Here is a 57,671-nt window from a genome sequence, read left to right on the forward strand (position 1 = left end):
CCCGCGCCGTGGCCGATCGTGCCGATCGAGCCGAGACCGATACCCTCGCCGCGGCCACCGCCGCCCTCGCCGATACCGGACAAACCGAGGCCGCCTGCGCCGAACGAGTCACCGATGTTGTCGCCCCACATGTTGCCGCGGGCCGACAGCGCGTCGTTGCCGAGCGAGTCGTCGCGACCCCAGGGCGCCGTCGGCGCGTTCGGATCACCACCGGCGCCCGAGTTGAGCAGACCGATCATGCCGAACTCCGCCGCGTCACGCAGCGCGGCTTGACGCGCGATGTGCGGATCGGCGTTGTCTTGCGGTCCCTGCACGCCGTACCGGTTGCCCGACGCCTTGGTGTTCGGGTTACCCATGGAACCCTCTTCACCCTTGGCGCGCGTGCCCGTGCCGCCTTCCTTGTTGTCGGCGGAGTTCTCGGCGACCTGCTCGGTCTCCTTCTCCTCCATCTCCTTTTCGGCGGCCGCGTTGAGGAACTGCTGGATCATGAACTTTTGATCGTCCGAGACCCCGTCCTCGTCCGTGGCGCCGAGCGGCGGCATGAAGAACGCCATCGCCGCGAGGAGCCCGAGATGCACGGCCATCGAGAGGCCGTGATAGAGGTAGTTCTGCGTGTCGAACTGCACGTGCCCCGCGACCACGCGGCCCGCGTTCACCGTCGACACCTGGAAGATCAGGCCGTCCACGTCGATACGCGCCTTCGAGCCCGGCGGCAGCGCGATCTGGAACGCGCCCGAGAGCTCCGAGCAGGGCTGCGTCTTGCCGCTGTCGATCGCCTGCTGCACGGTCATCTTCGGCTGACCCGCGAGCTCGATCGTGCCCTTCGCGCGCGGCAGGAGCACCACCGAGACCGACCCGCCGCGATCCGCGAGCACCACCGGCGCGCGCGTCGTGCCGATCTTCTCTTGGGGCACGAAGTAATCGCACTTGAAGTTCTTGCTTTCCTCCTCGCCCACGTAGAACGAGCGCGGCGGCGTATGGTGCGAGACATGCAGGATCATCTGATCCCACATGATCATCACCTCGACGGACGCAGAGGGCGTCTCGACCTCTTCGTTCGGGACGTCGGGGCCGCTCTTCACGAGCTGGTACGTGTACGAGCCCTCGGGCGCGTCGTGCGGCACTTCATCGTGCGAAGGCGGCTTCGGCTGCGCGAAGGGGTTGTTCATGCCGAACGGGTCGCCGCCGCCGCCGCCGAACGGGCTCGGCGCCGCTGCGGGAGCGCCCGCGAACGGATTGCCGCCGGCCGCCGCGAACGGGTTTGCCGCCGGAGCCGCGCCGAACGGGTTCGCCGCCGGAGCCGCGGCAAACGGATTGCCGGGCGCCTTCGCCGCGCCACCCGCGACCGCCACCGGCTCCGCCTTCTCGAGCACGATCTTCGTGCCGCCGATCTGGAGCTGATCGTTCGCCTTGATCTTGACCTTGTTGACCCGGGCGCCGTTCACGAGCGTCCCCGGCTCGTTGCCGAGGTCGATCAGCGTGATGTCCTCGGGCGACGCCACCTCGATGACGGCGTGCATGCGCGAGGCCAGCTCGTCGTCGACGCGCAGATGGCTCTTCGGGTCCTTTCCAACCTTGACGATGTCCTGCGTCACCGTCTCTCGACGCACGAGCGCTTCATTCTGGTAGAGCGCGAACGTGAGCGCGACCTTCTGCTTGCCTTCCATCGTGAGCCAGCCTTCCCTGCCTTTTGCGTCCCGCCGTCGCCCGAGGCGACCAGAAACCCCGGGTTCGGGGCATCGAATATTACTCAGGGGCCCGCGCGCCTTCCCAGAAAGGCGATAGGGCCCTTGGATTCATCGCTGCGGCCCCGCGATCGCGCTCCCGCGACCGCTCGAAACCGCAGCCCGAGCCCCCCCACACGAGCCCCCGAGCCTTCTCAGAGATTCTCGACCGACTTCAGCATCTCCGGCACGAACGACGTGCGCGGACGGATCAGGGTCGTCCGAACCGGACCGGGACGAACGCGGATCGTCGCGTCGTTCGGCCCAAAGCCACCGGCGTTGAGGGGATCGTCGGTGAACTCGTATCCGTACCCCTCGTCCTTCTTGCCAGCGCCGCCTGCCTTGCCCTGGGCAAACGCGAACGACGTCACGAGAAGAACGCCGACACCAGCGACCAGCGCAGCACCCAAACGCGTTGACCTCTTCATCTTCAAGCCTCCTCGCAAGTCTTCGCCGTATTTTCAGTCACATCGTACCGTCCCCGAAGGGACGTGGTCAACGGGATCCGAGCCAGGTTTCGTTCGAGACTCTCTCGTCCTGGCTCGAAAAGACACCCCGCACGACCCAAGGTTCCCGAAGGATCAAAAAAAGGCCCGCGGCGCCGTCTCGGGCACCGCGGGCCTCTCCCTCACTGCTGCGGCGGCGCACCACCCTCGGGCGGCTTCGCCTCGCCGCCCTCCTCGGTGCCCTTGGCCTCCGCCTCGGCAGCGCGGTTCTTCGCCTCTGCCTCGGACGCCTTGCGCTCCGCCTCGGTCTGCTTGTTGAAGTCGATGATCTGCTGGATCTCTTCCATGCGCTCCTTCGAGCGCTTCACCGCATCCGCATACTCGGGCGCGCTCCCAGCCTTGGCGATGAACTCGCCGAAGAGCTGCTTCGCCGCGAGGAGCATCGGCTCGGCGTCCTTGCCGCCCGACTTCGCCTTGTACTCCTGCGTGAGGATCGCGTCGTTGTAGTACGTCTCCGCACGTTCCGGCGAGATCTTCTTCGCCTCCGCAAGCTCGGCCGCGGCCGCCGCGACCATCTTGTCGAAGTTCGTATCGTCGATCTGACCACGCAGCGCGAGCGCGAGCCCGAGATGCGCGTCGTAATCGTTCGGCCGCATCTTCAGCGCGGCGCGATACGCCTCCTCCGCCTGCGCGAACCCGCGGAAGCTCAGGTTCACGGCGGCGAAGTTCATCTGCGCCTCGTAGAAGGTCGGGTCGAGCTTGCGCGCCGTATTGAAGGCGCTGACCGCGCCGTTCAGGTTGCTGAGCTCGACCTGGATCATGCCGGCCGTGTTGTGAATCGGCGCGTAGTTCGGGTTCTTGCGGATGGCCTGCGAGCAGACCAGCGCCGCGAGATCCAGAGCCTGCGTGTCGATCTTCTTCTCCTTGCTGACGTTCGTCGCGACGCCCTTCTTGGAGGAACGACCCGCCTTCACCTTCGCCGACTCCATGTAGATCAGCGCGAGCAGATTGAACGCCGGCAGATACCCGTCGTCGACGGCCAGGGCGCTCTGCGCGTAGCGCTTCGCGTTCTGCAGGTCCGTGCGACCATCCTTGTCCGCCTGCGTGTTGTTGCGCTTCATGTGCAACATGCCGAGCTGGACGAGGCCCTCGACGTTCTGGAATCGCGCGTCGACGACGGCCGCCTGATAAAGCTCATTGATCGCCGGATCGATGGCCTTCTCCTGCGACTCGGCGAACGAGTAGATCGCGAGCTGCACCCGCGCGCGGTGGAACTTCGGATCCGCGTCGAGCGCCTTCTTGAAATACTCCTTCGCTTTCGCGTCCTGCTTGCAGCGCTGATACGAGACGCCTGCGTTGTAGATCGCCTCGACCAACGTCTTGCCGCTCTGCTCGTCGGCGGCATCGAGGAAGATCTCCGCCGCCTGCTGGCAAGTGGCCTCGGTCCAGTCACGGGCCTTGTCGTGCTTGCTGAAGGCCTCGAGACCGTCCTTGTACTTGTTCGCCGCAGCCACGGAGACCGCGTTGCCCTTGCTGTCGACGATCGCCGCGCCGGTCTTGGGATCCACCGCGGGCTTGCCGCCCGTTCCCCCTCCCCCGCCGCCGCAACCAACTGCGGCAGTGAGGGCAGCCGTCGCCACAAGAATTGAAAATCTCTTCATGGCTCGCTCCCTTAGTTCTTCTTGGTGGTGGCGCCCTCGATGGCGGCCTTCTCGGGTGACGTGCCCGGCTTCGTCTCGGCGGGCTTGTCACCCGTCGCCGGCGCCGCGGGCTTGTTCTCGGCGGGCGGCGGCGTGTCGCTCGGCGGCACGAACGCCGTACCATCGAGGTTCACCGGCTGCGCGCGATCGCTGAGGCCCGAGTTCACCCGCGACGGCGAACCACGGAACTCGTCGATGAGGTGGTACTCGGCGCCGTAGTTCTTCGACAGCCACACCTCGCAGGCACGCGAGTACTCATCGAAGAACTGATACTTGACCGAGTAGTCGAGGCACTTCTTGAACGCGGCCTTGGCGGACTGCTTCTGCGGCTCGCTCGCCTCGTCGAGCTTCGCGTAGTACTCACCGCGGAGCTCGGCGTAGCTGAGGTCCGTACCCGGGACCATGCCGTTGCCCTTCCACTCCTTGGGGATCGGAGCGGCGCGGAACTCGGCGACGAACTTGCTCCACATCGTACCGACGCGCGAACCGGCGGCGATGACCCAGCGCGGCGGAGGCAGCGGCTCGAGGTTGACGATCTTCACGTACTCGTTCGAGGCTTCCTCGATGGCCGGCCGCTTCTTCTTGATCCAGTCCATGACCTTGGTCTGGATGTGCTTCATGACGTCGTCGCGCTGACCAGATCCCTTGTATTCGGGGAACCTGATCTTATCGACTTCCTTCCTCTTCTGCTCCGCGAAGAAGAAGAGCGCCTCACCGACGGCCGTCAGCGACTTGCCGAGACGGCGAATCTTCTCTTCCTCGCTCCCGCCGATGGAGTCGAGCTTCTTGAGCGCGGCCTGCGGATCCTTCCAGTAACCGCGAACCTTGTTGTACTCGGGCGCCGCGCTCGAGGGGTTGTTGATCTTCGTGAAGACCCGCGCGAGCAGCGCGTGCGCCTGGATCTGCACGTCGAACGTCGCGTTGCGATCGATCTGGCCCATCGCGGAGCTGAGCCGCCGTCGCGCGCCGTCCCAGTCTTCCTTGTCGATGTAGTGCGAGCCGATGGCGAACGCGATCTTCGCGGCCTCGGTCGGCTTCTGCGACCCATAGTTCTTGTTGAAGAGGTCGGCGTCCTTGATCGCCTGATCCTCTTGACCAAGACCGAGACGGAGCACGACGGCGTCCTGAAGCGCCTCGGCCGCCTTGTCCATCTTCGGGTTCTCACGCGAGAACCGCTCGTACCAGTTCGCCGCCTCGTCGTAGACCGCGATCGCCTGGTAGTTACCGCCGATCTCGTAGATCGACTTCCTGGCGAGCTCGGTCTTGTCGAGGTTGTACTTCGGGTTCAGCAGGATCTGACGCGCCGTGATCGATTTCGCGATGAGGCGCGCAGCCTGGAACGCGCGGGCCGCGTTGTAGAGGATCTCCTCGCTCTTCTCGCAGGAGGCTTCCTTCTTCTCGCACGCCGCCTCGCCGTACTTCTTCCACAGGTCCATGTAGGCCTGCGCGCCACGCTCGTACATCTTGATCGTGTCGACGCCCTGGCCACCCGCGTCCGCCGACTCGATCAGCTTCTGCGCGCGCAGACGCTCGATGTCGCGCTGGATGCGCGTCAGGATCCCGCACTGCTCGGCGTTCTCCTTCTCCTTGCCGCCCTTGCAGTACAGGTCGATGAACTTGGGCACGTCCTCCGCCATGTTGTCGTAGCAGGACGGCCGCGCCGGCTCGGAGTTCGAGCCGAGGATGTTGAGCGACTCGAGGTAGAGCTGCGTCGCGTAGATGCCCACATCCTTGTCGGAGTGGTTCACCGCGACGTCGCGGAACGCGAACGCTGCCTCCTCCCAGTGCTGCGCCTCGAAGTACGTGCGGGCGCGCGCGTACTTGACCTCGACGTAGTTCTCCTGGGCTTCCTTGTCGTTCTCCGGCGGCTTGATGTAGCAGATGTACCGGTTGAACGCGGTCAGCATGCCCTTCTGGTTGTCGGTGAACTCCTTCGGGGCGTACTTGGCCTTCTCGGACTTCTTGTCGCCCTTCTTGCCACCGTCCGCAGCACTCGGGAGTTGACCGGTGCCCTTCTTGTCCGAGCCGTCCTTGTGCGTCTCGGTATAGATGTTCTGGTAGCAGAGCACCGCAGCGAACGCGGCCTCGGGCGCGAGCGGGCCGCTCGGATCCTCCGCGACGACCGAGTCGAAGGCCGGGCCGCACTTGGCCCAGTCCTTGTTGAAGTACGCGAGGTCGGCCATCGCGTACTTGATCTTGAAGATGTTCGGCCAGTCTTCCTTGACGATGCGCGGGAACTCGAAGCGCGCGAACTGCTCCTGCTTGAAGTTCTGCACGACGCGCTCGTAGAGCAGCGTCGCGAGCGTCATCGTCTTCTTGTCACCCGTGCCGCGCACGCCGCCCGATCCGACGGCCTCGAGGTGCCACGCCATCGCGGTCTCCGTGAGAAGACCCGCGGTCGAGTTCGAGCACTTGAGCTTCATGTCGTCGGGGTGCCCCTCGGCGACGAACTTGTTGTGCACCTCGAGCATCTGGTCGAGCTCGGCCTTGATCGAGTCCTTGTTGCCGGACTTCATGGCGAGCGTGGCCTCGGTGATGTGGCCCTGGTACTTGCAGAACTTCGGGCCACGATCGCGGACCATGAGGTCCTTGTAGAGCTCGATGCCTTCCTTGTAGTGGCCGGTGTCGAGGTAGTTCTGGCCGAGATCGTCGAGCATCTTGAGCGTCTTCTCGTTGTTGACGCCCGTGTCGCCCGAGAGCGGCTTGAAGAAGTCGTGCGCGGCCTTCGGCGCAGCCGCGAGCGCGTACACCGGGATGATGTCGCGCCGCGCGGAGTTCGCGAGCTCCTTCGCGTTCGGCAGTTGCTGGTACTGCATGCCGTACTCGATGGTCTTCTTGAACTCGGAGAGCGCCTTCGGGAACTCACCCTGGTTCCAGTAGACGTAGCCGAGCTTGTAGTGCGCGTAGCCCCAGACCTTGTTGTCCGGCGCCGGGTACTTCGTGACCTCCTGGTACGACTGCTCCGCGAGCTGCCACTTGGAGGGATCACCCTGCGCCTCGTTGAAGAAGAGCTCACCGAACGCGAGGTACGCGTTCGGGATGAACTTCGACTGCGGCCAGTTCTGGATCAGCTCGAAGTAGACCTTGCGTGCTTGATCGAGCTGGTTGGCCTGCTCGTACTCGTACGCGAGGTAGTAGAGCACCTCGTCCGTGCAGCCCGTGCTCTTCGTCGGGTCCTGCGCGTTCGAGCTCTGGCACCACTTCGGATAGCCGTTCTTCAGCAGCGTGTAGTACTTGATCGCCTGCTGCCGCGCGGCGACGAGGATCTTGTCGGCCTTCGCCGCCTCGTCACGGAACCCCTTCTCTGCCTTGGGGTTCTTGCGCTTCGCCTCGTCGGCGTTGATGCTCTGCTCGGTCTTGTCGCGGAACGCGGCCGACTCGAGCTCGACGTACCCCTCGGCCAGACGCCGCATCAGCTTCGGGCGATCGGGCGCGTTCTTCGGGGTGTTCGAGAAGAGGCTCTCGAGGCCCTGGATCTCGGTGATGAGCAACTGGCGCGAGCGCGCCGCCAGCCGGTTGCGACGCTCGTCGCGCTGCGCGGCGTTCATCGACGCCGTCGGGTTCGTCGGCTTGAGCTGGTCGTCCCGCTTCTTCAGCTGAACGCCCTGCGGCGCCGACTTGAAGCTCATCGCCGGCTTCTTGCCAGCGCTCTGCTTGAGCGACCCGCCGGGGCACTGCGCCAGCGAGTCCTTGGCTTGTTGCGTGATGCATTCATCGGCGGCCGACGCCGGGCCCGTCGCGACGGCGGCGGTGAAAAGTGCTGCTGCGCCCGTCACGAGACGGAGTCTGCGCAGCGCACTCACGTTGGACTGCTTCATCGTCGTCATCTCCTCAACTGATAACTCGCAACCCGGAGGCGGCTTTGCCGCAATCCCCCCGGGGCGGCGCAACTCGTCGCCGCCCCCTCGGGCCTCCCGCTACTTGCCGCACTTCGACGTGACGACCTGCCGGTAGAAACCGAGCTCGTCACGCCAGTACTCGCCGTTGAACGGCCACAGAACGTGCTCGTCGTCCGGCTTGACGACGCCGAACACGAGCGCTTCTTCCTTCGTGAGCTGGCCGCTCACGACCTCTTGATCGAGCTTGTTTCGCTCGGCAGCCGTGATGTCGATGAGGATCTTCGAGGCGTCGCGGAGATGCTCGTTGAGCTCGTCGAGGTAACGCTGGTAGCGCTCCCGCGCGAGGGTGCCCGCGTTGCGTACCGCGAGATCACGAGCGAGCGAAAGCGCGTCCGTCACGTCGCCACCGACGGGCGAGTTGCGGAACGCAGCCGGCGCCTTCTTGTAACGAGCGTCCTCCTCGTCGAGGACGCGCACGTACTCGAGGTTGCGGAGGAGCTGGCGATCCGAGAGCGCGTTCTCGACGATCGGCTTGACCGTCGGCGAGAGCGCCGCCTTGCCCGCGCGCACGTCCTTCAAGAAGTCGAAGAACTTCGTCTCCGCATCCTCGCCCTTGAACCGATTGAGGATCGCCTCGAGCTCCTTCTTGATCGGCTCGTAGCGCTTGCGCATGCGCGCCACGATCGTCGTTGCATCCTGGTACTGGCAGATCGTGAACGAGATGACCGCCTTGAGGATGTCCGCCTCCGGATAGAAGGCGTTCGGGAAGTACGGCGACTCGATCGTGTGGATGTTGCCGAGCGCGTGCGGGTAATCGCCGGCCATGAAGTACGCCCACGACTGCTCGAAGAGCGCGTCGAGCCAGTACTCGCTGCCCACGTCGACGCGGTTCCAGTACTTGACGGCCGCGCTGAGCTTGTTGCCGTCGATCTTCGGGACGCTGTTGTCGTCGAGGCGGACCGACGCCGAGTAGTACGTGCGCGCCATCGAGAGGAACGCGAGATCGCGCATGCGGCTCTCGTCCTCGACGCCCTCGACGCCCTCGTCGAGCGCCCGCACGATCAGCTGGAACGACTTCACCGCGGGCACCGACTTGCGGAGCTGCACGTTCGAGATGCCCGTGAAGAACTGGGCCTGAACGTAGTACTTGCTCTTCGTGTCGACCTTCCCGAAGAGGCTGATGGCCTCCTCGTAGTTGCGGTTGCGGTACTTGTACCGGCCGAGCAGGTAGTTGAGCTGCCAGTAGAGATCACGCTGCTGCGGGTTGTTGAACCGCGCGACCTGCTCGCTCTTGTACTTACCGACGCGCTCGATGATGTCCGCAGGCTCGGGGAGCTGCGTGGCGAGCTTCGACAACCAGAGCAGCGTCTCGTTGAACTTGAGGTGATTCGTCTTGTCCGCGATCTCGGAGAAGATCGCGTAGCTCGCCTGGTAAAACTGCAGGCGATAAAGCGCGATCGCGAGGTGATACTGCGCGATCTGCTTGTTGCCCTCGTCGTCACCCGTCTCGCCGTCGACGACACGCTTCAGGAGCAGCGCCGATTCGCTCCATCGCTCCGCGTCGAACAACCGCTTCGCTTGCGCCGCTTCCTCGGTCATCTGGCCCGCGGTCACGGGGCCATCGGCCTCGTCCTCGAGCTCGATCTCCTTCGGAGCGGCCTTCTTGTCGTTCTTCTTGGCGTCGCCAGCCTTGGCCGCCGGCGCCGCCGGAGCCTTGCCCTGCTGGGCAAAGGCCGTCGGCGCCGCGAGCATGGCAGAAGCAAGAAGACAGAGAGTAGCCAGCCCTTTCCGCATTCGTCGTTCCTCGTCGTTCGGAGGTTGAGGTCGATGAACGCGACCCGAACCGGCCCAAATACCGTTCGTCGAGCGGCTGGATCCGCAGTGGACGGGGCCCTTCGCAGTCGCGGCTCCCGGCGTATCGTGACCGGAAGCGATGACCAAAAACTTCAATGAGAATCAGCGGATACTTGCGTCTGGCCGCGGATGGTAAAATTATGACGGTTGGCTTGTCAAGCGGCGGTTTCCGAGCGCTGCGCGGTCCAGGTGCCGCTTCCGACACCTCTCCAGGGAGTGCCTTGGGGCGCGCCAAGGACCCGTCGGGGTCGCGGGTCGATCACCGGTCAGGCCCGGACCGACACCCCCCATGGACGAAAACCGGCGGTAGTCCGTCGAGTTGTGCATCGAGAGGTTGACGGTCCGTCGCCCCTTCGATTAGCGTCCTCGCTGCTGGCGTCGTTCGCCGAGTCCTCGATGCGGACGCGCGAGCGGCGCGTCGCGCTCGCGCGCCCCGCATGGAGCAGGGGCGCCCCGGCCCAAGGAGCACGATCTGATGACCCGTTCGATCCTGTCCGGCATGCTTGGTCTGATCAGCGTACTCGCCCTGGGCGGCCTCCCGGTCGCCTGTCAAAGCGGCGGCGTCGGGGATCCCTGCATCCCCGAAGACGAGTACAAAACCGACTTCGCCGGCTTCAAAGTGACCGAGGAGAACATCGAGTCGCGCTCCTTCCAGTGCCAGACCCGTATCTGCCTCGTAAACCACTTCCAGGGCCGCGTGAGCTGCCCTTATGGGCAGACGAAGCCCGCAGCCGGCGGCGTTGCCACGAACGGCTGCCAGACGTCCACCTCGACGGGGGACGACGCGAACAAGGCCTGCTGCATCCCCGGCACCGACACGGTGATCGAGGCCGAGGTCTGCGGTCAGTGCGCGCCCGACTCGCAGCGTGACGCGGCGCAAGCCGTGTACTGCTCCTGCCGGTGCGGCGTGGCCGATGGCGAGCCGCCGGATCCGAACTTCAACTTCTGCGAGTGCCCGACCGGCTACTCGTGCGAGCAGATCCGCCCGAACGTGGGTCTCGGCGACCCGCTGCTCACGGGCAAGTACTGCATCAAGCAGGACACGAAGTTCGTCACCGAAGGCACCTGCGGCACGGTCAAGGGTCACTACAACGCGACCCAGTGCAAGGGCGTCGGCTTCACGACCGATAGCTGAAACGAGCCGCGACGCGCACGCCCGTGACGCGTCCTCCTCGTCGTCCGTTCGCTTCCTCCACAGCCTCCCCTTCCCCTGACGTCCGAGTCCTTCGGCCGCGTGATGCGCGTCATCGCGCAGGCGCGCGCGCCGAAGACGCGGCCGCGGATCACTTCGTCCGCATGGGATGCACGATCCTCGGCCGCAACGTGCGCGTGGGGCGCGCCGAGATCGATCTGCTCGTCCGCGATGGTGTCGTGATCGTGGTCGTCGAGGTGCGTACGCGTGGTCCACGCAGTTACCAACGCGCGCTCGACAGCATCGACGCACGAAAGCGCGCGCGCCTTCGCGCTGCGGGACAACAGCTCTGGACGTCGAGGTTTGTCCGCGACGAGACGCTCGAGCGCATGCGCTTCGACGCGGTCGCCGTCGCGTTCACGCCCGACGGCGATCCGCTCGTCGAGCACATCAAAGCAGCGTTCTGATCGGGGTGTGTGAAGTGCGGCGTCGCGTGATCCACGCGATCACGTCGACTCGCAATCGTGGAGACGTCAGCCGTCGACCTGGGCCTGCATCTCGGCGCGCAGCTTCTTCAACATCGCCACGCCGTCGCTCGAAGCGTCCGCTTCCACGCGCGCGATCACGGCGTCGATCTGCGCGATCTCGCGCGTCTTCTGCTCGCGGAGGTTGCCGAGCATCTGCTCGAACGACTCGAAGAAGTCCTGCATCTCATCGCCTTTGCGCAGGCGCTCGCGCAGAGCGAGGTGACCCTCGCCGACGCGACCGAACATGCGCTTCATCTTGAACACGGGCCCCGCAACCTTGTGCGTGACGACGATCCCCGCGATCCAGATGCACGCGACGAGGAAGCCGAGCGCGAGCACGAGGCCGAGGATCAAGTTGCGCTGCTGCTCCTCCACCGCGGCCGCTTGACGTTCGAGCTCGGCGGCCCGTTGCTTCAGGGAGTCCGCGTCCTTTTCGAGGCTCGCTTGCTCTTCTTTGAGCTTCGCCGCGTCGTTCTCCGCGTCCTTGCCGAACTGCTTCGCGAGCTCGGGCGCATCTTCATACGCCTTCGCGATGTTCATCTTGACGAGCTCGTCGTTCTTCTTCCGCTCGGCGAGCGCGAGCTGACCGCGCTTCACCGTCTCCTGCCCCTGCGTGACGAGCGCCTTCTGCTGCACGACGGCCTGCCGGCTCTGATCGATCAGCTTGTTGCTCGTCCACCACAGAACCGCGCCGAGGAGGAGGGAGACGACGAGCGCGATCGCGGCAAGAAAGCCCGCGTATTTGAGCTGGAAGCGCTTGTCGAGGAGGAAGTTGCGGATGCGGCGCTGCTGGCGGCCGCTCGTGGCGGCGGGCGGGGTGACAGAAGCCTCGCTCATCGGGGACCTTGCGCGTCTCTTGCCACGGCGCGTGGTGTTTGCCCGAGGGGTCGCGCCGCGCCGGATCCGCTCCCCTCTCGCTGCGATATCACATCGACGCGACGATCTTCGCGAAGCTGTCGATGGCGTTCTCCACGCACATCTTCATGAGCACGTTTTCGCTCTGCACGTCGGTCTTGGGCGTGTCGGATTGCGTGAGCTTCGGCGAGAACTCGCCCTGAAGCGCCTTGCCCGGATACGTCCACATGCTCACGCGCACGATCTGCGTGAGGTTTCCATTCTCGTACACCGGCGGCTCGACGCTGGCGATGAGATAAAAGCCCTTCAACTTTTTGCCGTTGACGATCTTGCCGCCTTGTGCAGCCGTCTCGCCCTTGGGCGCCACGGCATACCCGGACTTGCCGAGGATCTTCGTCTGCATCGCCGAGCGCACGATCGTTTCGATCTCGGGCGCGGGTCGCTTCGTCTTGTTCGAGATCTCGATCGCCACGTAGTACTTCGTGTCGGGGCCGGGAGGCGGAGGCGCGGCCACGCCGCCGCTCTTCAGCGTGTCGATCGACTTCTGCATCTGCGTCTTCGCGGAGGCGACCTTCTCGTTCTTGATCGCAGCCTGCAGACACGGCAGGCCCGAGGGTTTGCCGAGCTTGCCGAGCGCGGCGGCCGCAGCGACCTTCACCGAGTCGTTGCCGTCCGCGAGCGCGTCGCAGAGAGGCTTGACAGCGGCGTCGTCGCCCGACGCGCCGAGCGCGAGCGCAGCCTGCGTTCGCACGCGAAAATCTTCGCTCGTCTTGAGCTGCTGGACGAGATAGCCGGTGCGAGGATCCGCTCGCACGACCTCGGGGGTCAGGACGAACAACGAGAGGGCCGCGACGACGGGGACGCTCTTTCGCATTCGAGCTCCGAAGATACACGATGCGCGCGGACGAATGGAGAAAGCTGGCGTCGAATCGGAGGTCGTGGAGTACTCGAGCACGCGATCACCCGTCTTCTTCATCCTGCACCTCACCCGTACCTCGACGCAGAGCGGCACGACTCGGTCGCTTCGCCAAGGAGCGACCTCGACCATTCGAGATCCGCCGCGCCTGTCACGCGCGGAGGAACCGTGGAGGCTTGGACGTGCCTCGACCGAGCTCGCTTCAACGCGCGGCCTGACCATGACATCGGCGGAAGCGCTGGTCGCGCGGGGCGATCCCGCATATAGGAAGGGGATGTCCCGCAGCCGAGGTGCCAAGGCGAGAGCCTCGTCGCGCCCGCTGTGCGCGCTCGTCTCCTTGCTGTTCCTGCTCCTCTCGGCGTCCGTCATGGCGCAGACCCGAGGATCCGGGGGCGCAATTCGCATCCAGGTGCGAGGCGGCGCGCAGATCAGCGCAGCCGCGACGGTCGAGCCGTCCGGCACGATCGTCCGAGGCGAGCTGCTCGACGACGCAGGCGCCGCCGTGGCCGGCGCGACGATCACGCTCCGCGCGATCGCAGACGGAGGCGCCGCCGTCAACCTGCCGACGCCCTCGACGTGTGACGCAACGGCACGAAGGTCGCGACGCTCCGTTCGCCTGGTCGGCACGGACGCCTACGAGATGCAGACCGACGATCGGGGAGCGTTCTGCGTACGCGCCGGCGCGCCGATCGGACAGGCGTCGATCAAGCTCCGCTTCGAAGGCGACGAGCTGCGCGATCCAGCCGAGAGCGTGGTCCGCCTCGACGCAGCCGACGCGCCGCTCGCGCGCACCATCCTCCGCTTCGAACCTGCGCCCGACGTGATCGATCTCGATCGCGAGACCGTGCTGCTCACGGGATCGCTGCGCGTCGATCGCGCCGGGTCGTCCCGATCCACCACCGCGCGCCGCGAAGGGCTCGCGATCAAACTCGAGGACGAACGCGGCGAGCGCATCGCGGAAGGGCAGACGGGCGGCGATGGTCGCGTGCGCTTCGAGATCCCGAGCGCGTCGTTTCCCGGTCCAGGATCGGGCGAGCTGCGCCTGCGCTTCGAAGGTACGACGACGCTCGCGAAGACGACGACGACGCAGCCGATCGTCAGGCGCGCCGAGGTGCGGCTCGCGCTCGCGCATCCCGTCGACGCGGCGGATCCGGAGGACGGCGTCGGGATCGACGTGGACGTCACGACATCGCGAGGCCCCGTGACGGGCGGCGTGGTCGAGGCGCTGCGCGGGAGCGAGAGCGTGGGCGCGGGCGCGGTGCAGGGCGGCAAGGCACACGTCATCGCTTCGTTCGCGCTCGAGCGTGCCGGCGTCGTGCCGTTGACGCTGCGGTACGTGCCCGCCGCGCCTTTCTACAAGTCGGGGGCGAACCTCCAGGTCGACGTGAACGTCAAGGGACCCGGCATCGCGCGGCAGGTCTTGATCGCGATCGTGGTACTCGCAGTGACCGCGTGGATCGTCTTCGGCTGGCGGCGCGCGCCCATGCCGCCGAAGAAAGACGAGGACGACGAAGCGCATCCCGTTCCCTCGGGACGCGCCGGCGTCGAGGTCGTGCGAGCGTCGACGGGACAGGGTGGTTATCGTGGCTCGGTGCTCGACGCGCACGATGGAATCCCGATCGCCGGCGCGCGGCTCGCCGTGGTGGCGCCCGCGTTCCAAGGCGATGGTGTCATCGCGCGCGCGACCGCCGACGAACGTGGAACCTTCGTGCTGGATGTGCCCTACCGCAGCGATGCGCGCCTCGTGATCGAAGCGGACGAGCACAGCAGGTACGAGCAGGCGCTCCCTCCGCCGGGAGTGCTCCGCGTCGCCCTGATCACCCGCCGCCGCACGCTGCTCGAGCGGCTCGTGAAATGGGCGCGCCGCACCGGAGCGCCTTTCGACATGCAACCCGAGCCGACCCCCGGACACGTACGGCGGGCGGCTTTCCGCGCGAACAACGCGGAAATCGAGTCCTGGGCGCGAGCCCTCGAGCAGGCTGCCTACGGCTCCACCGTCGTCGACGAGGGGGTCGAAGCCGCGCTCCTCAACGACGAACCCAGAGGCGGCCGAAAGCCGGCGGGATGACGTGAACCGCCCCCGCCTCCCCCACCCGTGCGCTCCCTTTGCCCTCGCGCGCAGAGCACACACGTTGACGTACGGGTACCGTCCCATATAGTCGCGAACCAGTTCGCGGACCGCTGGAGAACGCACATCGTGGACCCCCTCTACATCGTCATCGGTCTCGTGGTCGTGGCGCTGGCCGTTTACTTCCTGTTCATCAGGAAGCCGGAAGCGCCCAAGAAGCTCGAGACGCCGCCGGAGGCGAAGAAGCTCCCGGCGACAAAGGCGCCCGAGCGTGAAGAGCCGGCCAAGACCGCGGGGAAACCCGCGAAGGAGGAGCCGAAGCAGGCTGCTCCGGCAAAGGTCAAGCCGGCCGAAGAGGCCAAGGAGGCCAAGAAGAAGGAGGAGAAGAAGGCTGCCGAGCCTGCGCCGGCCGTCGTCGAGAAGCAGCCCGAGCCCGCGCCCGTTGCGAAGGAGCCCGAGGCCAAGCAGCCCGAGCCCGCGCCCGTGCAAGCTCCGACGCCCGTCGCCGAGCCAGCGCCGAAGCCCGCAGAGGCGCCTGCGATCAAGCCCGTGTCGATCGCGGCGCGCGAGCTGCCTGCACCGTCGGCTCCGCGCAAGAAGGATGTCGAAGGTCTGCGTCGCGGGCTCACGAAGGCGCGCGAGAGCGAGGGCTTCTTCGGTCGCCTGAAGGCGCTCTTCGTCGGCCGCAGCGAGGTCGATCCTGGGCTCGTCGATCAGATCGAGGAGGTGCTTCTCACCTCCGACGTCGGCGTGAAGACGACCGAAGCGCTGCTCGAAGAGATCCGCGCGGGCATCAAGGAGAAGAAGCTCGTCAAGGACGAGCACGTCTGGGATGCCTTGCGTCGTCGCGCGCGTGAGCTCCTCGGTGGGAGCGGCGGCGGCATCAAGTTCCCCGCGCGTCCCACGGTGGTGATGTTCGTTGGCGTCAACGGCGCGGGCAAGACGACGACGATCGGCAAGCTCGCGACCAAGCTCAAGGCGGAAGGCAGGACCGTCGTGCTCGCTGCGGGCGACACGTTCCGCGCGGCGGCGGTGCAGCAGCTCGTCGTGTGGGGCAAGCGCGTCGGCTGCGAGGTCGTGAGCGGCAAGGATGGAGCGAACCCGGGCGCGGTCATCTACGACGCGATCCAGAAGGCGGCGGAGATCGGCGCCGACGTCGTGCTCGCTGACACGGCGGGTCGCTTGCATACGAAGACGAACCTGATGGACGAGCTCACGAAGGTCGCGCGCACGATCGACAAGGCGCTGCCGGGAGCTCCGCACGAGACGCTCCTCGTGCTCGATGCGACGAACGGTCAGAACGCGCTGCAACAGGCGGCGATGTTCAAGGAGGCGCTGCCGCTCTCGGGCATCGTGCTGACGAAGCTCGACGGCACGGCGAAGGGCGGTGTCGTGCTCGGCATCTGCGCGGAGCATGCGCTGCCGGTGCGCTACATCGGCATCGGCGAGCGTCCCGACGAGCTGCGTGACTTCAACGCAGACGAGTTTGTCGAAGCGCTGCTCGGTCAAACCGACGAGTCAACGGACGCGGCGGCGTGAACCTCTGCGCCGAGCACGAAACACGCGCGACGGGGCCCCGACCGGGATCGGAGACGGGGCCACGTCGTGCACGTTTCGGACGGACGGCGCAAAAATCATGGATTTCGTTTGATTTTCTTGCTCGTGCGCGAGCGTCTCGTGGTTGGATGGGCGTGGATCGTGTCGCTGCGTTGGCAGCCGGGACGGTCCTGCCCGATCCGATCTCGGGAACAGAAACCGATTTGGTTGTTGATTCCCAGATTTTACGCGTGATATAGTCCGTCCCGCTTGTCGGTAGACCGTTTTTTTGAATGAAGTCGCGCAGTTAGACTTGTACGGACGGACCGGACCGATCGATGCTCACGTCGCACGGACTGCGGAAGGGATGGCGATGAACCAGGTTCGCGTGGGGCTCCTCGTGGCGGCTGCGCTGCTGGCCATGCCGTTGACGGCGGCAGCGCAACCGAAGAAGGATCAACCGAAGGAGATCAACCTCGACGACGAGGGAGCCGAGAAGCCTGCTGACGCGCCCGCCCAGGGCGAGGGCGAGGCTGCCGGCACCGGTGAGGGTGAGGGCGAGACTCCTGGCGGCGAGGGTGAAGGCCTCGGGGACATCTGTAAGATCGATCCCTCGGCCTGCCCGAGCATCAACATGGATGAGGCCGCGAAGCGGGACATCAACGCAGAGATGTACGCGGTGCAGCAGATCTACGCGCTGCGCCGGTTCCGCTTCGAGATCACGCCCTACTTCGGGATCACGATGAACGACCAGTTCGTCGCGCACCCCGCGCCCGGGCTCGGTCTCAACTTCTACATCACGAACGTGCTCGCGGTCGGGGTGAACGGCAACCTCTACGCCGCTCTGAACTCGCCCTCGAACTTCAACTTCCAGACGAGCCGCGCAGCGCGCGTCGGTATTCCGATCACGGAGTACGCCTGGAACGCGAACGCGAACTTCTCGTACGTGCCTGCGTACGGCAAGTTCGCCGGGTTCGGCGACTTCATCTTCCACTACGACTTCTACGTGCTCGGTGGCGTGGGTGCGATCGCTACGCGCCCGATCGCCGTTGTCGATCCCGACAACCGCACGTTCGAGTTCAAGCCTCGGCTGTCGTTCCACGTCGGCGGCGGGCTCCGCATCTTCTTCAACCGATGGTTCGCGGTCGTGGCGGAGCTCAGCGACTACATCTTCTTCGACGAGCTCGAGAACCCGGGTATCGCGACCGGCAAGGACGCCAACGGCAATCCGAGAGCACAGGATCCGACGACCTGGACCGCGCCCGAGACGAGCTTCACCAACAACGTCCAAGCGCAGGTCGGGTTTTCGGTCTTCCTGCCGTTCAGCTGGGAATACCGGCTGCCCAAGTGAGCCGAGGGGCAGCGAGGCGTGCAAGGAACATCCGGGACGATTCAGCCAAGTACGGGGACATGCATGATGCGTCGATTCGTGAATAGCCTTTGCGCGTCTCGCCTGCTCCGCAGGGGCATGCTCGCGGCGCTCACGGGATGTGCAGCGCTCGCCATGAGCGCAGGTGCCGAAGCGCAGGAGATTCAGCTCACGGGTCCCCTCGCGGGGGCCCCGGCTGTGCGGAAGTTGCGCCTGCATCGCGCGGGCCGCTTCGAAATTACGCCGAGCGCGTCCTTCACACTGCTCGACGAGTACCAGCGCACGATCATGCCTGGTCTGCGCCTGATGTACCACCCGACCGACTGGCTCGGGGTCGGCCTCTGGGGTGGCTACGGCATCCAGTCGACGACGTCGCTCACCGACGAGTTGCAGGTGAAGGCGATCGACGAGCGGAGCTGCCCCGCGGACTCGAACACGGCGACCGATACGGCCTGCAAGCTGACGGCCGTCAACCTGACCCGCGGCAACCTCGCCGCGGATCAGCTCGGCCGCATGCAGTGGGTCGCCGCGCCGCAGATCACGGTCGTTCCGTTCCGCGGCAAACTGTCGCTGTTCGCAGCGCTCTTCGTCGACACCGACATCAGCTTCTTCGTCGGTCCGGCCGTCATCGGCGTGCAGGAGCGCAAGCCCTGCGGCAAGGACAACGACGGCAACACTCTCGCGGACCGCCCGTGCGCGGCCCAGAGCTCGTTCGAGCTCGAGAGCCGCATCGCCTTCGCGCCCACGTTCGGCGTCGGCTGGAACTTCTACCCGACGTCGTTCTTCGGCTTCGGCGCGGAGTGGAGGGCGCTGCCCTTCGCGTGGAACACGTCCGGCTTCGACAACGCCGGCGCGGGCAACGACGAGGCCTTCCCCGACACTGCGGTCAACAACAAAGATCGTCAGTTCCGCTTCAACAGCATGATCTCCGTCAACCTGATGTTCTCCCTCCCCATGAAGGTGAAGAACAGCGACTGACGAAGACGAAGCCGGCTGCACCACAGCCGATGACACGCCCCGGAATGCGGGCGGCCGAGACGGAGACCCAAAGCTCCGCGACGCCCCAAGCATCCCGGGGCGTGCCGCTTTCGAAGACCCCGCTGGTAGGGGCAGCGTGCTCGTCAAGAGGTCGAGCACTTGCTTTGTCCCTTGCGAGGGCCTATGCGAAGCCTGCTCCAGCCCTCCCCCTGCCGGGCTGGAGCGCGAGGTAGAGGTGGGCATTTTCGACTTCCTCCGTAGCAAGGGCGCGAAGAGCGCGCCTCCGTCGGGCAACGCGCCCGCCGTCGACAAGAAGATCGCCGGGCCGGCCAAGGTCGTCGCGGACAAACGCGCCCAGACCTATGACCGCCTGGAGGCCATTCAGGCCCTCGTCGACATGAAGACGCCGGAGGCAGCCGCCGCGCTCCTCAAGCGCTTCAACTTCACGATCGATCCGTCGATCACGGACGCCGAAGAGAAGGACCTCGCGTTCCGGGGCATCGTCGCCGCAGGCAAGGACGTCGTGCCCGCGGTCATCGAGTTCTGCACGAAGGCCGAGGCGCTGACGTGGCCCCTCAAGGTGCTCGACGCCGTGCTCGACGATGACGCGTATCGCGAAGAGCTGCTCGATCTGCTCGAGGGCTTCGACACCGAGTACGCGCGCAACGTCGAGCCGAAGATCCAGATCATCCAGGCGCTCGAAGAGGTCGTGCACGAGGACGTGCGCACGGCGGTGGAGCGCTTCTTCGAGGATGTCAACGAGACCGTGCGGTTCCACGCGGTGCAGACGACGTTCGCGCAGGCGATGCCCGAGAGCGTCAAGCCGCTCATCGACATGCTCGTGAACGAGGAATCGGTCCGCGTGAAGAACAAGGTCGCCGAAGGCCTGCTCGTACGCGGGTGGACGATCCCCGAGGATCGTAGGGACGCCGTCGCCGACGCGCTCGGCGACACCGGCGGCTACACCGTCGGCGAAAGCGGCAAGATCGTGAAGCGTTCGCTCCGCTTCGGTTGATCCAAACGCGTAGCGGATTGCGCGCCTCCCCGGCGCGTTCGAGCACCAAGCCCGCCCTTCGTCCGTGTTGACAGCGCGGGCCACGCTGAAAGAGGATCCGCGTTGCCCCGGCATGTTCGGGGTGTGTCGACGGCCCAGCGGCAGCCGCGCGAACCCCGCGCACGCTCCCCGGCACCACTCGACGGAAAGCGAGCATCCCAGGCGTGAGGGGACATCGATCGACGCGCCTTTCGCGCGTGGTTGCATCCGGGCTCGCCGCTCTTGCCACGGCGATCACCGCGCATCCGCGTGACGCGCGTGCCCTCGACTTCGAGGTGCAGAGCGACACCGCAGCGCAGGCGTACCAAGTCGCGAGCCCGTGGGGCGACACGATCCTCGATCGGCGTCGCCTCATGCAGACGTTGTCGCTCGGCGTGTACAACCTGCAGGGCGATCACGTCCCGGGGCGCGCCGATTTCTCGGTCGTGCTGCGGGTGCGCCTCGACGCCGACTTCGGGATCAACGGTCACCTCGGCGACACCGATCGCGGCGGCGAGACGAGCTACCTGACCGAGGCGGGGCCCGGCGTGCGCTTCGTGCCGGGCCTGCAGCAGGCGCCGATCGATCTCATGTACGCGTACGTCGAGGGCCGCAACCTCTTGAACGGCTGGCTCGGCTTCCGCGCGGGACGGCAGTACGTCGTCGACTCGCTTGGCTGGTGGTCGTTCGACGGCGCGCTCGCGCGCGTGACGACGCCGTACTTCGTGCAAGCCGAGTTCTATGGTGGGCTCGAGCAGCGCGGCGGGCTGCCGCTGTCGACGTCGCGCTACGAGCGGCCAGGCGTTTGGCGCGGCAACCACGCGGGCTTCGGCACCGCGGGCGATCAGCCGAGCGTGACGGACTACCCTTCGTATCAGTACACGCAGCCCGCGCCCGCGTTCGGCGTCGCGCTCGAGAGCAACGGGCCGAGCTGGATCCACGGGCGGCTCTCGTATCGACGCGTCTACAACATGGGCACGTCGGTGACGCAGCAGTTCCCCGATCCGACGGGTGGTTATCGCACGGCGAACGGGCTGCGCGTGTCGCAGGATCGGCTGGGCTACGCGCTCGATCTCAACAAGAGCGATCTCGGCGCGATCAAGGGCGGCTTCACGTACGACTTCTACAACCAGATCGTCGGCTCGTATTACGGCGGGGTCGAGGCGTACCTGGGCAAACGCGCGACCATCGGCGCGGACATCGACTACTTCGTGCCGACCTTCGACGCCGACTCGATCTTCAACTGGTTCACGAAGAGCCCCATCACGACGGCGACGGCGCGCGTCTGGGCCGCGCCGACGCAGAGGCTCGATCTCTCGGCCTACGGCGGTGTGCGCATCTGGATGGCCGACGGCGATCCCGAGACGTTCGGCACGGAGCAGTGCCGCGCCTCCGGGCTCTGCAGCGGCGACCAGGAGATCGATCCGGCGAACTCGAAGACGTTCACCCGCGATCCTGACAACCGCGCGACCTCGACGACGATCGACGCGCTCGCGAACGTGTCCGGGCGGTATCGCTTCGGCACGGGCGAGGTGGGGCTGCGCGGCATGGTGCAGGCAGGCGCGCGTGGGCACACCGGAGGCGCGGATCTCTCGGGCGAGAAGCGCTTCGACGGCGGGCGTTATCGCGTCGGTGGGCGCGTCTCGCTCTACGACTGGAACGACCCGCTGCGGCCCGATCGTGGCGCGACGTCGTTCGGCTACGTCCTCGGCGCGGGCATCCGGCCCGTGCAACAAGCCGACCTGCGGATCGAGTGGGAGCACGACATGAACCGGCTCGTCGGGCAGCGCTTCCGCATCGTGGCGCTCCTCAACTTGAGGCTCGGCGGATGATGATGAACGCCTCCAAGCGAAGCGCAGAGAGCGCACGCAAGACGCGCCGGCCGAACGGCCGACCGCTGCCGGGATGGCTCGCCTTCGTGGCGTGCCTGTCGGCCCTCATCCTCGGCCTCGTGGGGCCCGATGCGTCCGCGCAAACGGCCGACGATGCGCCTGCCGCGGAGTCCGCCGCGCCGCCGGCGCCGCCTCCGGGTGGCTACAAGAGCGGGCTCCATCCGATGCCGAACGACGCGGAGACACCGCTCGCGTTCATGCCTCCGGGCAGCGCGGCGAGCCCCGTGCCGAGCGAGGAGATCTACCCGCCGCAGACGATCACGATCCGCTTCAACCACAAGAAGCACACGAAGGATCTCAAGCAGACCTGCAAGTCGTGCCACGCGGCCGCGTTCACGAGCGACAAGGTCGCCGATCGGCTCATGCCGAAGGCCGAGCAGTGCGACGCCTGTCACGACGTCGATCACTCGGACCTCAACGCCGTGAAGGCCGGCACGGACGCGAACGGGCAGTGCGTCTTCTGCCACATCGGCGACAAGGCGGGCGAGAAGGGCGCGGTCGCGCCGATGGTGCTGCCGAACGCGAACCTCGTGTTCACGCACAAGAAGCATCTCGACCGGAACATCCAGTGCGGGCAGTGCCACGGGCAGGTGGGCGAGCTCGAGCTCGCGACGCGTGATCAGCTCCCGCGCATGGCCGGCTGCTTCGCCTGTCACAACATGAGCGGCGCGGCGCAGGGCCAGGCGAAGGGCGCGTGCACGACGTGCCACACGGCCCGGAACGACGGCCGCATGATCACGAGCTTCACGACGGGCAACCTCGTGCCGCCGCAGTGGATGCACAACGCGGCGCACACGCCCGACTTCATCGATCGGCACAAGGCCGTCGCCGCGAACGACAGCGCCTTCTGCGGGAGCTGCCACACGACGAACGAGTGCACCGACTGCCACGACGGTCGCGTCCGTCCCCGCAAGGTCCACCCGAACGACTGGCTCTCGATCCACGCCCAGTCCGCGCGGCAGGACAACCCGCGCTGCTCGAGCTGCCATCAGGCCCAGACGTTCTGCGCCGACTGCCACCGCCGCGTCGGCGTCGCGCGTGACACCGCGAGCGGAAACCGCCTCGCGGGCCGCCGCTTCCATCCGCCCGCCGCGGAGTTCACGACCGCGCCGCGCGGGCCGAACCATCACGCGTGGGAGGCGATGCGGAACTTGAACGCCTGCGTGTCCTGCCACACGGAGCGTGACTGTGCGACGTGCCACGCGACGAAGGGGCTTTCCGGCGGGCACGGCGTGAACCCGCACCCGCTCGGCTTCCGGGACAAGTGTGGCGTTGCGTTCGCGAGAAACCCACGTCCGTGCCTCGTTTGCCACCAGTCGAGCGACCCGCTCGTGAGGGCGTGCCAATGAAAGGCCAACATCCGTCGTGGTCTGCGCCTGAGGCTTCCGATCCGCCGGACGGGGCACGGCTCCCGAAACCTCCGACATATTCCTTGCACACCCCTTCTGGCGACGGGTATAGCGAAGAGCGACGGTGCGCTTCCTCCCCCGCGGTGGTCGCGCGCGTCCTCAAGGAGAACGGGTGTGAAGGAGCTGATCAAGTACCTGCTCGACAATCTTTACCTCGACTTCCAGGGCGAAATCACGCTGGAGACCGTGCGGGGCTTCCTCCGAGAGGACGACGGCCGGGAAGCGCGGCAGCTGCTCGCGAAGCTCATCGAGGAGAAGGGGGTCGACGACATGCTCATCACCCTGGCCGACTGCTTGCGGGAGCACATCCGGACCGGCGTGAACGAGAGGGTCGTCCAGGAGCAGCTCTCGACCTACTCCGAGAGCTGATCCGCCCAAGAGGCCTTTCCTTCGCCCCGCGCGCCCTCCGCGCCGCCCTGCTCCCCCTCGCCCTGCCCCTCGTCGGTTGCGACGTAGGCAGCCCTGAGCGCGAGGCCATCGACGCCCCCCCCGTCCACCTGGTCGAAGTCGAGCTGTCCGGGCTCGACGCCGGCGGTCAGCCGACGACGCTGACGCTGACGCCGAGCGCGCCCGCGCCCGCGGACGACAGCCGCGCGCTCTCGACGACGAGCGTGCGCGTCACGTTCGATCGGTTCCTCTTGCCCGGTGAAGCGATCCGGCAAGCGGTCTGCCTGCAGCCGAGCGCGGATCCCGTGCCGACGGCGTCGCAGTGCCGGCAGGGTGTCTTCCTGGAGCCGAGCTACGACCCGGTGCACCGGCGCGTCACGTACCGCCTGCCCGCGATGACGGCGCTCGTGCCCGACACGAAGTACTGGCTCACGGTGCTCGCGGCGACAGAGGCCTCGCCGTTCGGTGTGCGCGCGTTCGACGGCGCGCCGCTCGCGGCGAACGTCGTCCTGCAGTTCACGACGGCCGTGATGGATCCGCCCGGCGGGCCCGTGGATCCGGCGCTCGACGAGGCGGCGCGGCGCGCGGCGTCCGAGGAGCTCTTCTGCACGGCGAGCGCGTGTGTGGCGTCGTGCGCCGTGGATGATCAGCTCTGCATCGACAAGTGCCCCGTCTCGAAGAGCCTGGTCGTCGGCTGCGGCGGCTGCCACGGGCCGCTCGAGGTCGGCTTGGCGGCGATGGGGCTCGATCTGTCGGGCGCGGAGCGGATCCCGGCGATGATCGGGCGCGTCGCGAACCAGACGCAGACGGGCGAGCAGGCCGACGAGGTGGACCTCCGGCCGCGCCGCTTCGGACGGGCGATGCCGCACGTCGACCCGGGCAACGCGGGCAACAGCTACCTGCTCTACAAGATGCTCGCGAGCCCGATCTACGCACGCATGGACGCCGCGAAGGGGCTCGCGCCGGGCGAGATCGACAGGCTGCGCGCATCCGTCGTGGTGGGCTTGCCGATGCCCCCGTACGACCTGTACGCCGCGCCGGAGTCGAGCCTGGAGGCGCTCAGCGCGTGGATCACCACGGGCGCCGAGACGCCGGCCTGCCCCTGAAGCAGACGCCTTCGGCGTGATAGGGTCACGCCATGCCTTACGAGCTTTTGCGTGGCGCGCTCACCTGCACGCTGGTCTTCGTGTCACTCGGGATCGCGGGGTGCGGCGAGGACGCGCCGGTGGGGCCGACGGGGCCGCAGCAAACCGAGGTGCTGACGCCGGACGCGACGCCGCTGCCCGGGGAGACGGAGTGCCGCGTCGTGAAGACGACGAACATCCCGGTCGCGTCGGCGGCCCACCTGGAGCTCTGCAAGGACATCTCGTACGAGACGAACCCGCCGAGCGGAGGAGACCACTGGGGTCAGTGGGCGGCGTTCAAGAAGTACACGACGCCCGTGCCGCGCGAGATGTACGTGCACGACATGGAGCACGGCGCCGTGGTGCTGTCGTATCGCTGCGACGACGCGTGTCCGGAGGTCGTGGCGGCGCTCGAGAAGGTGTTCGACGAGGCCACGGCGGATCCGCTGTGCTTGTCCCAGGGCGCGGGGCCCAAGGCTCGGCTCGTGCTCACGCCGGACAAGGACCTCGACACGCCGATCGCCGCGTCCGCGTGGGGCGCGACCTACACGGCGACGTGCATCGACACGCCGTCGCTCGCGGCGTTCGTGGCGGAGGCGTACGGCAAGGGGCCCGAGTCGCTCTGTAACGCCGGCGTCGACATCGAGGCGGCCCCGCTGACTTGCTCCGAGAACTGAGCTTCCGCTCGCGGCCCGGCCCTCCCCTCCCCTGCCCCGGCAGCGCCTCGAACGAGCGTTCGTGCCACCAGCGTTGACACCTCGAGGCAGAGGTCGAACACTCGATTTCCGATGAACGAGCACAGATCGTCATCGGAGTTGACGGAGCGAAGCTTCGAGCTTCTCGCTCCGGCCGGGAGCGGCGGCGCAGGCGAGGTGTGGCGGGCGCGCGCGCGGCGCGACGGAACGCTCGTCGCGCTGAAGGTCGCGCGTGATGCAGCGGCGCGCGAGGCGATCGCGCGGGAAGCGAGGCACGCGATCCTCGCACTCTCGCCACGTTTGCCCGAGCTCGTCGACGTCGGGTGGTTCGTGCGGGATGGCGACGTCGCGCGCGCGATCGAGGCAGGCGACGATCGCGAAGGCGAGCGGTTCGCGTTCGTGGCGCTGCGCTGGGTCGAAGGCGCGACGCTAAGGGAGCGGGCGCGCGAGGCCGGCGTGGATCGAACGACGCTCGCGCTCGCGGTGGCGCGTGACGCGGGCGAGGCACTCTCGGATCTGCACGAGGTCGGACTCGCGCACGGCGACATCAAGCCGGAGAACGTGCTGCTCGGCTGGGGCGGGCGTGCACACGTGATCGATCTCGGGCTCGCGTGTCCGGTGTACACGGCGCGGATCGAGGGTGGAACGCCGCGGTATCTGGCGCGTGGAGATGCGGATCTTGGGGACGCGCGCGCGCGCGATCTCGTGGCGTTCGGCGCGCTGCTCGCGGAGCTCGTGGACGATGCGGTGGCAGCGTCGGAGCATCCGATCGAAGCGGCACGCGCGGCGCGCCTGCCCGAGCCGATCGCGCTGCTCTGCGCGGCGTTGCTCTCGCCGAGCCCGGGCGCGCGTCCGCCGGCTTCGTGGGTCGCGGAGACGGCGCGGGCGGCGCTCGCGGCGCGGGATGCAGGTTCGGGTCGCGAGCGGGAAGAGCGCGGCGAGCGCGATGCGCGGCGCGTGCGTGCGGCGTATCTGTCGGCGCGACGCGACGAGCTCGCGACGCGATCTTCCGCAGGCACAGGGACGGCGCCGTGGCTCGGCGATGCGCTGGCGTGGGCGCGCCGCGCGCGATCGTTCGTCGACGAGGAGACTTCGCTCACGCAGGACGCGGGCGCGGCTGAGATCGGTCCGCTCGGTCCGGAAGGGATCGCGCGGTGGATGACGTCGCTCGTCGGGAGCCCGGCGGCGGCGTGGCCGACGGGGCCGCTCGGGAAGATCGGAGAAGCGTCGCTCGCGGCAGCGCTCGTGGATCTCGCGCGAAAGCTGCCGCCCGCGGCATGGACCTTCGCGGACGTGGAAGGCGCCGCGCTCGGACGAACGCCCACGACGACGACACCCGAGCGTCCGACGTCGGCGCCGTTCGACATCGAGGAGGTGGCGCGGCTGTCGATCGCGATCGCCGCCGTGCCGCCGGATCCGATGGCGATCGAGCGCGTGGAGCGAGGGGAGAACGTGCCCGCATCGCTGCTCGTGGCAGCCGCGGATGCGCTGCGTCTGTCGGGCGAGCTCGGGCGCGCGAGGAGCCTCGCGCTGCGAGCGCGGGAGCGTCGCGCAAAGGGGGCGGATGCGCTCGCGGCGGAGATATTGCGGCGGGCAGGCGAGCTCGGTGCGGCGCGGGAGATCGCGGCGGAGGCGGATCGACGCGGCGAGGATCCGGACGGGAAAGCGCGCGCGATCCTGGCGCGGATCGCGTTCGACGAGCGGCGCTACGAGGAGGCCGATGCGCTCGTGCAGGGCGCGACGAGCGTGCCCGCGTACGAGGTCGCGGCGCTCGTCGCGGCGACGAAGGGGGATACGGAGCGAGCGCTCGCCGCGATCACGCGCGGCGAGGCGATCGCACGTCGCGCCGAGGAGCACGCGCGGATCGCGGCGCTGCGGGGATACGTGGAGCATGGAGGCGATCCGGCGCGCACACGGAGCGCGTTCGCCGCGGCGGTCGAGCATGCGACACGGGCTGGCGCCGTGGTCGAGGAGGCGACGTACCGAACGGGCGAGGCGGCGGCCGCGGTGGATCTCGGCGATCTCGGCGGCGCGATCGCCACGGCGCGGCGCGCGGCCCTGCTCTGGGAGCACCTCGGCCGGCCGGCGCTCGCGGCCCGCGCGCTCCTCGCACGCGCGGCGGCACATGCAACGGCGGGCGTCGCGCACGAGGCAGAACGTGTCGCGCGGGAAGCGATCGCGCGGGCACGGGAAGGCCGTGACACGCGGGCAGAGGCGTATGCGCTCTGGGCCATCGCGGACGTGTCGACGCGTGGCGCCGCCGAGGGACGACGCGCCGCCGAGCAAGCTCGAGCGCTGCTCGCGGATGCGAGCGGAGACGACAAGTTACGCGCCTCCGCGCGCATGTTGCGTCACGCGGACGCGGCGATCGATCTGGAGACGTGCCTCGAGCTCGATCGTCTCGCGGACACGCCGAGCCTCACCGCGGGCGCGCGGCTCGACTGGTGGCGCGCGCGCGCCGAGGTGCTGCTCGTGGCCTCGGGCGAGCTCGAAACGCGCACCGCGGAGCACGTGCTCGGCGCGATCGTCGCGCTCTCGGATGCGCGCGCGCCCGTGTCGGCACGAGGCCCCTCGATCGCGGCTGGGTATGCACTCGCGGCGCGGCTCGGTCGGGGCGACGTCGCCGTCCGGCTCCTCTCGTCCCTCGGCGACGTCGCGCGTGATCTGCTCTCGCGTGCCTCTCCCGAGCTCGCGCCCTCGATCCGCGCGCTCCCGTGGATCGCGCAGGCCGCGGCCGCGCCGCAGGAAGGCATGCGCGCGGAGCAGGCGCGGGAGCTCGAACAGCTCATCGTCTCGCTGAGTGATCGCGAGCGGCTCCGCTCGCTGCTCGATCGTGTGGTCGACGCGCTCGTGCTCTGGACGGGCGTCGAGCGGGGCTTGCTCCTCCTGCGCGCGCCGGACGGCCGCCTCGTCGCGCGCGCGGCGCGTAACCTCGCGCGGGCCGATCTCCGCGACGAGCAGCTCTCGCTCTCGCAGACCCTCGCGCGGCGCGCGCTCGCGGCGCTGGAGCCCGTCGTCGCCGTGGACGCGGCCGGCGAGTTGCCTGCGGTGCACGTCAGCGTGCATGCCCTGAAGCTGCGGAGCGTGCTCGTCGTGCCGCTCGTCGCGCGCGGCGAGGCGCTCGGCGTGGTCTACCTCGATGATCGCGTGCGGCGCGGCGCGTTCGGTCCGCGCGAGCTCGCGTGGACCCGCACGGTCGCGACGATCGCGGCGCTGGCGATCGCGGACGCGCGGGATCAAGCGCTCCTGCGGCGAGCCGCGCGCAAGGCGAAACGGGCGAGCGCGGCGCTCGAGGAGACGCTGGCGAAGCGAGAGGCCGCGCTCGACGTGGCCGAACGCGAGCTCAACCGGACCCGAGGCACACGCGAGACCCGCTTCGAGTACGACTCCATCGTCGGCGACAGCGAGCCCGTCCGCGCGATGTTGCGGCTCGTGGATCGTGTCACGACCGCCGACGTTCCCGTCCTCATCCATGGCGAATCGGGCAGCGGCAAGGAGCTCGTCGCGCGCGCGATCCACGACAACGGCCCCCGCGCGGGGCGCCCGTTCGTGGGCGAGAACTGCGGCGCGATCCCGGAAGGCCTCCTCGAATCGACGCTCTTCGGCCACGTGCGTGGCGCGTTCACCGGCGCCGACAGACCCCGCTCCGGCCTCTTCGAAGCGGCCGATCGCGGCACGCTCTTCCTCGACGAGATCGGCGAGATGAGCCTCGGCATGCAGGCCAAGCTCCTGCGTGTCCTTCAGGACGGCATGGTCCGACCGCTCGGCACCGAACGCGCGCGCAAGGTCGACGTGCGTATCGTCGCCGCGACCCACCGCGACCTCGACGCCATGGTCCGTGCGCGCACGTTCCGCGAGGATCTCTACTACCGCCTCAACATCATCACGATCCGGATCCCGCCGCTCCGCGAGCGCGCGAGCGACGTCCCGCTCCTCGTGAAGCACATGCTCGCGAAGTACGACCGCTCCGAGGTGCGCGTCACGCGCGCGGCGATGGATCGGCTCATGGCGTTCCCCTGGCCCGGCAACATCCGCCAGCTCGAAAACGAGGTCCGCCGCGCGCTCTTGCTCTGCGACGGCATCATCGAGCGCGAGCACCTCTCGCCCGACATCGCGAACGTCGCCCCGCCCGTCCCCGTGGATCTCGGCTTGCGCGTGCGCCCGCGTGTCGACGCCCTCGAAGCGCAGCTCGTGCGCGAGGCGCTCGAACGCACGAAAGGCAACCAGACCCAGGCCGCGAAGCTCCTCGGCCTCTCGCGCTTCGGCCTGCAGAAGATGATGAAGCGGCTCTCGGTCTCGTTTTGATCAGAGCAGCGACCTGATCGTTGCTCTGCGAGATCGCGCAGCGAGCTCGCCTCGGGGGCTGAATCGGCCGGGCTTTGCCCGGTCGAGAGGGGGACGCGAGGCGTCCCCCTTGGGACGAGCGCTTCACTTCAAGAGGAGCCGCGCGTCCCGCACGATCCCCGTGATCCCCGCCTCGTCCGCATCGTAAAAGCCGCGGATCTTGCCTTCACCGTCGACGAGCACGAGGCGCTCGCCGTGGAAGATCTCGAGGATGCCCTCGCTCGTCTCCTTCTTGCCCATCGCGATCTTGAAGCCGCGCAGCACCACGGTCTCCACCTCGCCGAGCGGACCCGTGAGAAACGTCCAGCGCGCGTCGTCGGCGCCGTACTTGCGACCGTAGGCGGCGAGCACCTCGGGCGTGTCGTTCTCCGGATCGACCGTGAACGTCACGAGGTGGAGCTTGTCGCCGAGATCCTCCGTGCGCTTCTGCACCTCGACCATGCGCTTCGTGAGGCGTGGACACACGCTCGGGCAACTCGTGAACACGAAGTCCGCGATGTACGGCTTGCCCCGCAGATCGGCCGCTCCGAAGGGTTTTCCGTGGTGATCGGTGAGCGTGTACGCGGGCAGCTCGAGCACTGGCTTCGGTGCCGACGGGCGCGGCGTGATCACGATCCGCGTGATCAGCACCAGGACGAACACGATCCCGAAGACGAGCCACGGAAACCGCTTCGCGCGCGCGGGCGTGGGCGACGCCGCAGGTCGCGTGTCTTGCGGGGGTGCGGCCCCCGCGTCCGTTCCGCCCTCGCCTCTGGCCTCCACGCGCGACGTCACGACGTGCGGTGTAGGCGGCGCTCCGCGCACGGTCAAGGCGCGTGGGCCGCGGGCGCGAGCATCGGCGCGAGGTGGTAGAGCATGAGATACACGATGATCCCCGTGACCGAGACGTACGCCCAGATCGGGAACGTGATCTTCGCGAGCTTGCGGTGCGCCTCGAAGCGCCCTTGCCGGCCGAGCCGGAGCGTCACGATCACGAGCGGCAGCGCCGCCATCGCGAGCAGCGTGTGGGTCGAGAGGATCACGAGGTAGATCGTGCGGACGACCCCGACATCGGGGAACCGATGCGTCCCCGTGAGCGCGAAGCGCGCCACGTAGCTCACGAGGAAGACGCCCGACGCGATGAACGCGCCCTGCATTCTCCGCCGGTGCGCCTCGATGTTTCGCTGCTTGATCGCGATGAAGCCGGCGAAGAGCAGCGTCGCGCTGGTCGCGTTGAGTAGCGCGTTCAGCGGCGCGAGGAGACGACCGATGCTTTCAGCGCTCATCGGGGGTGCTCACGCGCCGACGAGCAGCGCGGCTTGCAGCAGCATCAGGTACACGATGGAGATCGCGAAGAGCCTGCGCGCCCATCGTGTCCCGAGCACCGTCGGGCGTAGCCCCCACGCGCCGAAGCCGAGGAAGCCGAGGCCGAGCAGCGCGGCCGAGGCGAGATACACGGGTCCGGCGACGCCCATCGGGACGAGCAGGAGCGAGACCAGCACGAGCGCGAGGAGATACCCGACGATGTGGTTGCGCGTGTGGCGATCCCCGCGCTCGATCGGCATCACCTTGAGACCAGCGCGCTGGTAGTCGCGGCTGCGGAACATCGAGATCGCCAGGAAATGCGGTACTTGCCACAGGAACAGGATGCCGAAGAGCGCCGCGCCGGGGCCGTCGATGCGATCGGTCACCGTCGTCCAGCCGAGCAGCGGCGGGATCGCCCCGGGCACCGAACCGATGAGCAGCGAAAGCGTCGTCTTTCGCTTCAGCGGCGTGTAGATGAGCACGTACGAGAACAACGCGAACGCCCCGAGCAGCGTCGTCGTCATGTTCACCGCGAGACCGAACAAGACGAGCGAGAGCGCCGAGATCGCGAGGCCGAACCAGAGCGCGAGCTTCGGCGAGATCCGGCCCGCGGGCAGCGGTCGGTTCTTCGTCCGGGCCATGAACCCGTCCGTGTCGCGCTCCAGGTACATGTTCAGCGTGTTCGCGCCGCCGACGACGAGAATCGTCGCGAGCAGCGAGAGCATGACAACACCCGGAGACACCCCGGCGAGCCCTTGCTCGCGCGCGTACCGGTTCGCGACCCAGGCCCCGCCCAGCATCGTCGCGACCACGATGACCGTGACGCGAGGCTTGGTCAGCGCGACGAGATCGCGCGCCACAGCCCCGAACGAACGCTCGTGTTGCTCGTACCCCGAATCACGGCGGTTCACGTGCACGTCGCCGAGCGGCTCCGCGGGGATCGTCATGCGCGCACCTCGATAGCAGATGCAGCACCCGGGGGCACGTGTGTGAGGCCAGGAAACACGGCAGCAGCAGCAGCGACCATACAGGACGACGTCATGAAGCGGGGGGAGCCTAGCGCGGGGGCGCTTTGCGCGGGAGGAAAGCCCAGCGCGATCGTGGGGTCAACCCGGGTTCGAGACAACGGGGTCGGGCCTACCAAAGTCCCTGGAGCTCGCCCTGATTTTCGGGCGGCTCCGACTCGGTGCCGTCGAACGAGAAGGCGACCTCGAGCGTCTGCCCGTCGGTCACCGTCACCTCTTGCGTCTTCACGCCGTACCGGGCGTGAAACGCCTCGAGCTTGTACTTCCCGGCCGGCACGCGATCGATGCGGAACGCTCCATCCGCGCCGCTTACCGCGAAGAACGGATGATCGGTGACCACGACGAAGCTCCGCATCCACGGGTGGATGTCGCATCCGAACCGTACGATGCCGGAGGGCGGCAAGCGCTTCGCGATCGGCGGCGATCCCATCGCCGTCGCATCGTTGAAGACCGTCTCGGCGCCCAGGTACGTGTGCACGTTGTGCAGCGTCCGGTCGCTGTTCTTCACGACGACCTCCTGCCCGCTGAGGACGCCCTGGATCCGCGGCACGTACATGCAGTCGAGCTGATCCACGGTCGCGGCCGGCGGCACGTCGTAGCGCCCGTCAAAACTCTTCGGCGCGATGCGGACGAGCACGTCCTTCAGCTTGCCCCCCTGGACGATCACGGCGTCGTGGACGAGCTGTTTGTCCTTGCAGACGTCGGTCGCCTGCGCGCGCTTCGCGGGCACCTTCATCTCGGGCGGCTGTCCCGTGAAGCGCACCTCGCCGCGCAGCGTGGCGCTGCCGAGCTTGCCCGCCGGCGCGGCACTCGCCGCCGCGGACGCCGCGGGCGAGGGCGAGCTCCCCGTCTCCTTCTGGTTCTGGCAGCCCGCCGCGAGGGCGACGAGCATCACGACCGAAGGGACGATCCAGGCTGTTCGATGTGACGTCATGTTCGCGATGCGCCCCGGGAGGGCCCGATCGAGCGCTCCCCGCGTCCTAGTGAACGCTTCGCGGCACGTCAACGGAGCGCGCGGGTTCGTCTCGCCAGATCGTGAGAAAACCGAACCCCTCAGCCCGGACGCGCGCCCTTCGCCTCGCCCGTCCCCGGGCCCTCGCCCGGCGTCGACTCCGCACGCGAGATCGCCGCCCAGAGCCCCCGGTGATCCCGCGATGCGAGCACCGTCGCGAGCGACGCGAGCACGAGCGCGAGCGCGCAGAGCGGCACGTCCGGCGCGCCCCGCGCCACGAGGAGGAGCGCGATCGCCCCCGAGAGCGCCGGCGTCAGCGTGCGCGTCGCGAGCGCCGCGACCGCGATCGCAGGCGCCGCGAACGCGACGAACGTGGCGATCACGGGCGAAGCAAACGGCTCGGGCCGCAAGACCAGATTTTTCGCGGCACGCGCGAGCAGCACGCTCACCGCGGCCGCCTCGTCGGACGTGCCCGCGAGCGCTTGCCGCGTGGCGAACAGCGCGACCGCGAGCGCCGCGACCGTCGCCGGGCTCGTGAGCTTCTTCCCGCGCGACGCGACGAACCCCACGGCCACGGCCATCGCCGCGCCGTCGAGCAAAAGGCCCACCGTCGACACGCCGCGCGCGATCCGCGCGAGCGCCTCCGGCGCGACGCCGTCACGCATCACGATGAGCACCGACGCGACCCGCGAGAGCCCACCGAGCCCGAGCAGCCCCAGCATCACCGCCGTCGCCCGCGCGAACGGCGTCCGCATCGTGTCCCACGCCGCGAGCAGCGCGAGCACGCACGCGACACCGCCGACCAGCACGAGCGAAGCTTCCGGCACGCGCGACGCCGACGCCGAGAGCGTCACGAGCACGACGAGCCCGCTCGCGAACACGGCGCCGAAACGCACCACCGCTGGCAAACCCGCGCGCAGCGCCGACAGCCCGAGCGCCATGGCGCCCACGGTCGCGAGGATCAGGAAGAACTGCGACATCGCCGCGCCCGCGAGCTCGAGGTAGTCGCCCGTCCTGCCGAGGCCGACGGCCAGGCCTCGCACCGAGGGGCCGAACGCACGTCCGAGCAGCATCGCGAGCACCCCGAACACCGCGAGCGGCCGGACGAACCCGAGCACACCGAAGCTCGTCGGGGGCTGCTCACGTGACGCGGGCGGGGCGGATCGGGGCGCTTCGGACGCTTCGGGCGCTTCGGTGCTTTCGCCTTCCGTGCTCATCGGGGTCGGGCTCGTCGCAAGCGGCTCCCTGCAAGGCGCAGGCTCACGCATCGCTCCAGTCGCGGAGGTGGACCGTGTCGTCGAAGAACGCCGAGGCGGCTGAGGCGTCGATCAGGTCCTGCATGCGATGCCCCCCGAATTCTTCGAAAATCCGGTCGTCGTACTCGTCGGCGATGACCGACATGTCGCGCAGCGCGGCGAGGATTTCGTCCGGATCGAGCGTCTCGCCGCCGAGCAGCGTGTGCACGAGGACCACACACGCGCCCTGCGGAACGTAACCGAAGGCCCCGAACCGGAGGCGCGCGTTCATGCGCAGGAGCTTCATCGCGAGGTCGGGCGTCATCTCGACCCCGCGGACGAGCTGAGCCACGAATCGCACGACGGCGCGGTCGGGCTCCCACGGGATGATCTGGATGTAGATGTACGCCGTCCCCTGTCGGACCACGTAGAAGCGCGGCTCGACACGGACGAAAGCCGGCGAGTCCGCGAGCGTTTGCTCGATCCGCGCGATGCTCACGCGAGCGGCGGATGCAGCGTCCTTGGACATCGTGGGGCGATGCTACCAGCTTCGGGGCGGGCCGTCTCGCGTTGTCCTAGACAAACCTGCCATCCTTCAATCGTCGAGGTTGTTGCACAGGCTCCTGCGCGAATCGTTGCATCGAGCACCGCGGCCTTTGCACCAGAGGTCCAGGGCTGCGCCCTGGTCGGGTCCGGGGTGAAACCCCGGCGCTGCGCTGTCGAGCCACCTCAGCGGGTCGGAACAGGGAGGAGCGGCGGTGGGCCACGTCGCTCATCCGAGGGCGTGAGCGTCGGCGCACGCGGCGGACCGACCGGCGAGACGCCGCTTCCGCCCTTCGGGTCGGGCAGGAGATACGGATAGGCGTTGCGCGTGCTGCACGCGTCCACCGGATCGCGGTGGAACTCCCAGTGCAGATAGACCCGGCCGTCGTGCGACACGATCGCGTCGGGCGCTTTTCCGAACGGCGAGGCGCGGTTCATCGAGTTCAGCGCCACGATGTCGAAGGCCGTCATCCCGCTCGCCTTCGTCACGCCCATCTTCACGATCTTTCCCTCGTCCTTGCTCAGCACGATCTCAAGGTGCGTGACGAGGTTCTTGTTGAACGTGTGCTCCTGCGGGAGGTTGTCGAGCGACGCGAGGAACTCCTCGGCGAAGATCGGGTGCAGGCGGTTGTGGATCGTGTTCAGGTACGCCGCGAACGCGGACTGCGCGGCGTTCAGCGCCGTCTGGTTTCCGACCTTCACCGTCGGCTCGTAGTTCTCGATCGCCGCCTTGTACTTGCCGAAGTTGTTCTTCTCCCACTTGCCGCGGTGCGCGCTGCGCCGCGCCGCACCGTCCGCCGCGCGCTCGGCCTCGAGTTTTTCCCGACCGACCGAAGCCTCGAAGCCCGCGTGCGACAGATTCAGGTTCGGCCCACCCGCGATCCCGGGCGCGCCGAGGCCCACGGAGCCGACCTTCACCGGGCTCTGATAAGGCGCCGGTTGCCGCTTCTTTCCGGCCTTGCGGCTCTTGCCGTCGCCGCCGGGGTTTGCCGGATCCATCGTGAACCCGCCTGCGCCCACGCCCGCGACAACCTCGGGTGACGCGGGGCCCGCGCCGCCGGGGCTCGCAGGCGGAGCTGCGGGCGTCTTCGGCGCATTCGCGCCTCCACCGGTCGTTCCACCAGGCGCCATCGGTGGCGGCGAGGCCTTCGCGATCGCGGCCGCGGGCGGCGCGGGCTTGGCCGTGTGGTGGTGCTCGGCGCTCTCGCTGCGATCCTTCGACTCGCCGGGCGCCTTGTTCGAGCCGGCTTTCTCCTCGCTCTCGGCGACCTTCTCGTGGTCGTCGTTCCCCTCGCCCGAGGTTGCGGGCTTCTTCATCTCGCCCGCGTTCGGATTCGCGTGATCCTGATCATGGGACCTGAGGCGCGCGACCGTCTCTTCCTTCACGGTGTTCGCCTGATCCGCGATGCGGCTCGCGTCAGGATTGTCCTTCTGGTTCGGCTCGACGTGCTGGCGCACCGCGATGCGGCGATCCGGCTCGATCGGCTTCGGCGGCTCCTGCTTCGCGACGTCCTCCGGAGGCGGAGGAGGCGGCGGCGGTGGAGGCGGCGGAGGCGGCGGCGCCACGAGCGGAGGCGGCGGCGGGATCACCTTCGGCTCCTCCTTGGGAGGCTCGACCTTGGGCGGCTCGACCTTCGGCTCTTCCTTCTTCGGCGGAGGCGGCTTGATCTTGGGCGGCAACGGCTGCTCCGGCACCGCATCCGGATCCGGCTTTTCGTCGTCGTTCGTCTCGTCGGCCTTCTCCTCGGGCGGCTCGGCCTCCTGCGGCGAAGGCGTCGCGGGCGCATCGACGAGGACCTCGAACTCCGTGTCCTGCGGACGCAGCCCCTCGCGAACCGACTCGACGAGACTCCGGATTTGTGCGCGATCCTCGACGACCTGCGCGACCTCCACCGCACCGTTACCGCCCGCCCAGTGGACGACGATGGCTGCAGAGATCCAGAGCAGCAGGGGGATGTGGGCTTCGCGCGACATGCCGGTTCGTGAGGCTCCCGGGGCGGAAGGGGCAGATCGTGGGAACGAACCCAGCACCCACCCATTCGACGTGGCCGGGAGACTTCACCCGGCAAAACGACGAGTTACCCAGCGACGAAGTCCTGAGCGAAAGCTCACGACGGCCGCCGCTGAAAATCGAAACTAGCATCCGTGTCCGAGCCCAGCAACGACCGGGATGGCCGAAACGGGCCGTTCCGGGCGGGATCTTGGGCGGAGAACGGGACGCGTTCGTGAGCCTCGGCGCAAGGCACGGGCGGAAACCAGCGAAGAACGTCGTCCGCCCGCCCGTTCTCAGACCTTCGTGATCGCGTCCCAGTGGTCGGCGATCTCCTGGGCCGTCCACGCCGCGCCCTCGTCTTTGAACTTTCCCGCGCTTTGCACGACCTTGTACGCGAAGACCTGCGAGCCCGTGACGGCGAGGACGTGCCCCGTCCGATCCCCGCAAAGCTCGGAGCCCAGGAAGAGCGCCGCCGGCGCGATGTGCTCCGGCGTGAGCGACTCCATGCCGGCCTGGAACATCGGAAGATCCTCGGTCATGCGCGTCTTCGCCACCGGCGCGAGCGCGTTCACCGTGATGCGATGCTTCTGCAGCTCGATCGCCGCGGTCCGCGTAAAACCGTAAATGCCGGCCTTCGCGGCCGCGTAGTTCGATTGCCCGAAGTTGCCGAGCATGCCCGAGACGCTCGTCGTGTTGACGATGCGCCCGCCGCCGCCCTGCGCGACGAGCTGCTTCACCACGGCCTGCGTGACGAGGAACGTGCCCTTGAGGTGCACGGCGACGACGCTGTCCCACTGCTCCTCGTCGAGCTTGAGCAGCGTCTTGTCCCGCAGGATGCCCGCGTTGTTGACGAGCACGTCGATGCGGCCGAAGGCGTCGAGCGCGGTCTTCACGATGCCCGCCGCGCCCGCGGCCGTCGCCACCGAGTCGAAGTTCGCGACCGCGACGCCGCCCGACGCCGTGATCTCGTCCACGACCTTTCGCGCCATGGCGTCGCTTCCGCCGGTTCCGTCGCGCGCGCCGCCGACGTCGTTGACGACCACCTTCGCGCCTTCCCGGGCGAAGAGAAGCGCCTCGGCGCGGCCGATTCCGCCGCCCGCGCCCGTGATGATTGCCACTTTGCCGTCGAGCAGACCCATCCCATGCCTCCTTCGAACCGCGTCCTTGTCGCGTCGTGGAGAATACCGCTTCTTGCCCTTCCCCCTAGGCCCGTGTAACGACGAGCCCGCGTGAACTCGCTTCAGACGAGAACGGAACGGCCCCCCGAGGGCCTGGCCCGCGGAATCGTGGTCGCGCCCAAGTGGGCCGTCGCCGCGCTCGGCGCTGCTGTGGTGCTGGGCGCGATCATCTACCTCGTCGTGCGCGTCCGTCGCGCCCGGAAGAACCTGAGAGCGCCTTGAACGGAGCGGACTCTTGAACACGCTGGTCCGTCGCGTCGTGGTGGTGATGCTGCTCGGCGTCGCCCTCTACGGCGGCCTCGTCCTCTACCGCGACGCGAACCTCATCGCCGCGCGCCTCGCGACGTACGCTTGGTCCACGTTCGGGATCGCCTGCGCCCTCGCGTTCGGGAACTACCTCCTGCGCTACTTCAAGTGGGAGTACTACCTCGCCCGGCTCGACATCCGCGGCGTGCCCAAGTTCGAGAGCCTGCTCGTGTTCCTGTCGGGGTTCGTCCTGACGGTCACACCCGGCAAGGTCGGCGAGGTCTTCAAGTCGCTGATCCTGTTCCAGCTCCGCAAGGTGCCGATCGAGCGCACCGCGCCGATCGTCATCGCCGAGCGCGTGACCGATCTCATCGGCGTGATCGCGATCATCGCCATCGGCAGCGCGAGCTTCCCCGGCGGCGCGATCTGGGCCGGCATCGGCGCAGTCACCGTGGTCGCGCTGCTCGTCTTCGTCTCGGTCCCCGCGGTGAGCGGCGCCGTCGTGCGGCTCCTCCCCAAACTCCCGGGGCCGCTCGGGCGCGTGGGCGGCAAGGTCGCGCCGAAGATCGAAGAGGCGCTCTCGGGCCTCCGCACGATCGTCTCGCCCGCGCAGCTCGTGTGGCCGACGCTGCTCTCGATCGGCGCGTGGTCGCTCGAAGGTGTGGGGCTCTGGGTGATCCTGCGCGGCTTCGGTGAGCAGGCGTCGATGCCGCTCACGATGTTCTTCTACTCGACGGCGACGCTCGCGGGCGCGCTCGTGCCGGTCCCGGGTGGGCTCGGCGTGACGGAAAAACTGCTCGAAGAGCAGATGTCGCGGCTCGGCGGCGTGGAGGCGGCGACGTCGACGGCGGCCATGATCCTCGTGCGGTTTGCCACGTTGTGGTTTGCCGTCGCCGTCGGGTTCGCGGCGCTCGGGCTGCTCCGCGCCAAACATGGCGCGGCCGTTCTCGGCGGGCAGCCCGTGCCGGAAGGGTCCGGAGATCAACGGAATCTCTTGACAGAACGCACACCTTGACGGTCGGCTACGCGGAGCCATGGCGACCATCGAACGAGGGATCGGGCTGGTACAGCGCGTCATCGAGGAGCTCTCGAAGCGCCCGGAGGGAGCGGGCGTGGTCGGCGCGAGCTCGAGCGCGCTCGACGCCCTCGAGTCCAAGCTGATGGTAGAGCTGCCGCCGACCCTGCGGACGTTCCTCGCCTACGACTTCACGTTCGCGAGCTTCGGCAAGCGCTTCAAGGGCCGGCACCGCTTCGGCACCGATCCACGCGCACCGCAGCCGAAGATGAGCTCGGTCCGCAAGCTCGCCGAGGCGATGGTCGAGCTCGGATGGACCGACTCGCGCATCCGCGGCAAGGTCGTGCGTCTGCCGAACAAGCCAGGGCAGCCCTGGAACGCGCTCTACCTCGGCGAGGCGCGGCGCGACGGCGAGCTCGTGATCCTCGGCCTCGAGAACGACGAGACGAACGTGCGCGTCTTCCCGCGGTACACGGCCTTCGACCTCTACCTCGCGCACCAGCTCGGCGTGCTCAAGCTGCGCCAGAGCGCGATGCTCGACGACCTCGACTCGCACCTCGCGCACAACCCGGAGCTCGTCTCGCGCGAAGAGGACGAGGACGAGAGCACGGACTACTGATTCGCGGTCCGTGATGCGACGCGCGCCCGAGCCCCTCGTCACCTCGTCGTTCGAAGCGAGCGCGACCGATCCGCGCGACCGCCTCGACAAGCTCGTCGTGCGCCTGCTGGAGAAATCAGGCACGGCCGCATCACGCGCCGCGGTGCAGCGCTGGATCGAGAACGGGCGCGTGCTCGTCGACGGCAAGCCGGGCCGCGCGTCGATGGCCGTCGCCGCGGGCGCGCGGATCGACGTGACCCCGGAGCCGCCGGAGCCTTCTCGCGCGGAGCCGGACGCGTCGATCCCGCTCGCCGTGGTGTACGAGGACGCGCACCTCGTCGTCATCGACAAGCCCGCGGGGCTCGTGGTGCATCCGGCGAAGGGGCACGCGAGCGGGACCCTGGTCAACGCGCTGCTCGGCCGCGGCGGCTTCGAACGTGCGGGCGCCGATCCGCGAGATCCCGAGGGGCACTTGCGGCCCGGGATCGTGCATCGGCTCGACAAGGACACGAGTGGTCTGCTCGTCGTGGCGAAGGATGCGGAGACACGCGAGGCGCTGAAGGCGTGCTTCGCGAAGCACGACATCGAGCGCGAATACGTGGCCGTCGTCGTGGGCGAGGCGAAGGAGGCGACCTTCGAGACGCTGCACGGCCGGCATCCGACGGATCGGCTGCGGTTCACGACGCACGTGCAGGAGGGCAAGCGCGCGGTGACGCGCGTGCACGTGCTCGAACGGCTCGGACCGGCGACGCTCGTCGCGTGCCGTCTGGAGACGGGGCGCACGCATCAGATCCGCGTGCACCTGTCGGAGCGGGGGAAGACGCCGATCCTCGGCGATGCTCTGTACGGGAAGCCGCCCCGGGATCCGGGGCTCCGCGCGATCGCGGAGTCGCTCGGGCGTCAGGCGCTGCATGCGCGGGTGCTCGGCTTCGAGCACCCGGCGACGGGCAACCGTCTGCACTTCGAAAGCCCGATCCCCGCGGACATGGCCCGCGTGATCGAGGCGCTGCGGCGAGCCTGCTGAGAAGGGGCGTTGCCCCTTCACCCCACCAGGGGCTGTCCGCCCCTGGACCCGGACCAGCGCAAGCGCTGGACCCAGGGTCGATGAACTGCGCGATGCGCAGTTCATCCAGGCCGAGCAAGCCGCGTTGCTACCAGATCTTCGACTTCACGTGCCCCTTCGACTTCACGAGGATGTCGACGATGGCACGGTCGTAGAAATTCTTGGCGTAGAGGTCGGGGGAGACGCGGCTCTTGTAGAGGGCGCGCCCCTCCTCGATCTCCTCGGCGAGGACGGTGAAGAGATCGTCGTTCTGGATCCCTTGGACGATCTTCTCTTCGTTGTAGAGCGAGAGGTCGCTCGCAATGGCGCGCGCCAAACGGCGTGCGGCCTCCTCGGTCTCGATCAGGGGCATCGGGTCGTCTCCTCCGAACCTCGAACAGCGGACTCCAGCTAGAGCCCTCAGGCGCAAGAATGCTCGGGTTCGCGGAGCGTGTCAAAGTCGCGGTGATCGGGCTGCCGGAGGCGAACCCGGAGAGGCCTCTGGACGGCACAGAAGCGTGCGGGATCGCACAGGGATGGGCGTCTGCAGCGCGCAGAGGTGCATCGGGGGTTGATCTGCGGGGGTTCGGGGCTCTGCGGAGCGACGCGTCGTTGGGGTTCGAGGCGGATCGGCGCGGCGCGGAGGAGTGTCCATGCGTGCACGGCAGGACGACTGCTCGGCGCAGAAGGGGATCCCGGCGCGGTGGGGAGGGGTTCTGCATGCGGCGGAGGTGCTCGCGAGCGCGATGTCCACGGTTCTGATCAAGACAGGGCCGTATCCGTTCCTGCTCGGGTGGTGTCCTGCCCTTGTCAGACGGAACCCTCATGGTTAGCCCTTCCGGTTCTGGAGGCGCACATGGCGGATCGGTACATCGACGACGGCGAGGTCAGCGAATACGGCAGGCATTTCGTGACGGAGGCGAAGAAGCTCGTCGGGGCTTCGGAGCTCGTGGACGTCGCGAAGCTGATCGCGCGGGTGCTCGGCGCGGTGGAGGCGGTGGAGACGGAGCTCGCGAAGGTGAGGAGCCAGCGGAGCGAGGTGCGCACGGAGCGCGGGGGGACGGGCGAGGCAGAGGAGGCCGTGCGCGACGTGGTGACGCGGTTCCATGCGTATCTGCGATCGCTACCGAAGGGGACGAGCTTCGATTTCGAGGCGTTTTACCCGGGGAAAAACCTGGGTGAGGTCGCGGCGCTGAAGCCGGCGGATTTGGTCACCAAGGCGGCGGACGTGCTGCGAGGGTTCGACGTCGCGCGGAACGCAGGGCTCGATGCGTTCGTGCCGTGGAAGCAGGAGATCGCCGGGGCACGCTCCGCGCTCGACGCGGCGCTGTCGGGCAAGAGCGGGGCGGCGAATCGGTCGGTGACGACGACGGCGGGGCTCGCGGCAGCGCGGGCTCACTTTCTGAAGACGTACAACCAGGTGGCGAAGCCGATCGTGCGCGGGGTTTTGAATGAGCTCGGGCGGGGGGAGGAGGTTCGGCTGTTCTTCAAGGATTTGACAGTGCAGGAGGGGCGGGGGCGCGGGGGGAACGGGGAGGAGGAGCAGCCGTGAGCCTGGTGGACGACCGAACGAGAAGAACTCGACGCCGCCCCGGGCTGACGGCGCCGCCCGCCCCCGTGCCCGGCGTGCCCGAGCCGTGCTACCTTTGTCCCATGTCCACGCAAGAGCTGCTCGCCTACGTCCTGAAGCTCCCTCGCGAAGAGCGGGTGCAGGTCGCGGAGGCGCTTCTCCTCAGCCTGGAAATCCTCGACGAAGAGGAAGTCGCGGCGACGTGGGCGCCCGAGCTGGAGCGCCGTTCGCGAAAGGTCGCAGAGGGGAAGGTCCAGACCATCGCGTGGGGAGACGCGCGGACGGAACTCCTCACCGAGCTTGCGGAGCGTCGTGCGCGTCGAGCTGCTTTCTGAAGCACGTAGCGAGCTTCAGGCAGCAGCCCACTGGTACGACGAGCAGCAACCCGGGCTCGGGGACGAGTTCGTCGGCGCAGTCTCGCGGGTGATCGAAAGCGTGCGTAAAACCCCCGCGGCGTTTCCGGTTTGGCCCGGCACGGAAGGCGGTCCCACGCTCATTCGAAGAGCCCTCGTCGATCGGTTTCCTTACGCGGTCGCGTTCGAGGTTCACGCCGAGTGCGTGCTCGTGCTCGGGATCCCCCACACGCGGCGGCACCCCCTGTATTGGCTCAAGCGCGCGTTCTAGTCCGCGCGAACACGAGCCCCGCCATCCCCGCAATCAGCGGAAACGTCACGAGCCCGTAGCGTCCCGCGCCGAAAAAAACCGCGTGCGTGAGCAGGGTCGCGCCGAGGACGGTCACCGCAGCGGCAGGCAGGACGGGGCCGCGGAGCAGGGAGCGGCCGCCGAGCAGCGCCGCCACGACCAGGGCCGCGTAGGCGACCCACGCGTGCACCTGGAACAAGAACACGAGCCCGAGGCCCACGACGGCGAGCGTGGCGATGCGGCGGGCGCGGCTTGCCGACGTCGAGAGCGCGAGGCCGACGAGCGCGAGGGCGAGGACGCCGCGCTCGTAGAGCGTCTCGGCCACGCCGAGACCGAACTTGCAGCGCTCGCCGCAGGCCGCGCCGTTCGATTCGTGGAGGTACCAGCCGGCGGCGCCGCAGTAGTCGAAGGTCGCGGCGAGTTTTCGCGGGACGAGCGAGAGCCACGCGCCCGGGTGCTCGGTGATGTAGAGCGTGGCCGCGCGGCCGAAGCAGGCGTCCTTGCCCGCTTCGTCCCAGACCTCGCGGCACGCGTCGGGGACCTTGATCGGCGACCACGCGCCGGTCGACGCGGGATCTGCGCCGATGAGCAGGTTCCAGCCGCCGTTGACGCTGACGAGCGCGCAGCGGTTCATGCGCTCGCAATTGCGGATCGTCCACGGCGCGCACACGGCGAGAGCCGCAGCTGTCGCGAGCGCGCCGAAGCCGAGCGTGAGCGCACGCGCACGAGGTCCCGTGAGCGGCGCGACCGCAACGAGCGCGAAGAGCGGCGCGAAGACGAGGCTCTGGGGGCGAACGAGCGTCGCGAGGCCAACGACGATGCCGAGGACAGCGGTGCGTGCCCCGATCGTACGTCGCGCGCCGAGAGGCACGGCGTCACGCACCCATGCGGCCGCCCACGCGGCGCACGCGACGAGCGAGGCCGTGACGCCCTCGCTCATGAGCGCAGGCGTGTACGCGACGAGGCCGGGATGCAGCGCGACGAGCAAGCCCGCCACGAGCGCCGGGCCCGGGGGAACCGCGCGCGCCGCGAGGCGATGGACGGCGACGGCCGCGAGCGCGCCGAGCAAGCCGTTGAGCGCCATCGCGACGCCCGGATGCGCGCCGAAGAGCGCGTACGCTCCGCCGATGAGCGCGGGGTATCCGACGGGGTAATGCGCGGCGTACGTGACGACGCCGTCGGGCCAGAGCCACGTGTAGCCGAGGCCTGCGGCAACACGCTCGGCGATGCGGTGATAGAACGTGCCGTCCGCAGCCTCTGGGAAGCGCGACGCGGCCCAGGCGATGACGGCGAGCCGCGCGACGAGCGCGGCCGCGAGCACGATCCAGGTGTCCCGCGAGCGGGGCGCCGCGCGCTCGGATGTCACGCGACCGGGGGGCGTGGGAAACGCCCGAGCAGGCCCCCCCCGCGCAAGGCGGCGATCACCTCGCACGCAGGGAGGCCTACGACGTTGGAGTACGAACCTTCGATGCGCGCCACGGCAAAACTCCCGATGCCCTGGATCGCGTACGCGCCGGCCTTGTCGAGCCCTTCGCCGGTCGCGGCGTACGCCTTGATCTCGTCGGCATCGAGCGCGCGGAAGAAGACGCGCGTGCGCACGGTCTCGGCGTGAACGGGGCGCGTGGGCTCGGCGCCGGAGGCGATGGCGAAGCGGGTCCAGACCTCGTGCTCGCGCCCCGCGAGGGCCGTGAGCATGGCCCGCGCTTCGGCGTCGTCTGCGGGTTTTCCGAGCGCTCTTTCGCCGAGGATCACCGACGTGTCGGCCACGAGCACCGCGCCCACGCCCACCGCGTGGGGCACCGCTCGGGCGAGCTTGTCCGCCACGATCCGCTCGAGGTAGGGCCCCGGCTTCTCCCCCGGCAGGAGCCGCTCGTCGATGTCGAGGGACACGACCCTGAGGGGCAGGCCGAGCGTCCCGAGGATCTCGCGGCGCCGCGGCGACGCCGAGCCCAGCAGCAAGGGGTGCGTTTCGTCGATCATGGCGGGTTCCGGGCCTTCGCGGCGCGCCTGTCCTACCACGGCTTCTTCGACATGGCAGGCTCGCCGCGTTTGCCGTTTTGACTCCGGACGGGAAAGGAGTAGACGTGCAGCGCGCCGTACGCCGGACGCGTCCGCCTCTCGCGGGCACGAAAGGCGCTGGGACCGGGCCCGGACCGACCTGCCATGACATTCCTTCCTGCCCAGAAGCCCCATCGCCTTCGCTTGCTCGGCTCGCTGCTCGCAGCCACCTCCGCCTTGACCTTCGCGCCCGACGCCGCCCACGCGCAGTGTGATCCGCGCGCCGAGATTTCCGGCTGCATCAACGCGGACAACCTCTGGGTGCACGCGGGCGCAGGGCCGTTCCTCTCGCTCGGCACGCCTGTGCTCGCGCCCTCCGGCAAGGCCTCGTTCGGGCTCGCGCTCAGTTATCTCTCGCGGCCGATCGGCCTGCGCGTCGCGTCGCCGGATCCCGACGGGACCATCGTGCCCGTCGTCGACAACGCCGTGAACGCGACCTTCCTGTGGTCGCTCGGCGTGCACGATCGACTCGAGATCACGGCCGCCGTGCCGATCACGTTCTACCAGGACGGCACGGGCGCCGGCATCGCGACGGCGAGCGACGACGAGCTGCCCCGGAGCTCGATGCGCGACGTGCGCTTCGGCTTCGCCGCGTCGATCCTTCCGCGTCCTCGCTCGGGCAGCGCCGACGGCGCGAGCCTCATCGGCCGCTTCGAGCTCGCCGTGCCCGCGGGTGATGCCCAGGCATTCGCGAGCGGCCGGACGATCACGTGGTTCCCGTCGGTCCTCGCGTCGTACCGCCGCGGCCGCTTCGAGGCCGGCCTCGAGGCGAGCGCGCGCATCCGCGGCGAGTCGCGCCTGGTGAACGCGCGCGTCGGTTCGCAGCTCGGCGGCTCGCTCGGCGCGTCGTTCGACATCCTGCAAGATGGGTGGCTCACCGCGGCCGGTGAGGCGTTTGTCCTGTACAATTTCGCCACGCAGGCCCCGCCCGCGCGCACGGTCGATGAGCCCGAGAGCCCCGCGTTCGTGCCCGCGGAGTGGATCCTCTCGGCGACGACGGCGCCGATCCTCGGCGGCGACATGTCCTTCACGCTCTCCGGCGGCGGCCCGATCCCGTTCTCGTCCGAGGCCGCGGTCACCACGCCGCGCTTCCGCTTCGGTCTCGCCGCGCGTTACGCGCCCACGGGCCGCGACGTCGACAGCGACGGCGTGCTCGATCGCGACGACAAGTGCGTGAAGGTCGCCGAGGATCGCGACGGCTTCGAGGACGGCGACGGCTGCCCCGATCTCGACAACGACAAGGATCGCATCCCCGACACGCAGGATCGCTGCCGCGACGCGGCCGAGACGGTCGACGGCTTCAAGGACGACGACGGCTGCCCCGATCCCGACGACGACGAGGACGGCGTGCTCGACGAGGCCGATCAGTGCCGCAACGAGGCCGAGGACAAGGACGGCTTCCAGGACGCGGACGGCTGCCCCGATCCCGACAACGACGGCGATGGGCTGCTCGACAAGGTCGATCGTTGCCCGAACGGCGCCGAGGACAAGGACGGCTTCAAGGACGACGACGGCTGCCCCGATCCCGACAACGATCTCGACCAGGTCCTCGACGCGGCCGATCTGTGCCCCGACGCGCGCGAGGATCTCGACGGCTTCCAGGACGACGACGGTTGCCCCGAGGTCGACAACGACGAGGACGGCGTCGCCGACAAGGCAGACAAGTGCCCGCTCCAGGCCGAGACGATCGACGGCAAGGACGACGCGGACGGCTGCCCCGAGGCGGGCGCGAAGTCGCTCGTGCGCTGGTCGGGCGATCGCCTCGTCGCGGAGGCGCCCGTGCGGTTCGCCCCGGGCAAGGCGGATCTGGCCAAGCCGATGGAGGAGATGCTGCGGCAGATGGCGCAGCTCGCTCTCGGCCGCGCTCCGCTCGCCACCATCGTCATCGAGGGGTATGCCGACCGTGCCGGCGACGAGTCGCCGAAGGCCCTTTCTCTCGCAGAGAAGCGAGCGATCGTGGTGAAGGATGCGCTCGTGGCCGCCGGTCTGCCGGCGGATCGCATCACGGCGGCGACAGGAGATTCGGGGGAAAAGCGCGCTGCGACCGTGCCGCAGTTCGAGGTCACGGTGCAGCGGGACAAACGAGGAAAGCGTCGATGAACGTCGTCGAATCGAAGGGTATTCGCCATCTCGTCGTGAGAGCCGAGAGCGGCGAGGAGCTGCCGCGCGCGCTCGCGCAGGCGCTCGATGAGGCCTCCGCCAGGGCCGGTCGGCTGTCGGGAACAGGTGTGCTCGACAGCGTCGAGCTCGCGAGCGTCGACGCGGACGGCGCGCGTGTAACGCGGCGGATCGACACGCCCGTGATGGCCGTCTCGATCACGGGCAACATCGCGCAGGACGGCGCGGCCGTGAGCGTGCGGCTCTACGCCACGCTCGTGCAGGAGAGCCCGTTCGGCCTGCAGACGGTCGCCGGCGAGATCCTCTCGGCGCGCGCCCTCTCGCTCGAGGTCTTCGCGACCGCGCTCGACGACGTCGCGCTCGTACGGCAGGGCGACGATCGCTCCTTTGCCGCTGCCGCCTCGTCGCAGGCGCAACCGCAGGCCCAGCCGCAACCGCAGGCCCAGCCGCAACCGCAACCGCAAGCGCCCTCCCCTCCCCCGGCGCGCGCCGCGGCGCCTGCCCCGCGCATCACGCACCCGGAGCCGCCCCGCGCGCCCGCCCCGTTCCCTGCGGCCGCGCCCGCAGCGCCCGCCGAGCTCCCTTCGGCCCCGACGCCGCTCGCGCGTCCGATGCAGCACCGCGACGACGTGGAGGTCTACCCGGAGACCGGGGACCTCGTGAGCCACTTCCACTTCGGCGAGTGTGAGGTCATGAGCTCCGACGGCGAGCGTATCCGGCTGCGGCAGGAGAAGGACGGCCGCGTCCGCGAGGTCGCGCTCGGCATGCTCAAGATCGAGGCGCCGACGACCGATCCCGCCACGGGCAAGCGCCACTTCCGTTTGTCCCGCAAGCACTGACGCCCGGACAACCCCGGCGTCGAACGCCTACCACACGCGCTGCGGAATGTTGATCGAGTCGCCTGCCTGGAGCGGGACGTCGGGGATCGCGTTGTCGATGATGTCCTCGACGCTCACGATGGCGGCGCGCGTCTTGTCGCCGACCTGACGGCGGATCGTGACCTTGTCGCGGGCGGCCATCTGGTTGAAGCCGCCCGCGAGCGAGATCGCGCGGAGCAGCGTCATGCCGGGCTCGAAACGCAGCGAGCCCGCACGCTGCACCTCGCCGAGCACCTCGACGCGCTTGGAGTTGTACTCCTTCACGCTCACGCTCACGATCGGGTCGGTCAGGATCTCGTCGTCGACGAGCCGCTTGCGCACGGCCTCGGCGATCTGCTGCGGCTCGAGCCCGGCGACCTTGAGGCGCTTGATGTACGGCAGATCGACCGTGCCGTCGGGCGCGACCGTGAACGCCGTGGGCAGGTTGTCCTCGCGTACGATGCGCATCTCGAACACGTCGCCCACGCCTATGGTCGCGTTGCTCACGGGGGCTGGCAGATCCGCGGGGCGCGGACGCCCACCGCAGGCGACGAACATCGTGCCGATCGCGAGTGTCGCGAGGAGGTCGCGCCTCCGCATCACATGAGCCAGCGGGCGCCCAGGTAGGCCTCGAACTGCTGCCACTGGAGCTTGTCCTCGCCGATGCCGGGGATGGTGAGAGAGTTGTCGCTGATGCGCGAGTTGTAGCGCAGCGTCGTGTTGACGCCGAACGCGTCCTTGAAGCGATACTCGGCGAACCCCGAGGCGTCGATGCGGATGTCGGTCCAGGGGTTTTCCTGGATGCTCGGCGTGTTGATCGACGGGTTGACGAGCGCGGCGACGCCGGCGTCGACGATCACGACGAAACGGCCGCCGAAGAAATACGTGAGCTTCAGGTAGCCGCGATCGCGCTCGAAGAACGAGCCGATGTACGAGTCGTAGAAGTCACGCGTGAAACCGAGCGAGACGGACGAGAGCGTCGTGCTCGCGGCCTGCGGATCGGAGCTCGGGTTCGGCGTGAGGAAATAACGGAGCTCGGCCTGGCCGATGACGCTGTCGAAGTCCTGGACGGTCTCTTCCGTCTCGGTGGAGCTCGGGTCGTAGAAGCTCGCGCCCCAGCCGGCCATGAGCAGCGCGCCGAAGTTTTTCGTGATGAGGCCGTTGTAGCCGATCTGCACACGGAGCGGCGTCGAGCCCGTTTTGTCGCTCGGATCGAGGTACTGAACGATGCCGATGCGAGCGTCGTAGAGGAGCGCGGAGCGTGGCAAGAAGCGCCAGCGGCCTCGCGTCTGGAAGGTGTGGTGGATGTTCGTCAGGCCGGTGAAGCGGTTCGACTCGAACACCGTGCCGGCGAAGTTGTAACCGATGCGCCAATCGAGCAGGCCGCTGCCCGGGTTCCAGACGAGCTCGGCACCCGCGTTCGGCGTGAAGCGGTTGTAGCTCTCGGAAAAATCCTCGCGGATGACGCCTTCCTGCGTGGGCTGGATGAGGCGTCCGACGCTCGCGTAGATCGATCCGGACCAGGGGCGCGAGGGCAGGATGTTCAGGCGCACGTCGAACAGGCCGCTCAGGTTGCGCTGCTCCCACATGCGCTCCTTGCCCTCGGTCGGGCCGGAGACGGGGAAAAACTCGTTGTAGGTGACCGAGAGCCCGCCGGAGAACTCGGCCGTGGGCGGCGCCTGCGTGGTGGAGCCGCCCTTGCGCTGCGGGCCGAGCGTCGAGAACGAGAACGACGGCGTCACGCGCAGGCGCATCGCGCCCACCGGCTCGCCCGCCGCGTCGCCCTCGCTCGCGCGCAGAAAGAAGTTCGAGTCATAGCCGAACTCGAGCGCGACGCCCGGGTGCAGCTCGTAGTCGCCGACGCGGTAGCCCGGGCCCACGGTGAACCGGCGATCGGCAAGCCAGGGTTGGTCCTGACCGAACGCCGTGGCGGGCGCGAGGGTCGCGAAGGAGAGGGCCGCGATCAGGAGGCCACGGGTCTTCATGGGATCAGGTGAGGCTGAGGCGGTCCGGACCAACGCGTCACTTGATCACGCTCGCGGAGGGCGGCGGCTCCTGGACGATGATGGGAGGCGGGTAAAACGCCGGATCGTCGGGGATCCCAGGATCGATCTGCGTGACGGTCGACGTCTCGCCGAGGATGTCGGCGTCTTTCCCGATGCACTGGTTCGCCTCGGCCGTGAGCTGCTCGACGCGCTGCCGCAAGACGCCGAGGATCGTGAACTCGTGGGACGACAGATCCGCGTCGTCGCGCTTCACCGCGAGATCGAGCGACTGCCGGCGCTCGCGCGCGCTGCGCAGCGTCACGTCGATCTGGTTGAGTTTGTCGTTCAGGCAGAGCGTCTTCACCACGTCGCGCTGCGCCCGCGCCTCTTCGAGCAGGCGCCGCACGACGCTGCGCGCGCTCTCCATGCGAGCGAGGTACGTGTCCGTCTCCTGAAGCTGCTGCGCGGGCGTCAGCGTGACCTGACGCTGCAACCCCGCGTTCGTGTCGGGCGGCGCCGGAGGCGCGCCTTGCGCCTGCGCGGACGCGATGCCGGCCGCAACGAGCAGCGAAAGCGCGCAGAGCGCGCCGAAGCCGAGCATCCGTTCTCGCTGCATCGAAGTCCTCCGAAGGGCCAGACGGGGTCACTATAGAAGCGGGCGAGCGCACCTGTCAACGCGGGCAGGCGGAGAAACCCCGGGAAATCCAGCCGTTTGCGCGGCCGGTCCACGATGGTCTCTCGGGCATTCTGTTGCGGCGCGGGGGAGGAACATTCACGCGCCCTGGACGCGAGCAGGATCGAGGCGCGCGATTACTGGCTGACGAACGAAACCGGGATGACGACGGTCGCGCCGCCGCCCTCGGGGGGCGAGAACTGCGCGCTCTGCACGCGCGCCACGACGCAGGAAATGACGTCACCCGAGAGGCCGCCGCCGCCCGAGGGCGACGCGGAGAGGACCTCGCCGTTCGGGCCGATCTTCGCGGTGATGCGCACCGAGCCCTTCATCGTCGGGTCGGCCTGCAGGCCGCGGTTGTAACAACGGCGGAAGCCCGCGGCCATGCCGGCCACGACGGACGAGGCGTTCGCGACGTTACCGCCGGAGACCGCTGCGCCGCCGACGTTCGCGCTGCCCGTCGGCCCCTTCACCGTCTTCGCCGCGCCCTGCGAGCTCGCCGCGGTTGCCGCCTGCGTGTCGCCGATGTTCGCGAGGCCGCCGCCGCCGGCCGCGCCGGGGCGAACGGTGCCGCCGCCCGCGTTGCCCAGGTTCAAGCCCGCGATGCCGCCGAGGCCCGCGCCCGCGCCCGAGGCGGCCGCGTTGTCAAGCAGGCCGAGCGGGACGTCGCCACGATCGAGCACGCCGGCCGTCGCGTTGCCCGAGGCGTTCAGGGCGCCGAGCATCTGCATGTCGAGCTGGTTCAGCTCGTTGGCGATCGCCGCCGCGCGCGTGTCGCTGATCTTGCCGCCGCCCGCGCCCTTCGCTGCGGACGCGCCTGCCGAAGGCTTCGGCGCCTCGGCCGGCGCGGTCGAGGCCGGCGTGGGCTGCGTGTCGGTCTCCTTCGGCTGCTCGACCGGCGGCGGCGGGGGCAAGCTGCGCACGGTCTCGAGGATCTGCGCGACGTCGACCTCGTCGTTGACGAGCGGATCCATCCAGTCCGAGTAGATGGTGCCGACGGCGCCGAAGTGCAGGAGGAACGAGAACGCCGCGATGATCGTGGTGGTCCAGTCGATCGACTGGACGAATCCGCCGCGCACCGAGGCGGGGAGCTGCGGCTTCGGCTGGGGCGGCGGCGCAGCGACGAACTGGAAGAGGAAGGTCGTGTCGCCGACGACGATCTTGCCACGGGCGTCGTCGCTGAGCGGCACCTGGAAGGCCTGCACCTGGCCGACGCTGACCTTCTTCGCCTGCGATTTCAGCGAGGCGAGGTCACTCACGCCGGTCTTCAGCGCGACGCGGCCGGCCATGCCTTCGAGGAAGTTCAGCGCGTATTCGTTTCCTACGAGCTCGAACAGCCGAAAGCTCGGCGGCACGTTCTTGCTCGGCGTGACGAACATGCTCTTTTCGCTGGGGCCGATGGTGACGTGGGTGCGCTGCTTGATGATGCGCTCCTCGATCACCTTGCCGCCCTGGACGACCCCGACGCGCAGGACCTTGGGGCCCGTCGCCTGGTTCATGGCCCGCATGACCGCGGTCATCTGACCGGGCTTCGTCCCGGACCCCGTCTGCGTCGTCGTCTGCGTCATGAAAAGGGCCTCCGCCTGGGGCGATGAAGACGCCCAGCCGACACGGAAGTTTCAACCGGAAGGGTACACAAGCGCGGGAGATCGGTAAAGCACACGGCTCACGCGCCGCGTCTTCGGCCCGGGCGAGGCGCTCGCGGGGGGGCGCCTGGGGCTATGCGCTCGCGCAGGCCGAGGGCGTCGACGAGCGCGTCCACGGCTTTTCGCTGGTCGTCGGCGAGCTCGCGGGCGCGACGACCGAGGGCAGCGCAGGTGGCCGCACCGCCAAGGCCGACGACGAGGAGCGCGGGCGCGGCGAACGAGATCGATCCGGGGCGGAGGAGGACGGTGATCACCGCGAGGAGGAGGCCTCCGTAGGCGGCGATGCGCGTGGCGGCGCCGGGCCAGGATGCGCTCGCGTCGAGGGCGAGCTCGATCTCGGCGAGGAGCTCGTCGACGGCGGCGCTGCGGGCGTCGTCGGAGGTGTCGTCAGTCGACGCGATCACCGCGGCGAGGCGGCGCTCGACGCTGCCTTCCGGCGCACGCGCGGCGAGGGCCGCAGCGCGTTCGTTCATGGGGATGCGCTTCAGCGCGACAAGGAGCTCGGCGGTTTTGCCGGAGGTCGCGCGCCGGACGCGCGCGAGGTGCGCCCACGCGAGGAACACGGAGGCGAGGGCGATGAGGGCGCCGAGCGCGAGAATCAAGCGTCGAGGCGGGATCGTTGGATCAGAAAGGATCTTTGAAGATGGCCTCCTCGATGCGATCGAGGAACGGCTGCCGCAGCTCGGCGAGCGTGAGCTTCGGTTGGATGCGGCTCACGTCGACCGCGGCGATGGGCTTTTCGATGCGGCCGGTGATCGTGACCTCCGACAGCGTGATCGCGCCGCGAGGTTTTTTGTCCTTTTCTTGGGCCTCCGCGGTTCGTACGGACGAACCGAGGATCACGAGCCCGGCGAGGATCAGCATCGCTCTCCGCATGCGCGACCTCCGTTCCACAAGATGCTTCGTCTGACGGGCGCCGTCCATGTGCCTAGAAGCCCGGGGGCGGCGTAGAGAAAGGCGCGACGATGGTGCTCGTCGGCGTGGGCGCCGGCGCAGGGGGCGGCGCGGGTGTAGGCGCAGGCGCGGCGGAGCTACCATCCGGCGGCGCAGGCGCAGGCGGCGGGGCCGCAGAGTTCGCAGGCGGCGGCGGGGCCGCGGAGTTCGCGGGTGGCGTGCCCGTAGGCGCCGTGTTCGGCAGAGGCGGGGCTGCATCCGAAGCACCAGCATCCGCGTTGCTCGCCGGGCTCGGGAGCGAAGCGACGGGCGCAGGTGCTTCGGCAGCAGCAGCGGCCGCGGCCGAGAGCTCGCCTTCCTTGAGCTTCGCGCGCTGGAGGAGCTCTTCGGAGTCGTCGCGCTCTCCTTTGCGCCGGAGCTCTTGATACTTCTTCAGCTCGACGATCGCCTCGGCGACCTGCTGCTTGGCCGACATGCCGGGGACGCTGGGCGCGAAGAGGTAAAGCAAGCCGAGGTCGTAGTGGACCTGCGGCATGGAGGCGTCGCGCGCGAGCACCCACTCGAACTCGCGCTTCGCGTCGCCGTAACGGCCGAGCAAACGATACGTGTCGCCGAGCGCGAGGTGCGCGGGGAGGTTGTCGCCGTCGTAGCGGACCGCGCCTTCGAGGAGCGGGAGCGCCTCCTGGCCGTTGCCCGCTTCGAGAAGCATCGCGGCGAGCTGCACGCGCGCCTCGACGAGATCGGGCCTGCGTTGCACGGCGCGGCGGAAGTTGTCCATGGCGCCGGCGCGCTGGGATTGCTCACGCAGGATGAGGCCACGCAGCAGCAGCGCCTCGGGGTTTTCCTTGTCGCGCGGAGGATTGTCCGTGCCGAACCCGTCGAGGATCGCCTGGAGCGCGTAGAGCGCGAGATCGAGCCTGCGGTTGCGGTAGTGGTCACGGGCGATCACGACCATCGCAGGCCGGTAGTCCGGGTTGATCTTGAGCGCTTCCTGCGCGAGGCGTTGCGCCGATCCGGTGTCCTTCTGCAGGCTCTTCACCTCGGCGAGCGTGGCCGTGACCGCGGCCGAGCGAGGCATGGTGGCGCGCTTCTCGGTGAGAAGGCGTTCGGCCTCGCCGAGGTTGCCCTTCCGCGCTTGCAGCATCGCGTAGGCGATGATCGCGGGCTCGTAGTCGGGCGTGATGGAGAGGGCCTTCTGGTAGCTCGACGCGGCCTCGGGCTCGCGCAGGCGCTCCTGCACGGCGCCGAGCGAGTAGTGCGCGTGGTGCGCGCGCGCGTCGGTCTGGATGACCTGCTGGAAGAGGCCCTTCGCCGCGTTGAGATCCCCCGCGGCGAACGCAGCCATGCCTTGTTGATAAGGCCCAGCCGCAGCAGGCGGGAGCGGCGCGGGCGGGGGCATCGGCGGCGCCGTCGTGAGCGTCGGCGGCGCGCTCGGCGTCGGGCTCATGCCCACGACCGGCGGGGCTTGGCCCATCGGCTGGCCCCACGGGTTCATCCCGTTCGGGCCATTCGGATACGCGGCCGAGGGTTGCGGCGGCGTCTGCGGCTTCTGCTGCGAGGTCGTCTCCTCGCAGGAGGCCGCGAGGAGCGGCACGAGCGCGCACGCGAGAGCCGCGAAAACCAGGCGAGGCGAACGCTTCATGGCAACGTCACCGGGAGCGGCGCGGGCAGGCCGTCGGGCTGGAGCGCGGGCGCCATGCCCGGCCGCGTGCGCAGGAACATGCCGTCCTGGTACTGGAACGGCTGCCCCGTCTCGGGATCGATGATGCCCTGGCTCATGTCGCGGATCTTCGCGTCGCCGAGGATGTCCGTGAAGAACGCGAGCCTCTGGATCGCCTGGTCGACCTCGGGGTTTCGCACGTTCCACGCTCGCGCGTAGACCACGGCTTGCACGTAGAACTTGATCATGGCGCGGTCGGCGTCGTTGAGGAGCCGCTCGCGCGCCTCGCGCCACTGCTCGCGGCGCTTCTGGCGGATGGCGTCCGCGGTCTCCTGCAGGTCCTCGCGATCGCTCGTCTCCGCGAGCTTGAGGAGCTTCTCCTCGCGGTCGGTGTAGAGCTTCAGGCCCGGCGGGCGCGTGTTGTAGAGGCCCGTGCGGCACGAGTCGTAGAGCGAGCCTTGTCGCGCGAAGGCCGCGACGGACAAGGCGCGCGACTCGTACGTCTTGATCACGGACTGTAGGTCGTTGAAGTGCGTGTCGCCCGCCTTCTTGAGGTCATCGGAGTACGTCTTGACGACCTTGTCGATGACGCCGGCGTAGCGGTGGTGGCCGGCGTCGTAGTCCCACGACTGCCGGAGCTTGTCGTTGATGACGCCATAGGCGCACTCGGCGGCCATGTCGGCTTGCATCGTGCCGAGCGCCTTCTTGCCGTCGACGGCGGCGAACGCCTTGAACTTGTCGAACGCGCCGGTGGTGTTGCGGCACCACTCGAACGCCTTCGGATCACCGGCCGCCTTGCGCATCTTCGCCGCGTGGTAGGCCGCCTGGACGAGAAACGGCGTGGCCGCCGGCGTCAGGCGGTTCATCTCGTAGTAGCCCTCCATCGCGTCCATCGCCTTGATGCGCGCGGCCTTGTTCGCGCCCTCGTCGAGCCCCTTCTCGTCCCACGCCTTGAGGTCGGCCGACGCGACGATGTAGTCGATCTCGGCCTTCTGCTCGATCGGCGCCTCGAGGTTCAGGAACCCGTTGCGCGAGGCGATCATGCGATCCCGCTCGCCCACGTTCGCGTAGAGGAGCACCGCGCTGCGGGCCGCCTCGCGCCGCGCCGGTTTTTCGAAGCGGCCGTTGCGCGAGATCGTGTCGTACGTCTCGGCGGCGGCGCGGTAGTTGAAGAAGAGCACGTACGCCGCGCTGAGCGCGTCGTAGGCCTGCTTCAGGTACTTCACGCGCTCGGCGTAGCGCTTTGGATCCGCGGGCTTCGGCGGCTTCGCGGCCTCGTCGCCCTTCTCCAGCTTCGAGAGGTTCGCCTCGCTCCCGTACTCCTTGATGAAGAGCGTGTACATCTCGATGGCCTGGTCGTAGTCGCCGACCTGCTTGTAGCAGTACGCGCCGTTCATCGCGGCCTCGGGCGCCTCGTCCCGCGCCGGGGCCTTTTCGAGCGCCACGCGGTAGAGCGCCGCCGCCTCGCGCCACGCCTGCACGCGCTCGGGGCCGTCGGGCATCTTCTCGGCCTTCTCGAACTTCGCCGCGGCGTCGACGTAGTAGCCGCGCGAGATCGTGGGCTGGGCGATGCCCGTCTCCTTGAGCTTCTGCTCCTCGCTCACGGCGCAGCTCTTCGCCATCGCGGCCTCGGCGAGCGCGCGCGAGCGCGGCACGTCGTTCTCGAGGTTCGCCATCGTCGTGAGTTTTTCCCACGCGAGGTAGCCGAACGGCGTCTTGCCGCACTGCTCGGCGTAGATCGGCTCGAGCCTGCGGCGCGCCTCGGGGAAGTTGCCGTAGAGGAAGAAGAACTCGGCCGACTGGTACGCGTAGAGATCGCTGTTCTTCTGATCCTGGTTCGTCTGCGGATCCCGCGTCGAGAGATCACTCGCCGGAGGCACGCGCTGGATGTACTCGTCGCGCGCGGCGACCGCGTCCTTGATGACCTTCGGCAGCTCCTCGGCGACGACCTTCTGCTTGTCGTTCTCCGTGACGATCTTGAGGCCCGTGCGTTGCTCGATCCCCTCTTGCCCGCCGGTGCGCTTGTAGAGCTTGTACTGGTCGAGCAGCGCCTGGTACGCGGTGTCGACGACCATGAACGCCGCGGGCTGCAGGTGCTTGTCGTCCTCGTTCGAGTCGCGGACGTCGACGGCGGTGCGCCGCGCGGTCTCGACCTCGTCGACCGTCGGCGAGCGATCCATCGCCACCTGGATCACCACGACCATGTGGTTCGCGTCGGCGAGCCAGTAGCGGCTGTCGTACGCATCGGGCGCGTTCTCGTCCTCCTGCAGGACGCCCTGCCAACCGAGCGCGGCCATGCGGTACTCGGAGAGCGCACGTTCGAAGAGCTTGGTGCGCGTCTCCTGCTCGCCGCTCTGGATCGCTGCGTTCACGAGCGCGCTGCCCGCGTTCGTGTGATCGGCCGCGGCGCGTCGCAGGCCGCCGCGCACGAGGCGTTCGGCGGTCTGGATGGCCTCGGGATCGTCCTTGTTCGCCTCGACCCACGGCGTCTTGCCGACGTAGTTCGCGAGCTTCGTGCGCGCGTCGAGGGCTTTGGCCGCGTTCTCCGCGCGCTCGGCCGTGCCCTCGCGCGACTGGCCCGTGAGCGTGTCGTAGATGTCCGCGATCTGCGCCTGCATGACGGGCGCAT

Annotated in this window: 48 protein-coding genes (2 of these 48 cut by a window edge); 22 read left to right on the plus strand and 26 right to left on the minus strand. The window is 68.6% G+C overall.

The features are described 5' to 3' along the window. The 5 genes from KEG38_RS36605 to KEG38_RS36625 form a co-directional block, all read right to left on the minus strand. Positions 1–1,667 carry the 5' portion of an AgmX/PglI C-terminal domain-containing protein gene (locus KEG38_RS36605; protein WP_272425042.1) on the minus strand. 394 nt of this gene lie to the left of the window's left edge, so the window shows 1,667 of its 2,061 coding nt (coding positions 1–1,667); its start codon is at positions 1,665–1,667; the stop codon falls past the left edge of the window. A 212-nt stretch (positions 1,668–1,879) separates the two neighbouring features. Beyond that, on the minus strand, positions 1,880–2,152 hold the full coding sequence (locus KEG38_RS36610) for a hypothetical protein (protein ID WP_272425043.1): 273 nt from the start codon (positions 2,150–2,152) through the stop codon (positions 1,880–1,882). A 200-nt stretch (positions 2,153–2,352) separates the two neighbouring features. Next, a complete protein-coding gene (locus KEG38_RS36615; RefSeq protein WP_272425044.1) occupies positions 2,353–3,831 on the minus strand; it encodes a tetratricopeptide repeat protein in 1,479 nt (492 codons plus the stop codon). 11 nt (positions 3,832–3,842) lie between these two features. Further along, the gene (locus tag KEG38_RS36620) at positions 3,843–7,688 is read right to left on the minus strand and encodes a tetratricopeptide repeat protein (protein ID WP_272425045.1); all 3,846 of its coding nucleotides are present in this window, start codon (positions 7,686–7,688) and stop codon (positions 3,843–3,845) included. A gap of 99 nt (positions 7,689–7,787) precedes the next feature. Beyond that, positions 7,788–9,461, minus strand: a complete 1,674-nt coding sequence (locus tag KEG38_RS36625) for a hypothetical protein (RefSeq protein ID WP_272425046.1) — start codon at positions 9,459–9,461, stop codon at positions 7,788–7,790. Positions 9,462–10,038: 577 nt separating this feature from the next. Between KEG38_RS36625 and KEG38_RS36630 the strand changes: the two genes are divergently transcribed. Beyond that, positions 10,039–10,698 (plus strand): hypothetical protein, encoded by a 660-nt coding sequence (locus KEG38_RS36630; protein ID WP_272425047.1) that lies wholly within the window; start codon positions 10,039–10,041, stop codon positions 10,696–10,698. Between the two features lie 23 nt (positions 10,699–10,721). Continuing rightward, positions 10,722–11,162, plus strand: coding sequence for a YraN family protein (locus KEG38_RS36635; RefSeq protein ID WP_272425048.1), 441 nt, complete (start codon positions 10,722–10,724; stop codon positions 11,160–11,162). A 66-nt stretch (positions 11,163–11,228) separates the two neighbouring features. Here the strand turns inward: KEG38_RS36635 and KEG38_RS36640 are convergent, their stop codons facing one another. Next, positions 11,229–12,059: a methyl-accepting chemotaxis protein gene (locus KEG38_RS36640; RefSeq protein WP_272425049.1), complete on the minus strand. Its 831-nt coding sequence runs from the start codon at positions 12,057–12,059 to the stop codon at positions 11,229–11,231. 88 nt (positions 12,060–12,147) lie between these two features. Then, a complete protein-coding gene (locus tag KEG38_RS36645; RefSeq protein ID WP_272425050.1) occupies positions 12,148–12,951 on the minus strand; it encodes a HEAT repeat domain-containing protein in 804 nt (267 codons plus the stop codon). Between the two features lie 316 nt (positions 12,952–13,267). On the opposite strand from KEG38_RS36645, the gene KEG38_RS36650 reads away from it, so the two are divergent. The 11 genes from KEG38_RS36650 (at position 13,268) to KEG38_RS36700 (ending at position 29,789) form a co-directional block, all read left to right on the plus strand. Next, complete coding sequence (locus tag KEG38_RS36650) at positions 13,268–15,061, plus strand: carboxypeptidase regulatory-like domain-containing protein (protein WP_272425051.1); 1,794 nt, start codon at positions 13,268–13,270, stop codon at positions 15,059–15,061. 129 nt (positions 15,062–15,190) lie between these two features. Continuing rightward, positions 15,191–16,600 carry a signal recognition particle-docking protein FtsY gene (ftsY, locus tag KEG38_RS36655; protein ID WP_272425052.1) on the plus strand — a complete coding sequence of 470 codons (1,410 nt, stop codon included), beginning with the start codon at positions 15,191–15,193 and terminating at the stop codon, positions 16,598–16,600. Positions 16,601–16,970: 370 nt separating this feature from the next. Beyond that, positions 16,971–17,948 (plus strand): outer membrane beta-barrel domain-containing protein, encoded by a 978-nt coding sequence (locus tag KEG38_RS36660; RefSeq protein ID WP_272425053.1) that lies wholly within the window; start codon positions 16,971–16,973, stop codon positions 17,946–17,948. Between the two features lie 63 nt (positions 17,949–18,011). Continuing rightward, complete coding sequence (locus KEG38_RS36665; RefSeq protein ID WP_272425054.1) at positions 18,012–18,944, plus strand: porin family protein; 933 nt, start codon at positions 18,012–18,014, stop codon at positions 18,942–18,944. Between the two features lie 235 nt (positions 18,945–19,179). Continuing rightward, the gene (locus KEG38_RS36670) at positions 19,180–19,959 is read left to right on the plus strand and encodes a HEAT repeat domain-containing protein (RefSeq protein WP_272425056.1); all 780 of its coding nucleotides are present in this window, start codon (positions 19,180–19,182) and stop codon (positions 19,957–19,959) included. A gap of 203 nt (positions 19,960–20,162) precedes the next feature. Next, a complete protein-coding gene (locus KEG38_RS36675) occupies positions 20,163–21,809 on the plus strand; it encodes a hypothetical protein (protein WP_272425057.1) in 1,647 nt (548 codons plus the stop codon). Beyond that, positions 21,806–23,218, plus strand: a complete 1,413-nt coding sequence (locus KEG38_RS36680) for a cytochrome c3 family protein (protein WP_272425058.1) — start codon at positions 21,806–21,808, stop codon at positions 23,216–23,218. Before KEG38_RS36675 ends, KEG38_RS36680 begins: the two co-directional genes overlap by 4 nt. A 174-nt stretch (positions 23,219–23,392) precedes the next feature. Continuing rightward, positions 23,393–23,647 (plus strand): hypothetical protein, encoded by a 255-nt coding sequence (locus KEG38_RS36685; RefSeq protein ID WP_272425059.1) that lies wholly within the window; start codon positions 23,393–23,395, stop codon positions 23,645–23,647. Between the two features lie 242 nt (positions 23,648–23,889). Further along, a complete protein-coding gene (locus KEG38_RS36690) occupies positions 23,890–24,771 on the plus strand; it encodes a hypothetical protein (RefSeq protein WP_272425060.1) in 882 nt (293 codons plus the stop codon). A gap of 32 nt (positions 24,772–24,803) precedes the next feature. Further along, positions 24,804–25,466 (plus strand): thioredoxin-like domain-containing protein, encoded by a 663-nt coding sequence (locus KEG38_RS36695; protein ID WP_272425061.1) that lies wholly within the window; start codon positions 24,804–24,806, stop codon positions 25,464–25,466. Positions 25,467–25,577: 111 nt separating this feature from the next. Next, on the plus strand, positions 25,578–29,789 hold the full coding sequence (locus KEG38_RS36700) for a sigma 54-interacting transcriptional regulator (RefSeq protein WP_272425062.1): 4,212 nt from the start codon (positions 25,578–25,580) through the stop codon (positions 29,787–29,789). Positions 29,790–29,912: 123 nt separating this feature from the next. Here the strand turns inward: KEG38_RS36700 and KEG38_RS36705 are convergent, their stop codons facing one another. From KEG38_RS36705 to KEG38_RS36740, 8 genes are all read right to left on the minus strand, one after another. Further along, positions 29,913–30,602 (minus strand): SCO family protein, encoded by a 690-nt coding sequence (locus KEG38_RS36705; RefSeq protein ID WP_272425063.1) that lies wholly within the window; start codon positions 30,600–30,602, stop codon positions 29,913–29,915. 32 nt (positions 30,603–30,634) lie between these two features. Further along, the gene (locus KEG38_RS36710) at positions 30,635–31,093 is read right to left on the minus strand and encodes a DUF420 domain-containing protein (RefSeq protein ID WP_272425064.1); all 459 of its coding nucleotides are present in this window, start codon (positions 31,091–31,093) and stop codon (positions 30,635–30,637) included. Between the two features lie 9 nt (positions 31,094–31,102). After that, complete coding sequence (gene cyoE / locus KEG38_RS36715; protein WP_272425065.1) at positions 31,103–32,059, minus strand: heme o synthase; 957 nt, start codon at positions 32,057–32,059, stop codon at positions 31,103–31,105. 190 nt (positions 32,060–32,249) lie between these two features. Continuing rightward, positions 32,250–33,071, minus strand: a complete 822-nt coding sequence (locus tag KEG38_RS36720) for a carboxypeptidase regulatory-like domain-containing protein (RefSeq protein ID WP_272425066.1) — start codon at positions 33,069–33,071, stop codon at positions 32,250–32,252. A gap of 119 nt (positions 33,072–33,190) precedes the next feature. After that, complete coding sequence (locus tag KEG38_RS36725; protein WP_272425067.1) at positions 33,191–34,306, minus strand: hypothetical protein; 1,116 nt, start codon at positions 34,304–34,306, stop codon at positions 33,191–33,193. Positions 34,307–34,349: 43 nt separating this feature from the next. After that, positions 34,350–34,853 (minus strand): T3SS (YopN, CesT) and YbjN peptide-binding chaperone 1, encoded by a 504-nt coding sequence (locus KEG38_RS36730; protein WP_272425068.1) that lies wholly within the window; start codon positions 34,851–34,853, stop codon positions 34,350–34,352. Positions 34,854–35,053: 200 nt separating this feature from the next. Further along, complete coding sequence (locus KEG38_RS36735; RefSeq protein ID WP_272425069.1) at positions 35,054–36,841, minus strand: hypothetical protein; 1,788 nt, start codon at positions 36,839–36,841, stop codon at positions 35,054–35,056. Positions 36,842–37,153: 312 nt separating this feature from the next. Further along, positions 37,154–37,999 carry an SDR family NAD(P)-dependent oxidoreductase gene (locus KEG38_RS36740; RefSeq protein ID WP_272425070.1) on the minus strand — a complete coding sequence of 282 codons (846 nt, stop codon included), beginning with the start codon at positions 37,997–37,999 and terminating at the stop codon, positions 37,154–37,156. 90 nt (positions 38,000–38,089) lie between these two features. On the opposite strand from KEG38_RS36740, the gene KEG38_RS36745 reads away from it, so the two are divergent. From KEG38_RS36745 to KEG38_RS36760, 4 genes are read left to right on the plus strand one after another with little or no spacing between them, the layout of a single operon-like run. After that, the gene (locus tag KEG38_RS36745) at positions 38,090–38,260 is read left to right on the plus strand and encodes a hypothetical protein (RefSeq protein WP_272425071.1); all 171 of its coding nucleotides are present in this window, start codon (positions 38,090–38,092) and stop codon (positions 38,258–38,260) included. Between the two features lie 13 nt (positions 38,261–38,273). Next, entirely contained in the window at positions 38,274–39,299 is a 1,026-nt protein-coding gene (locus KEG38_RS36750; RefSeq protein WP_272425072.1) for a lysylphosphatidylglycerol synthase transmembrane domain-containing protein, read from the plus strand. Positions 39,300–39,318: 19 nt separating this feature from the next. Beyond that, on the plus strand, positions 39,319–39,918 hold the full coding sequence (locus KEG38_RS36755; protein WP_272425073.1) for an SMI1/KNR4 family protein: 600 nt from the start codon (positions 39,319–39,321) through the stop codon (positions 39,916–39,918). A gap of 13 nt (positions 39,919–39,931) precedes the next feature. Continuing rightward, positions 39,932–40,921: an RluA family pseudouridine synthase gene (locus KEG38_RS36760; RefSeq protein WP_272425074.1), complete on the plus strand. Its 990-nt coding sequence runs from the start codon at positions 39,932–39,934 to the stop codon at positions 40,919–40,921. Positions 40,922–41,048: 127 nt separating this feature from the next. Here KEG38_RS36760 and KEG38_RS36765 read toward each other — a convergent pair whose 3' ends face one another. After that, positions 41,049–41,312: a hypothetical protein gene (locus KEG38_RS36765; protein ID WP_136931342.1), complete on the minus strand. Its 264-nt coding sequence runs from the start codon at positions 41,310–41,312 to the stop codon at positions 41,049–41,051. Between the two features lie 483 nt (positions 41,313–41,795). On the opposite strand from KEG38_RS36765, the gene KEG38_RS36770 reads away from it, so the two are divergent. The 3 genes from KEG38_RS36770 to KEG38_RS36780 all read left to right on the plus strand — a co-directional run bounded on the left by KEG38_RS36770 (position 41,796) and on the right by KEG38_RS36780 (position 43,133). Beyond that, complete coding sequence (locus KEG38_RS36770; protein ID WP_272425075.1) at positions 41,796–42,491, plus strand: hypothetical protein; 696 nt, start codon at positions 41,796–41,798, stop codon at positions 42,489–42,491. A gap of 101 nt (positions 42,492–42,592) precedes the next feature. Next, positions 42,593–42,844: an addiction module protein gene (locus tag KEG38_RS36775; RefSeq protein WP_272425076.1), complete on the plus strand. Its 252-nt coding sequence runs from the start codon at positions 42,593–42,595 to the stop codon at positions 42,842–42,844. After that, positions 42,822–43,133 carry a hypothetical protein gene (locus KEG38_RS36780; RefSeq protein ID WP_272425077.1) on the plus strand — a complete coding sequence of 104 codons (312 nt, stop codon included), beginning with the start codon at positions 42,822–42,824 and terminating at the stop codon, positions 43,131–43,133. Before KEG38_RS36775 ends, KEG38_RS36780 begins: the two co-directional genes overlap by 23 nt. Here KEG38_RS36780 and KEG38_RS36785 read toward each other — a convergent pair. Both KEG38_RS36785 and KEG38_RS36790 read right to left on the minus strand, forming a co-directional pair. Then, positions 43,117–44,517: a hypothetical protein gene (locus KEG38_RS36785; protein ID WP_272425079.1), complete on the minus strand. Its 1,401-nt coding sequence runs from the start codon at positions 44,515–44,517 to the stop codon at positions 43,117–43,119. The genes KEG38_RS36780 and KEG38_RS36785 overlap by 17 nt on opposite strands. Next, complete coding sequence (locus KEG38_RS36790; protein WP_272425080.1) at positions 44,514–45,131, minus strand: Maf family protein; 618 nt, start codon at positions 45,129–45,131, stop codon at positions 44,514–44,516. The genes KEG38_RS36785 and KEG38_RS36790 overlap by 4 nt, the downstream gene beginning before the upstream one ends. A 183-nt stretch (positions 45,132–45,314) precedes the next feature. Here KEG38_RS36790 and KEG38_RS36795 point away from each other — a divergent pair, with 183 nt between their 5' ends. After that, positions 45,315–47,309 carry an OmpA family protein gene (locus KEG38_RS36795; protein WP_272425081.1) on the plus strand — a complete coding sequence of 665 codons (1,995 nt, stop codon included), beginning with the start codon at positions 45,315–45,317 and terminating at the stop codon, positions 47,307–47,309. Next, positions 47,306–48,166 carry a PPC domain-containing DNA-binding protein gene (locus KEG38_RS36800; protein ID WP_272425082.1) on the plus strand — a complete coding sequence of 287 codons (861 nt, stop codon included), beginning with the start codon at positions 47,306–47,308 and terminating at the stop codon, positions 48,164–48,166. Before KEG38_RS36795 ends, KEG38_RS36800 begins: the two co-directional genes overlap by 4 nt. 27 nt (positions 48,167–48,193) lie before the next feature. Here KEG38_RS36800 and KEG38_RS36805 read toward each other — a convergent pair whose 3' ends face one another. The 8 genes from KEG38_RS36805 to KEG38_RS36840 form a co-directional block, all read right to left on the minus strand. Beyond that, positions 48,194–48,784, minus strand: coding sequence for a polysaccharide biosynthesis/export family protein (locus tag KEG38_RS36805; RefSeq protein WP_272425083.1), 591 nt, complete (start codon positions 48,782–48,784; stop codon positions 48,194–48,196). After that, positions 48,784–50,169, minus strand: coding sequence for a hypothetical protein (locus tag KEG38_RS36810; protein ID WP_272425084.1), 1,386 nt, complete (start codon positions 50,167–50,169; stop codon positions 48,784–48,786). Before KEG38_RS36810 ends, KEG38_RS36805 begins: the two co-directional genes overlap by 1 nt. Positions 50,170–50,206: 37 nt before the next feature. Then, positions 50,207–50,785, minus strand: a complete 579-nt coding sequence (locus tag KEG38_RS36815; RefSeq protein ID WP_272425085.1) for a hypothetical protein — start codon at positions 50,783–50,785, stop codon at positions 50,207–50,209. Positions 50,786–50,979: 194 nt separating this feature from the next. Beyond that, entirely contained in the window at positions 50,980–52,410 is a 1,431-nt protein-coding gene (locus KEG38_RS36820) for an AgmX/PglI C-terminal domain-containing protein (protein ID WP_272425086.1), read from the minus strand. A gap of 98 nt (positions 52,411–52,508) precedes the next feature. Then, the gene (locus KEG38_RS36825) at positions 52,509–53,090 is read right to left on the minus strand and encodes a hypothetical protein (RefSeq protein ID WP_272425087.1); all 582 of its coding nucleotides are present in this window, start codon (positions 53,088–53,090) and stop codon (positions 52,509–52,511) included. 22 nt (positions 53,091–53,112) lie between these two features. After that, entirely contained in the window at positions 53,113–53,364 is a 252-nt protein-coding gene (locus KEG38_RS36830; protein WP_272425088.1) for a hypothetical protein, read from the minus strand. A gap of 52 nt (positions 53,365–53,416) precedes the next feature. Continuing rightward, positions 53,417–55,024 (minus strand): tetratricopeptide repeat protein, encoded by a 1,608-nt coding sequence (locus KEG38_RS36835; RefSeq protein WP_272425089.1) that lies wholly within the window; start codon positions 55,022–55,024, stop codon positions 53,417–53,419. Further along, on the minus strand, positions 55,021–57,671 hold the 3' portion of the coding sequence (locus KEG38_RS36840; RefSeq protein ID WP_272425090.1) for a tetratricopeptide repeat protein. It continues 1,723 nt past the right edge of the window; only the last 2,651 of its 4,374 coding nucleotides appear in the window; its start codon lies off the right edge, out of view; its stop codon occupies positions 55,021–55,023. Before KEG38_RS36840 ends, KEG38_RS36835 begins: the two co-directional genes overlap by 4 nt.

The sequence above is a fragment of the Polyangium jinanense genome (genome assembly GCF_028435265.1).
GTDB classification, from domain to species: domain Bacteria; phylum Myxococcota_A; class Polyangia; order Polyangiales; family Polyangiaceae; genus Polyangium; species Polyangium jinanense.

Coding starts and splice junctions, on each gene's coding strand:
- KEG38_RS36680 (WP_272425058.1), top strand. CDS start 21,806: ATGATGATGAACGCCTCCAAGCGAAGCGCAGAGAGCGCACGCAAGACG.
- KEG38_RS36795 (WP_272425081.1), top strand. CDS start 45,315: ATGACATTCCTTCCTGCCCAGAAGCCCCATCGCCTTCGCTTGCTCGGC.
- KEG38_RS36775 (WP_272425076.1), top strand. CDS start 42,593: ATGTCCACGCAAGAGCTGCTCGCCTACGTCCTGAAGCTCCCTCGCGAA.
- KEG38_RS36790 (WP_272425080.1), bottom strand. CDS start 45,131: ATGATCGACGAAACGCACCCCTTGCTGCTGGGCTCGGCGTCGCCGCGG.
- KEG38_RS36645 (WP_272425050.1), bottom strand. CDS start 12,951: ATGCGAAAGAGCGTCCCCGTCGTCGCGGCCCTCTCGTTGTTCGTCCTG.
- KEG38_RS36625 (WP_272425046.1), bottom strand. CDS start 9,461: ATGCTCGCGGCGCCGACGGCCTTTGCCCAGCAGGGCAAGGCTCCGGCG.
- KEG38_RS36630 (WP_272425047.1), top strand. CDS start 10,039: ATGACCCGTTCGATCCTGTCCGGCATGCTTGGTCTGATCAGCGTACTC.
- KEG38_RS36835 (WP_272425089.1), bottom strand. CDS start 55,024: ATGAAGCGTTCGCCTCGCCTGGTTTTCGCGGCTCTCGCGTGCGCGCTC.
- KEG38_RS36735 (WP_272425069.1), bottom strand. CDS start 36,841: ATGTCGCGCGAAGCCCACATCCCCCTGCTGCTCTGGATCTCTGCAGCC.
- KEG38_RS36620 (WP_272425045.1), bottom strand. CDS start 7,688: ATGAAGCAGTCCAACGTGAGTGCGCTGCGCAGACTCCGTCTCGTGACG.
- KEG38_RS36720 (WP_272425066.1), bottom strand. CDS start 33,071: ATGACGTCACATCGAACAGCCTGGATCGTCCCTTCGGTCGTGATGCTC.
- KEG38_RS36810 (WP_272425084.1), bottom strand. CDS start 50,169: ATGAAGACCCGTGGCCTCCTGATCGCGGCCCTCTCCTTCGCGACCCTC.
- KEG38_RS36615 (WP_272425044.1), bottom strand. CDS start 3,831: ATGAAGAGATTTTCAATTCTTGTGGCGACGGCTGCCCTCACTGCCGCA.
- KEG38_RS36640 (WP_272425049.1), bottom strand. CDS start 12,059: ATGAGCGAGGCTTCTGTCACCCCGCCCGCCGCCACGAGCGGCCGCCAG.
- KEG38_RS36650 (WP_272425051.1), top strand. CDS start 13,268: ATGTCCCGCAGCCGAGGTGCCAAGGCGAGAGCCTCGTCGCGCCCGCTG.
- KEG38_RS36760 (WP_272425074.1), top strand. CDS start 39,932: ATGCGACGCGCGCCCGAGCCCCTCGTCACCTCGTCGTTCGAAGCGAGC.
- KEG38_RS36815 (WP_272425085.1), bottom strand. CDS start 50,785: ATGCAGCGAGAACGGATGCTCGGCTTCGGCGCGCTCTGCGCGCTTTCG.
- KEG38_RS36610 (WP_272425043.1), bottom strand. CDS start 2,152: ATGAAGAGGTCAACGCGTTTGGGTGCTGCGCTGGTCGCTGGTGTCGGC.
- KEG38_RS36765 (WP_136931342.1), bottom strand. CDS start 41,312: ATGCCCCTGATCGAGACCGAGGAGGCCGCACGCCGTTTGGCGCGCGCC.
- KEG38_RS36770 (WP_272425075.1), top strand. CDS start 41,796: ATGGCGGATCGGTACATCGACGACGGCGAGGTCAGCGAATACGGCAGG.
- KEG38_RS36660 (WP_272425053.1), top strand. CDS start 16,971: ATGAACCAGGTTCGCGTGGGGCTCCTCGTGGCGGCTGCGCTGCTGGCC.
- KEG38_RS36665 (WP_272425054.1), top strand. CDS start 18,012: ATGATGCGTCGATTCGTGAATAGCCTTTGCGCGTCTCGCCTGCTCCGC.
- KEG38_RS36695 (WP_272425061.1), top strand. CDS start 24,804: ATGCCTTACGAGCTTTTGCGTGGCGCGCTCACCTGCACGCTGGTCTTC.
- KEG38_RS36830 (WP_272425088.1), bottom strand. CDS start 53,364: ATGCGGAGAGCGATGCTGATCCTCGCCGGGCTCGTGATCCTCGGTTCG.
- KEG38_RS36805 (WP_272425083.1), bottom strand. CDS start 48,784: ATGCGGAGGCGCGACCTCCTCGCGACACTCGCGATCGGCACGATGTTC.
- KEG38_RS36700 (WP_272425062.1), top strand. CDS start 25,578: ATGAACGAGCACAGATCGTCATCGGAGTTGACGGAGCGAAGCTTCGAG.
- KEG38_RS36725 (WP_272425067.1), bottom strand. CDS start 34,306: ATGAGCACGGAAGGCGAAAGCACCGAAGCGCCCGAAGCGTCCGAAGCG.
- KEG38_RS36820 (WP_272425086.1), bottom strand. CDS start 52,410: ATGACGCAGACGACGACGCAGACGGGGTCCGGGACGAAGCCCGGTCAG.
- KEG38_RS36755 (WP_272425073.1), top strand. CDS start 39,319: ATGGCGACCATCGAACGAGGGATCGGGCTGGTACAGCGCGTCATCGAG.
- KEG38_RS36740 (WP_272425070.1), bottom strand. CDS start 37,999: ATGGGTCTGCTCGACGGCAAAGTGGCAATCATCACGGGCGCGGGCGGC.
- KEG38_RS36710 (WP_272425064.1), bottom strand. CDS start 31,093: ATGAGCGCTGAAAGCATCGGTCGTCTCCTCGCGCCGCTGAACGCGCTA.
- KEG38_RS36730 (WP_272425068.1), bottom strand. CDS start 34,853: ATGTCCAAGGACGCTGCATCCGCCGCTCGCGTGAGCATCGCGCGGATC.
- cyoE (WP_272425065.1), bottom strand. CDS start 32,059: ATGACGATCCCCGCGGAGCCGCTCGGCGACGTGCACGTGAACCGCCGT.
- KEG38_RS36800 (WP_272425082.1), top strand. CDS start 47,306: ATGAACGTCGTCGAATCGAAGGGTATTCGCCATCTCGTCGTGAGAGCC.